At 67.9% G+C, this 47,152-nt stretch carries 40 protein-coding genes and 1 pseudogene; 11 read left to right on the plus strand and 30 right to left on the minus strand.

Translation table 11 applies throughout. The features are described 5' to 3' along the window. From Q4A20_RS06525 to Q4A20_RS06565, 9 genes are all read right to left on the minus strand, one after another. Positions 1–610 (minus strand): F0F1 ATP synthase subunit gamma (locus Q4A20_RS06525; RefSeq protein WP_303121508.1); only part of this gene is annotated, 610 nt, incomplete at its 3' end. A 5-nt stretch (positions 611–615) separates the two neighbouring features. Further along, on the minus strand, positions 616–2,247 hold the full coding sequence (atpA, locus tag Q4A20_RS06530) for a F0F1 ATP synthase subunit alpha (RefSeq protein ID WP_303121511.1): 1,632 nt from the start codon (positions 2,245–2,247) through the stop codon (positions 616–618). A gap of 80 nt (positions 2,248–2,327) precedes the next feature. Further along, on the minus strand, positions 2,328–3,152 hold the full coding sequence (locus Q4A20_RS06535) for a F0F1 ATP synthase subunit delta (protein ID WP_303121512.1): 825 nt from the start codon (positions 3,150–3,152) through the stop codon (positions 2,328–2,330). Further along, entirely contained in the window at positions 3,149–3,733 is a 585-nt protein-coding gene (locus tag Q4A20_RS06540; RefSeq protein WP_303121583.1) for a F0F1 ATP synthase subunit B, read from the minus strand. Before Q4A20_RS06540 ends, Q4A20_RS06535 begins: the two co-directional genes overlap by 4 nt. Positions 3,734–3,747: 14 nt before the next feature. After that, positions 3,748–3,954, minus strand: coding sequence for an ATP synthase F0 subunit C (gene atpE, locus Q4A20_RS06545; protein WP_303121585.1), 207 nt, complete (start codon positions 3,952–3,954; stop codon positions 3,748–3,750). Between the two features lie 34 nt (positions 3,955–3,988). Then, positions 3,989–4,813 (minus strand): F0F1 ATP synthase subunit A, encoded by an 825-nt coding sequence (atpB, locus tag Q4A20_RS06550; RefSeq protein WP_303121514.1) that lies wholly within the window; start codon positions 4,811–4,813, stop codon positions 3,989–3,991. A 251-nt stretch (positions 4,814–5,064) separates the two neighbouring features. Beyond that, positions 5,065–5,496 (minus strand): hypothetical protein, encoded by a 432-nt coding sequence (locus Q4A20_RS06555; RefSeq protein ID WP_303121517.1) that lies wholly within the window; start codon positions 5,494–5,496, stop codon positions 5,065–5,067. 44 nt (positions 5,497–5,540) lie between these two features. Beyond that, positions 5,541–6,698 (minus strand): MraY family glycosyltransferase, encoded by a 1,158-nt coding sequence (locus Q4A20_RS06560; RefSeq protein ID WP_303121519.1) that lies wholly within the window; start codon positions 6,696–6,698, stop codon positions 5,541–5,543. Then, the gene (locus Q4A20_RS06565) at positions 6,695–7,342 is read right to left on the minus strand and encodes an L-threonylcarbamoyladenylate synthase (protein ID WP_303121587.1); all 648 of its coding nucleotides are present in this window, start codon (positions 7,340–7,342) and stop codon (positions 6,695–6,697) included. The genes Q4A20_RS06560 and Q4A20_RS06565 overlap by 4 nt, the downstream gene beginning before the upstream one ends. A 223-nt stretch (positions 7,343–7,565) precedes the next feature. Here Q4A20_RS06565 and Q4A20_RS06570 point away from each other — a divergent pair, with 223 nt between their 5' ends. Then, complete coding sequence (locus Q4A20_RS06570; protein WP_303121521.1) at positions 7,566–7,973, plus strand: hypothetical protein; 408 nt, start codon at positions 7,566–7,568, stop codon at positions 7,971–7,973. Further along, positions 7,973–9,427: a hypothetical protein gene (locus Q4A20_RS06575; RefSeq protein WP_303121523.1), complete on the plus strand. Its 1,455-nt coding sequence runs from the start codon at positions 7,973–7,975 to the stop codon at positions 9,425–9,427. Before Q4A20_RS06570 ends, Q4A20_RS06575 begins: the two co-directional genes overlap by 1 nt. Before the next feature lie 117 nt (positions 9,428–9,544). On the opposite strand, the gene Q4A20_RS06580 is transcribed toward Q4A20_RS06575, so the two are convergent. Then, entirely contained in the window at positions 9,545–10,231 is a 687-nt protein-coding gene (locus Q4A20_RS06580; protein WP_303121525.1) for a response regulator transcription factor, read from the minus strand. Positions 10,232–10,275: 44 nt separating this feature from the next. Then, positions 10,276–11,589: an ATP-binding protein gene (locus Q4A20_RS06585; protein ID WP_303121527.1), complete on the minus strand. Its 1,314-nt coding sequence runs from the start codon at positions 11,587–11,589 to the stop codon at positions 10,276–10,278. Between the two features lie 321 nt (positions 11,590–11,910). Here Q4A20_RS06585 and Q4A20_RS06590 point away from each other — a divergent pair, with 321 nt between their 5' ends. Both Q4A20_RS06590 and Q4A20_RS06595 read left to right on the plus strand, forming a co-directional pair. After that, positions 11,911–13,908, plus strand: a complete 1,998-nt coding sequence (locus tag Q4A20_RS06590) for a PspC domain-containing protein (protein ID WP_303121530.1) — start codon at positions 11,911–11,913, stop codon at positions 13,906–13,908. A 41-nt stretch (positions 13,909–13,949) separates the two neighbouring features. After that, on the plus strand, positions 13,950–14,408 hold the full coding sequence (locus Q4A20_RS06595; RefSeq protein ID WP_303121532.1) for a hypothetical protein: 459 nt from the start codon (positions 13,950–13,952) through the stop codon (positions 14,406–14,408). 31 nt (positions 14,409–14,439) lie between these two features. Here Q4A20_RS06595 and Q4A20_RS06600 read toward each other — a convergent pair whose 3' ends face one another. Together Q4A20_RS06600 and Q4A20_RS06605 are read right to left on the minus strand one after the other, a co-directional pair. Next, on the minus strand, positions 14,440–15,411 hold the full coding sequence (locus tag Q4A20_RS06600; protein WP_303121534.1) for an Fpg/Nei family DNA glycosylase: 972 nt from the start codon (positions 15,409–15,411) through the stop codon (positions 14,440–14,442). Positions 15,412–15,536: 125 nt separating this feature from the next. Further along, on the minus strand, positions 15,537–15,989 hold the full coding sequence (locus Q4A20_RS06605) for a ribose-5-phosphate isomerase (RefSeq protein WP_303121536.1): 453 nt from the start codon (positions 15,987–15,989) through the stop codon (positions 15,537–15,539). Between the two features lie 86 nt (positions 15,990–16,075). Here Q4A20_RS06605 and Q4A20_RS06610 point away from each other — a divergent pair, with 86 nt between their 5' ends. The 3 genes from Q4A20_RS06610 to Q4A20_RS06620 all read left to right on the plus strand — a co-directional run bounded on the left by Q4A20_RS06610 (position 16,076) and on the right by Q4A20_RS06620 (position 20,619). Next, a complete protein-coding gene (locus Q4A20_RS06610; protein ID WP_303121538.1) occupies positions 16,076–18,208 on the plus strand; it encodes a M13 family metallopeptidase in 2,133 nt (710 codons plus the stop codon). A gap of 319 nt (positions 18,209–18,527) precedes the next feature. Further along, positions 18,528–19,514 (plus strand): hypothetical protein, encoded by a 987-nt coding sequence (locus Q4A20_RS06615; protein WP_303121540.1) that lies wholly within the window; start codon positions 18,528–18,530, stop codon positions 19,512–19,514. Between the two features lie 22 nt (positions 19,515–19,536). Next, complete coding sequence (locus Q4A20_RS06620) at positions 19,537–20,619, plus strand: LCP family protein (RefSeq protein ID WP_303121542.1); 1,083 nt, start codon at positions 19,537–19,539, stop codon at positions 20,617–20,619. Between the two features lie 74 nt (positions 20,620–20,693). On the opposite strand, the gene Q4A20_RS06625 is transcribed toward Q4A20_RS06620, so the two are convergent. The 13 genes from Q4A20_RS06625 to Q4A20_RS06685 all read right to left on the minus strand — a co-directional run bounded on the left by Q4A20_RS06625 (position 20,694) and on the right by Q4A20_RS06685 (position 35,627). Next, a complete protein-coding gene (locus tag Q4A20_RS06625; protein ID WP_303121544.1) occupies positions 20,694–21,797 on the minus strand; it encodes a glycerate kinase in 1,104 nt (367 codons plus the stop codon). Positions 21,798–21,841: 44 nt separating this feature from the next. Further along, on the minus strand, positions 21,842–22,846 hold the full coding sequence (locus Q4A20_RS06630; RefSeq protein ID WP_303121545.1) for a D-glycerate dehydrogenase: 1,005 nt from the start codon (positions 22,844–22,846) through the stop codon (positions 21,842–21,844). 50 nt (positions 22,847–22,896) lie between these two features. After that, positions 22,897–24,354: an FGGY-family carbohydrate kinase gene (locus Q4A20_RS06635; protein ID WP_303121547.1), complete on the minus strand. Its 1,458-nt coding sequence runs from the start codon at positions 24,352–24,354 to the stop codon at positions 22,897–22,899. Between the two features lie 44 nt (positions 24,355–24,398). Next, positions 24,399–25,226, minus strand: a complete 828-nt coding sequence (locus Q4A20_RS06640) for a class I fructose-bisphosphate aldolase (RefSeq protein ID WP_303121549.1) — start codon at positions 25,224–25,226, stop codon at positions 24,399–24,401. A 144-nt stretch (positions 25,227–25,370) separates the two neighbouring features. After that, a complete protein-coding gene (locus Q4A20_RS06645) occupies positions 25,371–26,450 on the minus strand; it encodes an alcohol dehydrogenase catalytic domain-containing protein (RefSeq protein WP_303121552.1) in 1,080 nt (359 codons plus the stop codon). Continuing rightward, positions 26,447–27,343 (minus strand): DeoR/GlpR family DNA-binding transcription regulator, encoded by an 897-nt coding sequence (locus tag Q4A20_RS06650; protein WP_303121554.1) that lies wholly within the window; start codon positions 27,341–27,343, stop codon positions 26,447–26,449. Before Q4A20_RS06650 ends, Q4A20_RS06645 begins: the two co-directional genes overlap by 4 nt. A gap of 149 nt (positions 27,344–27,492) precedes the next feature. Further along, complete coding sequence (locus Q4A20_RS06655; RefSeq protein ID WP_303121556.1) at positions 27,493–28,818, minus strand: MFS transporter; 1,326 nt, start codon at positions 28,816–28,818, stop codon at positions 27,493–27,495. Between the two features lie 176 nt (positions 28,819–28,994). Beyond that, entirely contained in the window at positions 28,995–29,930 is a 936-nt protein-coding gene (locus Q4A20_RS06660; protein WP_303121558.1) for a ribokinase, read from the minus strand. Then, positions 29,927–30,868 (minus strand): sugar phosphate isomerase/epimerase, encoded by a 942-nt coding sequence (locus Q4A20_RS06665; protein WP_303121560.1) that lies wholly within the window; start codon positions 30,866–30,868, stop codon positions 29,927–29,929. The genes Q4A20_RS06660 and Q4A20_RS06665 overlap by 4 nt, the downstream gene beginning before the upstream one ends. Positions 30,869–31,032: 164 nt before the next feature. Beyond that, the gene (locus Q4A20_RS06670) at positions 31,033–31,914 is read right to left on the minus strand and encodes an amidohydrolase (protein WP_303121562.1); all 882 of its coding nucleotides are present in this window, start codon (positions 31,912–31,914) and stop codon (positions 31,033–31,035) included. After that, complete coding sequence (locus Q4A20_RS06675; protein ID WP_303121563.1) at positions 31,907–32,992, minus strand: ABC transporter permease; 1,086 nt, start codon at positions 32,990–32,992, stop codon at positions 31,907–31,909. Before Q4A20_RS06675 ends, Q4A20_RS06670 begins: the two co-directional genes overlap by 8 nt. 34 nt (positions 32,993–33,026) lie before the next feature. After that, positions 33,027–34,535 (minus strand): sugar ABC transporter ATP-binding protein, encoded by a 1,509-nt coding sequence (locus tag Q4A20_RS06680; RefSeq protein WP_303121565.1) that lies wholly within the window; start codon positions 34,533–34,535, stop codon positions 33,027–33,029. Positions 34,536–34,556: 21 nt separating this feature from the next. Next, complete coding sequence (locus Q4A20_RS06685; RefSeq protein ID WP_303121567.1) at positions 34,557–35,627, minus strand: substrate-binding domain-containing protein; 1,071 nt, start codon at positions 35,625–35,627, stop codon at positions 34,557–34,559. 278 nt (positions 35,628–35,905) lie between these two features. On the opposite strand from Q4A20_RS06685, the gene pepN reads away from it, so the two are divergent. Beyond that, positions 35,906–38,491, plus strand: coding sequence for an aminopeptidase N (pepN, locus tag Q4A20_RS06690; protein WP_303121569.1), 2,586 nt, complete (start codon positions 35,906–35,908; stop codon positions 38,489–38,491). Between the two features lie 109 nt (positions 38,492–38,600). Here pepN and Q4A20_RS06695 read toward each other — a convergent pair whose 3' ends face one another. The 3 genes from Q4A20_RS06695 to Q4A20_RS06705 all read right to left on the minus strand — a co-directional run bounded on the left by Q4A20_RS06695 (position 38,601) and on the right by Q4A20_RS06705 (position 41,785). Next, a complete protein-coding gene (locus Q4A20_RS06695; RefSeq protein WP_303121571.1) occupies positions 38,601–39,062 on the minus strand; it encodes a PTS glucose transporter subunit IIA in 462 nt (153 codons plus the stop codon). 55 nt (positions 39,063–39,117) lie between these two features. Continuing rightward, positions 39,118–41,277 carry a 4-alpha-glucanotransferase gene (gene malQ / locus Q4A20_RS06700; protein WP_303121573.1) on the minus strand — a complete coding sequence of 720 codons (2,160 nt, stop codon included), beginning with the start codon at positions 41,275–41,277 and terminating at the stop codon, positions 39,118–39,120. Positions 41,278–41,554: 277 nt separating this feature from the next. Then, entirely contained in the window at positions 41,555–41,785 is a 231-nt protein-coding gene (locus tag Q4A20_RS06705) for a PTS glucose/sucrose transporter subunit IIB (RefSeq protein ID WP_303121575.1), read from the minus strand. A gap of 193 nt (positions 41,786–41,978) precedes the next feature. On the opposite strand from Q4A20_RS06705, the gene ptsP reads away from it, so the two are divergent. From ptsP to Q4A20_RS06720, 3 genes are all read left to right on the plus strand, one after another. Beyond that, the gene (ptsP, locus tag Q4A20_RS06710) at positions 41,979–43,676 is read left to right on the plus strand and encodes a phosphoenolpyruvate--protein phosphotransferase (RefSeq protein WP_303121577.1); all 1,698 of its coding nucleotides are present in this window, start codon (positions 41,979–41,981) and stop codon (positions 43,674–43,676) included. After that, on the plus strand, positions 43,673–44,668 hold the full coding sequence (locus Q4A20_RS06715) for an acyl-CoA thioesterase II (RefSeq protein WP_303121579.1): 996 nt from the start codon (positions 43,673–43,675) through the stop codon (positions 44,666–44,668). Before ptsP ends, Q4A20_RS06715 begins: the two co-directional genes overlap by 4 nt. Positions 44,669–44,965: 297 nt before the next feature. Further along, positions 44,966–46,258 (plus strand): Ig-like domain-containing protein, encoded by a 1,293-nt coding sequence (locus Q4A20_RS06720; protein ID WP_303121581.1) that lies wholly within the window; start codon positions 44,966–44,968, stop codon positions 46,256–46,258. 124 nt (positions 46,259–46,382) lie between these two features. Here Q4A20_RS06720 and Q4A20_RS06725 read toward each other — a convergent pair. Further along, positions 46,383–47,152: pseudogene (locus Q4A20_RS06725) on the minus strand (ATP-binding cassette domain-containing protein); the annotation flags it as partial.

Here is a 47,152-nt window from a genome sequence, read left to right on the forward strand (position 1 = left end):
GCCCGTCGACGTCGACGACGGTCAGCGGCAGCATGCGGCGCACCTCGGGCACCTGCGAGACCATGGACACGAAGCGCGTGAAGACGATGTGCACCTCGGCCACGCCACCGGCCTCTGGGCTGGACAGGAAGTAGTCCAGCATGACGGTGGCGACCTCCTCGATCGAGGCGTCGCTGGGGCGGTCGGACTCGCCGGTCCAGGAGAACTCCACCGGGCGGCCCCGGAAGGCGAAGTAGGCACTTGCCCGCCGTCCGTAGGTGAACAGGACCGGTTCCTTGCCGGCCTCCGTCAGCTGCTCGATGAGCCGTTCGGTCTCTCTCAGGATGGTGGCCGAGTAGGCGCCGGCCATGCCCCGATCGGAGGTGAGTACGAGGATCGCGACCCGGTCCGTGTCCACCCGCTCACGCGTGAGCGGGTGGTCCATGGCCGCGTGGCTGCCGACGGCGGCGACGGCCTGGCTCAGGGCGTGGTCGTAGGGGCCGGCCTCCTGGGCGTTGTTGCGTGCGGAACCGATCCGGGAGGAGGCGATCAGCTCCATCGCCCGGAAGACCTTCTGCAGCGTCTGTGTGGACCGGATGCGCTGCTTGTAGATGCGTTGGCTCCCTGCCACGTCGGTCAGCCCCTCTTGACGACGATCTGCTCGGCGGTGTGCTCCGCGGGAACCTCTTCCTCAAGGGCCCCGACCTCGCCGGAGAGCATGCGCCCACCGGCCAGGTAGGTGGTGCGGAAGGACTCCACGGCCTGGCGCAGCGCCTCCTCGGTGTCCTCCTCCAGGCGCCCGGTGTTCCGGATGGTGTCCAAGAGGTCGGTGTTGTGACGCAGGTGGTCCAACAGGGTGCGCTCGAAGGGCAGCACGTCGGCGATGTCCAGGTCGTCGAGGTAGCCGTTGGTGCCCGCCCAAACGCTGGCCACCTGCTCCTCGACGGGATATGGGGTGAACTGCGGCTGCTTGAGCAGTTCCATCAGCCGCTCACCGCGAGTCAGCTGCTGACGGGTGGCGGCATCCAGATCGGAGGCGAACATGGCGAAGGCCTGCATGGATCGGTACTGGGCCAAGGTGATCTTGAGCGTGCCGGCCACGGTCTTCATGGCCTTGATCTGGGCGTCACCGCCGACCCGGGAGACCGAGATGCCCACGTCGACGGCGGGCCGCTGGTCGGCGTTGAACAGATCGGACTGCAGGAAGATCTGCCCGTCGGTGATGGAGATGACATTGGTGGGGATGTAGGCGGAGACATCGTTGGCCTTGGTCTCGATGATCGGCAGTCCGGTCATCGAGCCTGCCCCCAGCTCGTCGGAAAGCTTGGCGCAGCGCTCCAACAGCCGGGAGTGGAGGTAGAAGACATCACCGGGGTAGGCCTCGCGGCCCGGCGGACGGCGCAGCAGCAGGGATACGGCACGGTAGGCCTCCGCCTGCTTGGACAGGTCGTCGAAGACGATGAGCACGTGCTTGCCGCCGTACATCCAGTGCTGACCGATGGCGGAGCCGGTGTACGGGGACAGGTACTTGAAGCCGGCCGGGTCGGAGGCCGGGGAGGCGACGATCGTGGTGTACTCCAGGGCGCCGCGCTCCTCCAGCGTGGCGCGCACGGAGGCGATGGTTGAGCCCTTCTGCCCGGTGGCCACGTAGATGCAACGCACCTGCTGGCTCGGATCGCCGGTCTCCCAAGCGGCCTTCTGGTTCAGGATCGTATCCAGGGCGATGGCGGTCTTGCCGGTCTTGCGGTCGCCGATGATCAACTGACGCTGGCCGCGGCCGATCGGGATCATGGAGTCGATGGCCTTCAGTCCCGTCTGCAGCGGCTCATGCACGGACTTGCGGGCCATGACGCCGGGCGCCTGCAACTCCAGGGCGCGGCGGCCCTCGGCAGCGATCTCCCCGAGCCCGTCGATGGGCCGACCCAACGGGTCGATGACGCGGCCGAGGAAGGCGTCCCCCACCGGAACGGAGAGGACCTCACCGGTGCGGTGCACGACCTGCCCCTCATCAATGCCGGAGTAGTCGCCCAGAATGACCACTCCGATCTGTCGCTCGTCCAGGTTCATCGCCAGTCCGGCGGTGCCGTCCTCGAAGGTGAGCAGTTCGTTGGCCATCGCCCCGGGCAGGCCCTCGACGTAGGCGATGCCGTCGGCGGCGAAGACCACGTGGCCGATCTCATCGGCGGCCACTTGGGCCGGCTGGTAGGACGCGACGAACTCCTCCAGGGCGGAGCGGACGTCCGCCGCCGCGATGGTCATGTCAGCCATCTGTCGTCTCCATTCGCTGTGGCTTGCTGCTTGCTCGCAACTGTTCGTTTGGCTTGTGTATGCGGTGCCGCGCGGGCCCGTCATCCGGTCAGGGTGGTGCGCAGCCCCGCCAGCGAGCGACGCACGGTGTTGTCCATGACAAGGTCGCGCACCATCACCCGCACGCCGCCGATGACCGCCGGGTCGACCTCCAGGTTGAGTTCCACATCGAACCCCAGTCGGCGGACCAGGATCTCGCGCAGGCGGGCCTGGCGGGCCCTGGTCAGCGGCACGGCCGTGACGACGTCTGCGATGACCCGGTTCTGCATGGCGGCGGCCAGCTCGGTGACACGCCTGAGGTTGTAGGGCACCCCGCCGACGGCGACCTCCGGCTGGTGACGTACGCACCAAACCACCAGGGTCATGGCCGGGTGGGAGATGCGAGAGCCGAACAGTCGCTGGGCCAGGCGCACCCGGGCATCGGTGCTGGTACGGCGAGCCGGTTCGAGCGCCTGCCGGATCTCTCGGTTGGCGGACACCTCGCGGGCGACGGCGAAGACCTCCTGCTCGACGTCGTCGAGGGTTCCTCCGGCGCGGGCTCCTGAGAGAATTGCCTTGATACCCAGGTCGTGCAGGGCACTGATCAGATCAACCGCGCGCGACCAGCGACCGCGCACCATGCCCTGCAGCAGTTCAACGACGCGCCCGTCCACCCTCCCGGCGAACAGGCGGAAGGCCAGAGCGGCCTTGTCCCCGGGTTCCCGGTTGGGGTCGGTCAAGGGGCCCCGCAGCGGATTCGAGGCGATCTCATGCGCGACCGCGAGGATCTGCTCGCCGAGTTCCTGTCCCTGCGCACCGGCGGAGGCCAGGACGGGGGCCCAGGCCTGCTCGGTGAGCGCGCGGGTGGCGGAGGTGCCGGCTTTCACCGGATCGCCTCCGCTCTCGCGGCCCAGGCGGGGCTGACCGGTGTGTGCTCGAGCTCGTCGAGGAAACGGTCGATTACGCGCCCGGACAGTTCGGTGTCGGTCAAATGCTCACCGACCAGTCTTTCCGCCAGGTCGGTGGCCAACAGGCCGACATCCGCGCGCAGCGAAATCTGGGCGGCCTGCTTATCGGCCTGGATCTGCCGCTCGGCCACCTCCATGGCGCGGCCGACCTCTCCGTCGGCCTCGGCGCGAGCGTCGGCGATGATCTTGTCCGCCTCGACCTGGGCGCGCTCACGGATCTTGGCGGCCTCCAGGCGGGCGTCCTCAACCAGGCGGGCGGCCCGGGCCTCGGCGTCGGACTGCTCCTCCTTGACCTTGTCCGTCAGAGCCAGGCCCTCCTCGATCTTCGCCGTCCGCTCGTCGAGCACCGCATTGAAGCGCGGCAGCGCGTACTTGATCAGGACGACGGCGATGACCAGGAAGCAGATCGTGCCCCACACCAGATCGGCCAGGTGCGGCACGAACAGGAAAATACCTTCCGGGGCCCCGGCCTCGGCCGCCACGACGGCACCGGCAGTCATGCTGGCCACTTCCGTCACTGGAACACGAATCCGGCGGCGAAGCCGAGCAGACCAAGGGCCTCAATCAGCGCCGCACCGATGAACATGTTCGTACGCAGCACGCCGGCAACCTCGGGTTGGCGGGCCGTTGACTCCTGAGTCTTCGCCACGACCATGCTGATGCCGAGGGCGGGACCGACGGTGGCCAGGGCGTAGCCGATCGTCGCGATAGAACCGGTGATTCCCATGTGGTAACTCCTCGTGTGGGTTGGGTGGTCAGTGCATGTGCACCGAGGACTCGATGTATACCGCGGACAGCAGGGCGAATATATAGGCCTGTAGGGCGGCGACGAATGCCTCCAACAGGATGAAGACGATACCCGCCACGAAGGTGATCGTGCCGAGGATCTTCAGCTGCGCCGTCGCATAGACGAACAGGGCGTTGGTGGCCAGGAAGCACAGCGAGAGCAGCAGGTGCCCGGAGATCATGTTCGCCATGAGACGGATAGTCAGCGTCAGGGGTCGCAGAATGAAGGTGGACAGGAACTCCACCGGTACGATCAGCGGGTACAGGAAGCCGGGCACACCGGTGGGCACCAGCGCCCCCTTGACGAACCTGGCCACGCCGTTTGCCCGCACACCCGCGTATACGAAAGCGATGTAAGAGGCGATGGCGAATACCAGGGGCATGCCGACCACGCCCGTGGAGGCGATCTGCAGCCCGGGGAGGATGCCGGAGATGTTCAGGAAGAACACCCCCAGGAAGATCGTAGTGATGATCGGCGTATACCGGGCGCCGTACTTCTCCCCGAGGATCTCCACCGCGATGTTCTTGCGCACGAACTCCAGAATCATCTCCAACAGGTTCTGCATGCGTCCCGGCACGACCTTGGCGCGGGCCGCGCCGATGCCGAACAGGGCCACGAGAACCAGCGTCATAATGATGCGCACCAGCATGACGCGGTTGAGTTCGAAGGCAGTGCCCGCCAGGGCGAAGGCCTCGGGGTAGAAGTCGTCGAGCGAGGGCGGCTCGAACCCGCCGCCGTCCGCCACCGGGGCGATCGCTGCCAGGCCGGCGGTGAGGATCACAGTCGTTGTCACCGGACCTCCTCATGAACGGTTGCGGACTCAAGGCACTGCCACCATGTGCCACGGCGACGGTATCCGAAGGCACCCGCCGCGGCCATCGGGCTCAGAGCCTGGCGGATATGGTACCCCCTCATCGGAATATGACCTTACCTTTCTTCCATGCCGGTCGTACACCCGTCCGGCCGGATCCGCCGCCATCGGCCGCCCCGCTCCCGCCTGGCCGGGAGGATGTCGACGGGATGCGGCCCACCCGGCTGGTACGGCTACGCCTCATCCTCTGCGTCGTCGTACGCCTCCAAGCGGCCGGAGGGCGCGTGGCTGCCGGAGCCGAGCGAGACCACTTCGACGCCGGTCACCCCCAGCAGTACCGCGGCGAAGGCGCAAAAGAACCAGGCCGGAGAGAGCTGCTCCCGATGCGCCCCCAGCAACAGCACCGTCCCGATCATCACCGCCACCTTGCCGGCGAAGGAGACCATGACACCGGCAGACGCCAGCATGGGGAAGCGCTCCCACGGGATCAGCAGCGCGACCACGGTGATCCCCGTAAGAAGCAAGCCGGTCAGGCCGCCTCCGGCCGCCCCGGCCCAGGCGTCGCCTCCCGCCACAGCACCTGCCCCCAAGGCGACAGCGGTGATCACACCCCCGGTCCAGGACACCCGCGCCGCGGTGCGGCGGAACAGTGACTGTTGCGACATGCGCTCCGCAACCGTGCGTGTGCGAGCCGGTTTCGAACTCCGCTTCAACGTCGCCCTCCCCTGGAGGGTCGGGGGCGGGCATGACGGGCGGGGCGGGCGCCCAGTCGCCGCACCCAGGCCTGACGCACACCGGGCATCAGGTCCACGGTCACCACCAGGGCAAGGCCTACGCCTACGGCGACGCCCACCAGCACCCGGGTCGGGGGGAAGAAGGCCATGGCCGCCACCGAGTACGCCGCCACGGCCGCCCAAACGTACATCACCAGCACGGCGCGGCGGTGCGAGTGGCCGGCGGCCAGCAGCCGGTGGTGCATATGCATGCGGTCGGCATGGAATGGGCTGTGGCCCGCCAGCGTGCGTCGCACGATCAGCCGGACCATGTCGGCCAGCGGCAGCAGCAGCACCGCCAACGGAATGATCACGGGCAGGAACACCGGCACCGCCGTCGGGCCCTCCAGGGTGCCGGGGTCGATCTGCCCGGTGACGATGATGGTGCCGGCGGCGCTGATCAACCCCAGCTGCATGGAACCGGAGTCACCCATGAAGATGGTGGCGGGATGGAAGTTGTGGGGCAGGAAGCCCAGGCACATGCCGACCAGGGCCGCCATCACCGTGGCCGCCAGGGAGGTGTAGGAGTCCGGGGAGGTGTGGCGGGTGAGCACGTAGATGTACAGGAAGAATGCGGAGGCACCGATGCCGATGATGCCGGCGGCCAGACCGTCCAGGCCATCGATCCAGTTCACGGCATTGATCACGGCCAGGACCACCACGATCGTTGATACCAGGGACAGCCGCGAGGAGCCGATGGTCAGGCCCGCCACCGGGAAGGTGATCAACTGGACGCCCTGCCAGGCCATGACGCCGGCTGCGAGCGTCTGCCCCACGAGCTTGGTCATCCAGTCCAGCTCCCACAGGTCGTCAATGACGCCGAGAAGGCACACCATACCGCTGCCGAGCACGACCGCCCAGGCCGAGGAGTCTATGACCCGGGACAGGTAGGGCACCTGGGAGGCAACCACCATCGCGGTGGCGAGGCCGGCGAACATGGCCACTCCGCCCAGCCGTGGGATGGGGGTGGCGTGCACGTCCCGCGCCCGCACCGGGGTGAGTGCGCCGCTGACCAGGGCGAGGTGGCGCACGATCGGCACTGACACGTAGGTGACGGCCGCGGCGACCAGCAGTAGGAGCAGGTAGACCTTCACGTTCCCAGCCTCTCCAGCTCTTCTCGGCTGATAACGCCCTCACGCAGTACCTCGGGCGCCCACGCGGCCGGCCCGACCAGGGAGACGATGGTGGAGGGAACCGGCCCGGGAGTGGGGCCGCCGTCGAGCAGCAGTATGTCCGTGTTTTCGACCGCGTCGGAGACAACGGTGTCCGCGTCGCCCACGCGTCCCGGGAAGGCCGCCCGCACTCCGGCGGCGTCGGTGGCCGGGGGCTGTCCCGTGGCGTTGGCGCTGGTCACGGCCATGGGACCGGTGGCGTGCAGCAGGGCCAGGGCCAGAGGGTGGTCGGGCATACGCACGGCGATCGTGCCACCGGTGTCCCCCAGGTCCCAGTCGAGGTTTGGAGCGGCCTCGAGCACCAGGGTGAGCGCCCCGGGCCAGAAGGCCTCCACGAGGGCTCGGGCGGCATCCGGAACGCGGGCGACGACGCCGTCGAGCTGGGAGCCATCCGCAATGAGTACCGGGGGCGGCATGGTGCGGCCGCGCCCCTTGGCAGCCAGTAGCCGACAGACGGCGGCGGCATCGTCGGCACGAACGCCCAAGCCGTACACGGTGTCCGTGGGCAGGGCAAGAAGTCCGCCTGCGGCAACGTGTACGGCTGCCCGGGCGATCCGCTCGGGCATCGGCTGCTGGGCCAGCTGGGTCACGGCCGCCATCCTCGCACGATTCACCCGCATCACGTGCCCAGGCACTTGGTCACGGGTTCAGCGCTTAGGCGACTGCCTGCGCTCGGTGGACCCGGCAGCCCGGTCCGGGGAAGTGCCGACACCGATTTGGGTCCTTATGGTGTCGCGATCGGGGCCTGCATGAGTCATGAACGATTGCCGACGCCGTTAGCCTGCTGGCGTGTCTCGTCCCTCCGGTTCCCGCATGTTCAGTGCGCCTACCAAGGCCAAGCCATCACGGATACAGACCACCGTAGTTGCCACGACCCTGGCCGTGCTGGTGCTGTGCGCCACACTGCTCGTGCCGGTCAGGGCAGTGGCCGCGGGAGCCGTCGACTTGATCGTCCAGCTTCAGGTCCCCGCCGCGGCCGGGGTCGGCTCAGCCTTTGAGGCGACTATGACGATCGCCAACCGGGGAGCGGACCCGGCCACCAACGTTGAGCTGTCACTGAGCATGGATTCCGGGACCACCTCGATCACCGCCGCACCTGGAACCGCCACCGACGGAGCGAGCCCAGCCGAGCAGCTCACCGTCACCGGCGTAATCCCGACTCTGCCCTCCCTGCCCTGGGAACCGTTACGGTCGTAGTGACCGGCCGCTACCCCGTGTCCTCCTCGGCGGCCTTCACCGCCACGGTCAGCGCGCCTGAAGACACCGAACTCGACCCCTCCACCAACACCGTCACTCAGAACACCGCGTTGGACCGTACCGCTTCGGTGGCGGTGACCAAGACCCAGGACAAGGAAACCGTCGCCTCCGGCGAGACCCGCACCTACACCGTCACCTACACCAACACCGGCACCACCGACGTCAACGGCCTGCGCATATCCGACTTCTACGCCTTCAACCCACCCGGCACCAACCTGGCCTACTCCATCAACTGCGACCCGACCTCAACCGCACCCTGCCCCACCTGGGCCAACGGCACCACAATCCGCGAAAACTCCGGCAACCGCTGGATCTCACTCAACCGCACCACCGACCTACCCGCCGGAACCAGCCTCATACTCACCATCCCCCTCACCCACACCGTCGCCTGCCTAGCCGGCAGCTCCGTCACCGGCAACAACCAGGCCTCCTTCACACTTCCCGACGACACCCAGGCCACACCCGGCACCATCACCAGCCAACACATCAACGGCACGATCCGTACCACGGACGTAACAACAGTCACCTCGGTTTCGACGACCGCGCCAGAACCAGGTCAGGAGATGAACGTCACCGCGGAGGTCACCAACGGCTGCGGCGCGGCCACGGACGTACCGGTCACCATCACCCTGCCCAAGAACGCCTTCACCGTAGATGACGATGCCACCCCGACCTGTTCGGCCACTGGCGGCGCCACCTGCCCCAGCGACCTGACCTACGATCCGGTCACCCACACGGTGACCGGGACGGTTCCCTCCCTGCCCCAAGGCTCATCGGTCGTCCTCTCGGTGACTGGTAATGCCGGGATCGCAGCCACTTTCGCCAGTTCCCAGCTCGTGACCACCACCGCACCGGATCGTTGGGACTTGGCGCCGGACACGAACACGTCATCCACCACCTTCGCACTGTCCAACACTCGTACTCGAGCCACCGTGACGCACACCATCCAGGGACTCCCCGCCAGCGGCGCCCCCGAGGCCATGACCTTCGACGGGACCCTGGCCTGCCAGGCCTCCGGAACCCACTCCGTATCGGTAACCGTCCCCGCGGGCTCTTCCCAGGGGCAGCTGAGCAGCACCAGTCTCATATGGCTGCACGACACCTGCACTCTGACCGTCACTCGCCCCGATGCCCCGGCCCGGATGGAATGGCACGAGGACACCCCGACTGACATCACCGAGTCCACTGGCGAGGTCACCGGCCCCATCACATACGCCTTCACCTGGGTGCTGACCGGAACTCCGTCGTCACCGAATCAGCCGCCGACAGGGCCGTCGCCTCCTTTGACGGGAGGCACCGGTGCGGACATCTTTCTGAGCGTCGGTGCGGGCATGATTCTCCTCGCCCTGACCAACGCGGTGCTGCGCCGTCACAGGCGAATCGGCGCGCGCTGAGCGCACCAGGCGTCCCGGTCCGTTGAGAACCGGGACGCCGCTGGGACGCAACGGCCTGACCGCCCCGCACCAGGACCGTGCCCGCGGCGTCCACTGACGCCGTCGGCCCCCGGTATCTCACACAATGCGGCGGGCGGCGGCCCAGCGGGTGAGCTCGTTGCGGTTGGACAGCTGCAACTTGCGCAGCACGGCAGAGACGTGGGTCTCTACCGTCTTGACGGAGATGAACAGCTCGGCCGCGCACTCCTTGTAGGTGTACCCGCGGGCGATCAGCCGCATGACCTCGCGTTCACGGGCGGAGAGCCGGTCAAGCTCCGAGTCGGCCACGGCCACCTCCCCCGCCCCGGCGCCGAAGGCGTCCAGCACGAAGCCGGCGAGCCTCGGGGAGAAGGCGGCGTCTCCCGCTGCGACCCGGCGCACCGCCTGAGCCAGGTCGAGGGAGGATATCGCCTTGGTTACGTAGCCGCGGGCACCTGCGCGGATGACGGAAACGACGTCCTCGGATGCGTCGGAGACGGACAGAGCCAGAAAACGGGTGGAGGGCACGTCCCGGCAGGCGGCCACGACTTCGGCTCCTCCCCCGCCGTTGCCGCCTGGAAGGTGCACATCCAGCAGGACGACGTCCGGAACCAGGGCGTGGACGGCGGCGATGGCGCCCTCGACGTCGTCGGCCTCGGCGATCACCTCCAAGTCGGGGGCGTCGGCGGCGAGTTCGGCGCGCACCCCGGCGCGGACCAGGGTGTGGTCGTCGACGACGAGGATGCGCAGCGCGGTTTTGACGTCCGGTTCATCAGGCTGACTCATCGGAGACTCCTTGATCGTGTCGGGTATAGGGACGGTTTGACAGGCTACTGTTGGGAGACCGGCGCGGACGGCTGCGGTGTCGACCCGGACAGAGCGGACAGGGACAGGTGCACCTCGGTGCCCGCTGGACGACAGCGCACGGTGGCACGACCGCCGTGGCGTTCCATACGACCGATGATCGACTCTCTCACCCCGTGGCGGTCGGGGGGCACGGCGGCCGGGTCGAAACCGGAACCGCGGTCGCGGATGAATACGTCCAGGTGCTCAGCGGTTATCTCGGCGTAGGCGCTCACCGGCGGCGCCCCGTGGCGCACGGCGTTGGACAGGGCCTCCCGGGCGGCGGCGACAACCACCTCCGTACTTGGGTCCCGGGGGCGGTCGCCCACGATCACGAGCTCGACCTCGACGCCGTGCAGGTCCTCGACCTCGGCCGCCATATCACGCAGAGCGTCCGCGGTGGAGGTGGCCGCCTCGGCGCGGTCGGTGTACAGCCATGCGCGCAGTTCTCTTTCCTGGGAGCGGGCCAGGCGGGCCACCGCCTCGGGCTCATCGGCGCGTTTACGGATCAGGGTGAGCGTTTGCAGGACGGAGTCGTGCAGGTGAGCGGCGATGTCGGCACGCTCGGCCTCGCGGGCCTCGGCGGCGCGCGTGTCAGACAGGGCCCGGTTGGTACGCAGCCAAAGTGGTGCCAGCACCAGTCCAATGCCGAGCACCAGGGCACCTCCCGTCAGGGCTCCGGTGAGCAGCACGCGCGGCGGAGTGTCGTCCGCGATCCACAGCAGAATGCCGACGGCGGCAAGTACCACGCCACCGGCCAGACGCAGCATGGTGCCAGACTCTCGCGCCGGACCTGTCAATGCCTCAGCCTGTGACCAGGCCAGGGCGGCGCCGGAGGCAACCAGGATCAGCGGCAGCAGCCAGCCGGCCCCGCCGGCAAAGGCGCCCTGCCGCCAGGCGGTGAGCAGGGCCGCTGCTAGCAGCAGGGCGGCGCCGCCGGCCACGCCGCGCAAGCGTGCTGTGAGAAGGGGCTGGCCCGCGGTGCGCCCCGCCAGTCGTGAGGCCAGACGGGCCTGCGCGGGCGGCAGGCCCGTGGAATCGAGGGGATTGCCCGCAGGCACGAGCACCCACAGCAGCAGATACAGCAGGGCCCCGCCCCCGCCCATGACCGTGAGCACCACCATCGCCAAGCGCACTGCCGCAACCGTCACGCCCAGGTGGACAGCTAGTCCCCCGCACACGCCGGCGACGATCCGCGATGGGCCCGGATGCGGTGCCCGTCGGGGCGGGCGCCGTAGCGGCGGGCGAACGGTCGGCGGCAGGCCGGATGCGCTGGGCGCGCCGGAAACCGTCTGGGTCATGGTCCAATGGTCGCACGACAGCCCCTTTTGGAGCAGACCGCTGACCGCGTAGAGTGCCGGTCTCGGTGGGTCCTGGCCTGCGCTGTGCAACCGGCGCAAGCCGGGCAACCACCACGGTTCAAACACGAGGTGCCCAGGATTCAGGGAGGCGCCGCACACGAATCGGGGACGGGTCAGGGAGGCCCCCCATCGCGCCACCAAAGCCCGGACACGGACCATAAAGCTATGAGTGAAGTGCCCCCACGCGACCCGTCCGCCAAATATCCGCACGACCAGGCATCTCCCACCGACGGTGGCCCACCCCGGGGGGCAGGTGGCCCGGTGCCCCCGCCGGGTGCCGTACCTCCGCCTCATAACGCCGCCTTCCCACCGCCTGGAACCGGCGCCCCCACGCCACCGCGTCGTCCGGCCACGGCGGGATTCTTCGACTCACTGCGGCGTGCCGGGCTGGCGCGCACGAATGAGCGGTGGATCGCCGGGGTGGCCGGAGGTGTGGCCCGCAGGCTGGGGCTGGATCCCACCCTGGTGCGCTGCGTGTGGGTCGTACTGGTAGTATTCACCGGCCTGGGGCTGGTGCTGTACGGGCTGGGCTGGGCGCTCATGCCGGAGGAGTCCGACGGCCGGATCCACTTCGAGCAGGTCCTGAGCGGCGACTTCGACGCCGGCTTCGCCGGGGCGGTGGCGACCTTCATTTCCGGCTGGGTACTGATCGATCATGGACTGATCCCCTCCTGGTACATCCGCGGCTGGGCCGGATGGGGCTATTACGACCTGCTGTGGTCCGTGGTGGGAACATGTCTGGTGGTGGGTGCCGTTTACTGCGGGTACCGCGTCATTCGCAGCAGCCGCAGACCGTATCCGCAGCCGCCTACTCCGGGCGGCCCCGGCCCCGCGGGTCCGACCACGATGCCGTCCGCCGGGCCGCCTCACGCCGGGACACCCACACCGTACCCAGCCGCACCCGTTTCAAATGTGCCCGGGCCCCAGGCCGGCCCCCGGCCTGCGGGCGCAACCATGTCGGCAGGCCATCCCGGCGTGCCCATGCGGGCCATGCCGCCCGCGGGGCCCCCGCCCCGCCCCATCGCGCCGGTACTGCCCCGCCGCCCCGGCCCGGGACATCGCCTCGGTCAGACCGTCGCCGGCATTATCTTCTGCTGCCTCGCCGCAATCGTGCTGCTCTGGTACACCGGCCATATGGGACCGATCGCCGCGTGGCTCGCCGCGATCGGGGCCGTAACCGCCCTGCTGGGCGCGGGCGTCGTCATCAGCGCTCTGCGCCATCGCCGCGGCGGTTGGATGACCGGCCTGGGCTGGCTAGCCGCCGTGATCGCCGTGCCCAGCCTCATGCTCGGCACCGGCGTACCGGGAGGAGCACTCAGCGCCAGGGATACCACCTGGAGTACGACCGCCCACACGGTGACTCTGACCTGGGACGACCTGAAGCGCCAGTTCTCCGGCGCCCGCGGCAACGCGAACACAATCGTGAGTCTGGGCGACTACGCCGCCGGGAGAGTCGTCCTCGACCTGACCGATATGCCCGCGGGTGCGGAGCCGCGCGTGCGGGCTGCACTCAGCATCGGCGTCGGCACAGTTACCATCCGCACGTCCGCGGAGCAGAACCTCTCCGTGAACTCCACTGTGGGTGCCGGCCCCACCTACGCCGACACGATTAGCGATTGGGCAACCGACGGCGGCGTGATGACCGTTCATCACAACGCCTGGCACCGGAGCCGCTACACGGTAAACGGTGATTCCGTAACCTCCCGCCACTCCGAGCGCTGGCATCCGGGTGAACTCGTTTCACTCAGATCCCCCGCCGCGCAGGAGGCCGGCACCGCCCTGAGCCTGGATATCGAAGTGGGCGTTGGTGCAGTGAATGTCGACGAGCAGCCCAACCAGGTGACCTGGTACGGCCTCCAGGACGACGCGGCATGGATCGTTGAGTCATGGGTCGACGAGCACGGCAAGTCGCATGACACCCTTCCCGTCCCCGGTATGACGCATACGGCAATCGGCACGGAGACCGCTACCACCTGCAGCGAGGCCGTCACCGATGCCCTGGCTGACGCCGCCTCGGACGATGGAGACGATCCCGATGACTGGGAGGACCAGGGGTGGTATGGCGACTGGTATGGGGTGTCCGAACTGACCGGTGTGGGGCGTGCGGCCTGGGACGACTGCGTTGACGAGGCCTTGCGGACCGGGGCCGGGCCCGATGCCTCCGAACCGTCACCGGAGCCGTCCGCCTCGTCGCCATCGACGGCAGCACCGTCCCCGTCGGCCGCGGCGACCGAGCCCAGCCCCACCCCGACCCACTGAACCGAAATCTCCGCGCTCGTACTTGTACTAAGGAGCCGATCATGAACAACAGCAACACCGATGCCAAAGACGCCGCGAACGCCGCAGCCGCCGATGAGGCGCCCACCACCCAAGTTCCCCAGTCGGAGCAGACCTCGCCGTCTCCCGCGGATACCTGGGAGCTGCCCGGCGGCAAGCCTCCGGAATCCCCCGCTCGGGAACTGCCCGGCGAGATGCCATCGGCAGCCCCCGAACGGGACGTTTGGAGTGGGCCGCGCAGGCCGGCAGGTCCAAACGCCGCAGCCGCCACCTCGGCACCGCACGCTCCGCAGGGCGTGCGCGCCAGCACCCTGGTGTGGGGGCTGTTCCTGCTGGTGCTGGGCGGATTACTACTGGCCGTCGCCTTGGGTGCGCGCATCGACCTGATCACCGCCGTGATCCTGCTACTGTCCGGCGTAGGCGTGGCACTGCTGGTCATGGCCCTGTTGCCCCGCCGTAAGCCGGATGTGCCCGGCACCTGAGCCTACGCTTGAATACGAAACCAGCGCTAAATCAGTATGCCTGACAGGTGGGGCACCAGAACAGGCGCCGCCCGCCCATCTCCCGCTCCGCGATCCTGGTGCCACACCGCAGGCAGGGCCGCAGCGCACGGTGGTAGACGTACCAGCGTCCGGCCTCCTGGTCATCCTCCGGCAGTGGCTCAGGCACCTCCGCGGCATCCACCGTGGTGATGAAACCGGTGGCGACTCCGTACTCCATGAGTGGCACCAGGTCATCCCATATCTCTCGCAGTCGCTTGGTACTGATCCGGTTGCCCGACCGGAACGGGGACAGGCCCACCCGGAAGAGGACCTCGGCGCGGAAGATGTTCCCGGCCCCGGCGAGGACCGACTGGTCCATGAGCAGCTCGCCGATTGCTCTCCGACGTCGCCGCGCGGCCGCAACGAACTCCTCAGGATCGGCGTCAGGACGCAGCGGATCGGGACCCAGACGACGCCTAACCGCAGCCACGCCTTCGGCGTCCAGCAACTCACAGACCGTCGGGCCGGTCAAGTCGGCCACCCCGTGCTCCCCGGCCAGGCGCACCCGTACCGCGCCGCGAGGCTCCGGCGCAACCCATCCTACCGTCGCCGGTGCGGGCGCTTCGCCGTTGAGCCCGGACAGCGCCGAACCGCCGCCGTGGGCGAGGGCATGCTCCCCGCGCTCTCCCAGCCGCCGACGGGGCGCGCCGATGGAGTGGGGGGCGGTGAAGGAGGCGTCGCCGTTGAAGGTCCAGGAGCCGTACAGGCCCAGGTGGATGCGCAGCCAGGTCACATCCGGGGAATCGATGGGAACATCCGCGGCCGACGCGAAGGGGAGCAGCAACTGCTTCCCGTAGGCCTGCCCGCCCAGGAGGACCTGACCACTCAGACACGCGGCGCCGTCGGTGAAGCGCCCCTGCGGGGAGGTGACGGTCAGGCGCTGGCCGCCGTAGAGCTCGGTCAGCGCACGGGCGAGGCGGTGGACGGTGTGGCCTTCGGGCATACCGGGGACGCTACACGATGGTTACGGCCCCATGGCAGGGCGTCTCACCTGAGGCTTTCGGTGCGTAAGTCCACCGCCTGTGATCGAGGCCCTCAGGTCCGGTCCGGCCCCGGGCGGCATCAGGGTTACCGTCGAGCACGCTCGTATGCGGCCATCTGGTCGATCCGATTCTGGTGGCGCTCTTCGCCGCTGAAGGGCTCGGCGATGAAGGCGTCCAGGATGCTGACGGCTTCATCAATGGTGTGCATGCGGGCACCCAGGCCGGCCACGTTGGCGTCATTGTGGCGGCGGGCCAGCCGGGCCGTCTCCTCGCTCCAGACCAGTGCCGCACGCACGCCGCCCACCAGATTGGCGGCCATCTGCTCACCGTTGCCGGAACCGCCGAGCACCACCCCCAGACTGTCCGGCTCGGCCGCCACCGCCTCGGCGCAGGCAATGCAGAACTCCGGGTAGTCGTCGAGGCGGTCGTAGACGTAGCAGCCGTGATCGATGACCTCATGACCTGCCGCCCGCCAGTGGTCGACGAGGGCCCCCTTGAGTTCGAATCCGGCGTGGTCGGTGCCGATGTGAATGCGCATGGGTGAATTGTGCCTCACGCGAACAATTCTGGCGCCTCCCACCCCCGATTACGGGCGAATGTGCAAGCCCGGGCTAGCGTTGCGCCATGACCGATCCGAGCGACTCCCCAGTCCACGCGTCGACCCACGCCGACTCCGCGGCGGCCGGTTCCGGACAGGTCGTGCTGGCCGGCGTGTACGAGCCCGCCGCGGCCGACACCTCCGTGCGCCCTCAGGACGACCTCTTCCGCCACGCCAACGGAACCTGGCTGGCGACGACGACGATCCCCGCCGACCGCCCCGCCACCGGCTCCTTCCTGGTGCTTCGCGACGCCGCCGAGGCCGCCTGCCGGGACATCCTGGAGGAGCTGGCCGCTTCCCCGTACGACGGCCTCCCGACCGACCCGTCGGCCAAGCTCGGTGCGCTGTACGCCGCGTTCCTGGACGCCGAGCACATTGATGAGCTGGGCGCGACTCCGCTCACCGTCGAGCTCGAGCCTGTACTCGCGGCGGCGGACAAGGAGGCGCTCGCCCACGCCCTGGGCGCGCGCCTGGCCGCCGGCTTCACCGGGCCGGTGGACATCGCCGTCGAGGTGGACCTGAACGATCCCGAGCGCTACACCACCTGGATGGCCCAGTCGGGACTGGGCCTGCCGGACGAGTCCTACTACCGGGAGGAGGACCGCGCCGAGATCCGGGAGGCCTATGTCGCTCACGTGGCGCGCATGCTGGCCCTGGCGGGTCTGCCGGAGCAGCTGGGAGCCGACGCTGATGCACTAGCCGAGCGCATCATGTCCCTGGAAACCGCCCTGGCGAAGGGGCACTGGGACCGAGTCGCCTGCCGCGACATCGAGAAGATCAACAACCCCACGACCTGGGAGGACCTGGTCGAATCCGCGCCCAGGTTCCCCTGGCAGCAGTGGTACGACGGCGTGGCCGAGGCGGCCGCGGCCGCCGGCGCGCAGCCGGGCGTGCTGCTGCAGGAGACGATCGTCGAGCAGCCCGACTACCTGCCCCATCTGGCACAGGTATGGCAGGAGGCCTCTCTGGCGGATCTGCGTGCCTGGGTGACCTGGCACCTGGTGCACGGCCGCGCCACACTGCTGTCAAGCGAATTCGTGGAGGAGAACTTCGACTTCTACTCCCACACGCTGCAAGGCGTGGACGAGCTGCGGGCCCGCTGGAAGCGGGGTGTCGGTCTGATCGAGGGGACGCTGGGAGAGGCGCTGGGCGAGTTGTACGTGGCCCGACACTTCCCACCCACCCACAAGGCGCGCATGGAGCAGCTGGTCGCCCGCCTGATCGAGGCCTACCGGGCCTCGATCTCCGCACTGGAGTGGATGAGCCCGGCAACCCGCGAGCGCGCCCTGGAGAAGCTGTCCCTGTTCACCCCGAAGATCGGCTACCCCGCCAAATGGCGCGACTACAGCGCCGTGACGGTGACACCCGGCGACGTGGTCGGCTCGGTACGCTCGGTGGAGGCCTGCGAGCTGGCCCGCGCCCTGCGCAAACTGGGAGGCCCGGTGGATCGCGATGAGTGGCACATGACCCCGCAGACGGTCAACGCCTACTACAACCCGACCATGAATGAGATCGTCTTCCCCGCTGCGATTCTACAGCCACCCTTCTTCGACCCCGAGGCCGACGACGCCGTCAACTACGCCGGCATCGGCGCGGTGATCGGCCACGAGATCGGCCACGGCTTCGACGATCAGGGCTCCACCTTCGACGGGCACGGCAAGGTGACCGACTGGTGGACCGAGGCCGACCGGAAGGCCTTCGAGGCGCGCACTCAGGCTCTGATAGCGCAGTACAACGCCTACCGTCCGGCCGCACTCGTGGCGCGCGCCGAAGCCGACGGCGAGGACGTGAACAAGGTCCCCCACGTCAACGGCAAGCTCACGATCGGGGAGAACATCGGCGACCTGGGCGGACTGGGCATTGCGCTGAAGGCCTATGCGCTGGCGCTGGCCGACGCCGGCATCGATTCCGTGGCCGAGGCGCCGGTGCTAGACAATCTGACCGGCCTGGAGCGCTTCTTCTACTCCTGGGCGCGCATCTGGCGCAACAAGAGCCGCGACGACTACGCCGAGCTGCTGCTCACGATCGACCCGCACGCCCCCGCGGAGTTCCGCTGCAACGGGATCGTGCGCAACGTGGACGCCTTCTACGAGGCCTTCGGGGTGAGCCAGAACGATGCACTGTGGCTCGCCCCCGAGGAACGCGTGACCATCTGGTGAGACTGCGGGCCACACATATGCGCCGAACCGACGATCGTGATCTCTGCGTTGCCAGCCATGGGTCGATACTCCCCTCCGTGAGATACACGAGAGCCGCGCCACATGGGGACTTCTCCCCATCAACGCTCACACAAAACACAGGTTAACCGGGTCCTAGGTCCCACTTCTGTGACTGGTGTGACTGTTGTGAAGCCAGTCCGACCCCGAATTACAGCTGGATCACACGAGATGGGGTTGTCTCCAAACCGATATCCGTAGAGGCTGGTTCCAATCCGGCGCCACCCCGCGCCGTGCCTCGTCTATCCCATTTGGAGGATCTATGCGTCTGGGACGCTCCATCACTACTCTCGGCGCCGTTGCCGCGCTCGTGGCCGGCGGTGTGGCCGTGTCCACCCCCGCCGTCGCCGATACCACGGAGGACGGCTTCACGCTCGACGCCCCGTCCAGCCGCGTCGTCGACCCCGCCTCATCAATCACCGTGACCGGCTCCGGCTGCGGCACTTTAGAGAATCCCGGCAAGGTGGGCGTGTTCCTCACCAACAACAACCAGGGCACCACCTACTCCACTCCGGTGATCGTTGACGCCGGCGCCGACGGCACTTGGACCGCGACGCTGGACCTGTCCGCCGCCGTCGCCGAACTCGGCACCGACCCCAATGTCGACCCGTGGTTCGTCGCCGCGGCGTGCACCACCTACAACGGTGCAACCAGCGGCACCGCCGGTGAGCAGCTCATCCTGGATGGGACGAGCTTTAACGGCTCCTACATCATCCACGGCTCCACCGCCGGTCAGCAGTCCTTCGAGATCACGGCCTCCGGCCTGACCCCGGGCGAGACCGTCAACAACACGCTGATCCGCCAGGGGGACGCCGACTCGGCCGACGTCACCCCCGTCGCCACTCTCGGCTCGGGTGTCGTGGACGCGAGCGGCAACTTCAACGGGACCTTCGCGGCCCCGTCCGTGCCGGACGGCACCTACGTGCTGCGCCTGGCCGGCGACCGCTACGGTGAGGGCGGCGACTCCGTTGCGCTGATCACCGTGACCAACGGCGTGTACGCCACCGCCGCGAGGTCGACCGACGACCCGAATGACTCCGGCATCACCGGCAACAACGACCAGCCGAACAACAACCAGCCGAACAACACGGGCCAGAACGTCTCCGCGACCGTCGCCGCCACCGTTCCGGCGAAGGCCTCCGGCAAGGAGCTGGCCAAGACCGGTGGCGCGGGCCTGACACTCTCCATACTCGCGGCCGGTCTGCTCGCCTCCGGCGCCGTGGTGCTGCGCGCCCGCAGGCACGCCTGATCGCTGCTTCGTCTGCCGGGTGATGAGTTCATCTGACAACTCGCCCGCAGCGGCCGGCATGCTCACCCGCGCCCACCGGGCACTTTCCGCCTGGTGGGCGCGGGTGCGTGCATGGGGACGCAGGCGGCCCGGACTCGCCGTCGTCAGCGCCACCCTGGTCGCCCTCCTGGCCCTCGCAGCCGGTGATCTCGGTCTGCTGTGGGCGCGCCTGGACCACTTCCAGGTCAACCTGCCGCACAGCCCGGCCAATGGCACCGTTATCGGGTCAAAGACCCCAAGCACCTGGCTGGTGATCGGTACCGACTCACGTACCTCCTTGCCCGACGGCCCCGCCCGCTACGGCGGCGTGGAAGATGTGGGCGAGCAGGCACGTGCCGATGTGGCCGCGCTGGTACAACCGACCGCCTCGGGCCTGAACGTACTGGTCCTGCCCCGGGACCTGACCGTGGCGCCGGGCCAGCTGTTCGATGAACGGCTGGCCACCTCCTTCCTGCAGGGCCCGCAGCACACCGTCGACGCCCTGTGCTCCGCCTACGGTGTGACCACCACCCATGTGGTCACCATAGATATGGCGCAGTTCGCCGGCATCGTCGACGCCCTAGGAGGCGTCGATGTCGAAATCGACGAGCCGGTGCGCGACCCCTTCTCCGGACTGCAGATTGACGCCGCGGGCACCCACCGCCTCAGCGGTGTGGACGCCCTGGCACTGGTCCGCTCCCGCCACCCCGAAGTGGAGCGCGACGGGCAGTGGCTCGCACTTCCGGAGCAGGAGGGCGCCGAGCGGCGCAGCCACTTCACCGGCGTGGTAATGCGCGCCGTCATGTCGTCCCTGCGGGAGCGGGCGCGCAGTCCCCTGGCGCTGCAGTCGCTCGCCTGGTCCCTGACCGGGAATCTGGGAGTCGATGCCGGCACCGGCCTGCTGGACCTGGCCCGCCTGGCCCACACCGCACGCGCCGCCGCCGGCGGGAGTGGCGAGGCCGTCAACCTGGTGAATGTGCCCGCGGACCCGGTCGGGGAGGACTTCGCCGCACCACCCAACGAGCAGACCTATGCGACCCTGGCGGAGTACGGCTACACGCCCGGCACCTGCACCCCCACCGACTGACTCGCCGAGATCGGTAGAAGTTACATGCCGAGATCGGTAGAAGTCACGCGCAGCTGCCCCGCACCGGCTGGGGATCAGCGCCGCAGGTAGTCGCCGACGGCGCGGCGCAGGTTCTCCTGGCCGTGACGCAGCGCCTCGGCCAGGGGCTCGTCCGGCGGGCCGACTTTGACCAGGTCGCTCACCCCGTGCTCGAGCAGGTTCTCCGCCCCATCCTTGATGCGCCCGGCGAAGACGACACAGGGCACGCCTGCCTCGGCCGCGACCCTGGCCACCCCCGCGGGCGTCTTTCCCGCCAGGGTCTGGGCATCCACCGATCCCTCCCCCGTAAGCACGAGGTCCGCCCCAGCAGCGGCATCGGCCAGGCCCACCGCGCGAGCCACCAGTTCCACTCCGGGCTCGAGCTGTGCCCCAAGGAAGGCTCGCAGGGCGAAGCCCAGGCCCCCCGCCGCACCGGCACCGGGATCGGATGCCTCCGCCTCGTGACCCGATATCCGGGCGACGTGGGCCAGGGCGCGATCAAGGACCGGCGCCATATCGGGGTCGACGCCCTTCTGGGGACCGAACACGGCGGTGGCGCCGTCGGGTCCGGTCAGCGGGTTGGTCACGTCGCAGGCGACGTGAATTCGGGTCTGAGCGAGTTCCGCAGGCAGACCCGTCAGGTCGACGGCGGTGATCCGCTCGAACCGATCGGGGTAGGGAGCGACGGATTCCCCGGCGGCGTCGAGCAGCCGCGCACCCAGCGCGGTGAGCATGCCCATGCCCGCGTCGTTGGTCGCCGACCCGCCGATGCCCAGCACGATCGTGCGGACCCCACGGGAGACGGCGTCCTTGAGGAGTAGTCCCAACCCGACAGTGTTGGAACGCAGCACGTCCCGATCCTTCGGGTCGATGTGCTCCAGGCCGGCGCAACTGGCCGCATCCATCACGGCGCGGGTGCCGTCGATGCCGTACGCCGCACTAATGGGGCGTCCCAGGGCGTCCACGGCCGGCACCTCGACGAACTCGGCGCCCCAGGCGGCGGTAACCGCATCCACGAAGCCCTCACCACCATCGGACATGGGCACCATGACCGTCTCGGCGTCGGGGTGCACGTCATACACCCCCCGCCGCATGGCCTCGGCGGCCTGCAGGGCCGTCATATTCTCCTTGAAGGAGTCGGGTGCCAATATGAGTTTCATGGTACGGCCCTCCTTGGCCATGGTGGCGGGGTCCCGGCCTCGCCTCAAACGGTGGTTACGGGAGTGAGTGGTTCCCGCCCGGCGAGTACGGCCATGACATTATCGACCGCCAGGCGGCACATGCGGTCGCGAGTCGCCTCGCCGGCGCTGGCCGTATGCGGTGTCAACACGACCTGCGGCCGGGCGACCAGCTCCGGATTGACGTGCGGCTCGCCCTCAAAGGTGTCGATGGCAGCGCCGCGCAGGTGCCCGGAGTCGATCGCCTCCATCAGTGCCTGCTCGTCAACGATGCCCCCGCGGGCGCAATTGACCAGGTAGGCGCCCGGCTTCATGAGTGCGAGCGTCTCGGCGTTGATCAGGTGCCGGGTCGAGGGCAGCAGCGGCACGTGCAGCGTCACCACGTCCGCGGCTGCCAGCAACTCCTCCTGGGTTACGATCTCCACCCCGTCCACGCTGCTGCCCAGCGGGCGGGTGGCGTCGGCGGCAATCACCCGCATGTCGAAGGCCAGAGCACGCCGGGCCACCGCCCGTCCGATGCGGCCCAGGCCGATGATGCCCAGGGTGGCGCCAGCGGAGACGTCCAGGCCGACGAACATCCGCGGCCCCCACACCCAGTCGTTTCCCTCACGGATGAAGCGGTCGGCCTCGACGATGCGCCGGCCCAGCGCGAGGATCAGGGCGAAGGTGTGGTCCGCAGTGGCGCCGTCCAGGACACCGGGCGTGTTGGTGATCGTGACCCCGTGGCGGGCGGCGGCGTCCAGGTCGATATTGTCGTATCCGACAGCCACATTCGCCACCACCTTCAGGTTCGGGCCGGCCGCGATGAAGAACTCCTCGTCGATGCGCTCGGTGAGCGTGACGATGACGGCGTCCTTGCCGGCGACCCGGTCCAGCAGTTCCGCCCGGGCGGGCGGCGCCTCCTGGCCGACGTCGAAGGTCGGATCGCTGTGGGTGGTGAGCTCGTGGGTGACGGAATCGGTCAGCAACCGGGCGACATATACGGACCTGGTCGGCTTCATGTTCTCCACACTATTGGTTGAATCGGTCATGAGTAAGTCCTTCCGGATGATTCAGGAATCGGCATTGAGGTCGCTCCGGGTCACAGCTGCGGCAGGATCTCCCGTCCGGTGGCGGCACACCAGGAGGCGCGGAAGGCGTCCCAGCGGTCGTCGTTGATAGCCACCCAGTCCGGTCGTGGAGACACCCGACGGGAGGCGACCTCCGGCAAGACCAGGCCGGCGGCGGTGGCGCCGCACATACCTGCCGCCCCGATGGCCGGAAGGTAGGACTCGTCCACCAGATCCAGGTCGGCGTCCAGGATGTCGGCGAGCATCTGTGGGAAGGATTCATCGGCCCCGAAGGCGCCGGTGACATAGATCGAGCCCGCGCCCTTGGGCACACAGGAGCCGAGCACCATGCGGTCTACCAGCAGTACGCCGTCGACGATGCCGCGCGCCACCTGCACCCGGCTGGTCTCGCGGGTGATGTCGATCAGCCGGGCGCAGGGAGCCTCGAACCACAACGGCCCCCGTTCCCGCATGATGTGGGGGATGAAGAACGGGGCCGTCACCGCATCCTCGCGCGAAATGTCGTAGGCGGTGCGAATCATGTCGGCCACACCGCCGCCGTCACCCCCGAAGCCGGCCACCAGTGCCCCGGTGGACAGCGCGTCACCACCGTTGGTGACCCCGTTTATCAGCCACTCCCCCGGCCGGTTGCCGCAGCGCTGCAGGGCGGTGGCCCGCGTGTCCGGCGCGTCCAGGCAGGAGTTGATGACGTGGGTGGTGCCCATGATGAAGAAGGGCTTGGTGCCGGGACGGGTGCCCAGGGCGTAGGAGGCGGCCGGGGTGTCCGCCGAGCCGACCGACACGGGGATGTCGGCGGGCAGGCCGAAGTCGGCGGCCGCCTCGGGCGTGACGGTACCGAGAATGTCCACCGCGTGTTTGATTGGCGGGAGCGTGCCCGGGTCGATCTCGAGCAGGTCGACCGTCTCCTGAATCCACCCCCGCTCCGGCTCCAGCGTGTTGAAGATGCCGGAGTAGGAGGCCTGAGTGGGGTCCAGAGCGGTCCGGCCCGTGATTCGGGCGCCGAGCCAGGTGCCGGCCATGCCGAAGGTGTCCATGCGCACGAAGGCATCGGCGTCATGGTTGCGCAGATAGGGGTGGGCCAGGGCCATGAAAGTCGACTGCGAGGGGTGGTTCCCCGTGGCCGCCACGGCTCGCTCCGAGCGCCGCTGCGAGTACTGGTTGAAGTAGTAGCGCAGGATGTTGTTGTCCCACACCACCCCCAGTCCGCAGGCCCTCCCCGCCGCGTCCAGGGGGACGGCGACCGGGCAGTGGACGTCGATGCCGACGCCGGCGGCACCGGCCAGGGCCGGCCCCAGCTCCGCCAGTGCACCGCGGATTGATTGCTCCCACGCCCCCGGGTCTACGCGGCCCTGCACCGAGCGGGAGCGCGGGTGGGCGCAGCGGGCCCGGGCGATCACCTCACCTCCGGAGTCGACGACGACGGCCTTGGTGGCCGAGGTCCCCAGGTCGATTCCGACGAATGTGCTCATCATTGAACCTCCGTCCTGTCTTGTCCTGCCGAAGCCGACGGCCGTCAGGCCAGCAGCTCGGCCGCCTGGGAGGGGGCGGCGCCGTCGTGCACCACGGCCTTGAGGGCCCGCACCATCTTGCCGGGGTCCTCGGCCTGCCAGATGTTGCGCCCGCAGGTCATGCCCACGCCGCCGGCCTCCATGACCGCGGCGGCCTGCTCCAGGACGTTGATGGGCTTGGGGGCGGGGGCACCACCGGCGGCGACGACGGGTGTGGGGACGGCGTCGACGACCTGCTTGAACTCGGCTGCGGAACCGGTGTACCAGGTCTTGACAATGTCGGTTCCGCACTCGGCGGCCGCGCGGGCGGCGTAGACGACGGATTCGGTGGAGCCCTTGCGATCTCCCCACAGCTCCCCGGAGGGGTAGGCGTGGCAGATGACCGGCATCCCCCACTTGTGGGCCTCCTCGGTGGTGGCTGACATCATCTCCAGCATGGCCACCTGGTGCTCCGAGCCGGCGGAGATGCCGATGGCCAGCGCATCGGCCCCCAGGCGGATGGCGTCGTGGACGGAAGCAACCGTGGCGTCGTAGGTGGGGTGGAAGTCGACGCAGAAGGTTGAGCCCTTGATGATGAGCGGGACCTTGACGTCGTTGTCCCACAGCAGGTGGCCGGCGATGCCCTTGAACACGGTGAAGGCGTCCGGCTCTGCGGCGATGATCCGGTTGAAGGTGTGTTTGATGTCGGCCAGGCGCGGGGCCACCCCGCGGGGGACGGCCTGGTCCAGGGCCACCGACATCATGCGGCCATCCGCGCCGAGCAGACGGCGCAGGCGCAGCTGGCGGCCGAGGGCGGGGGTGGTGCCGACGGGGTTGAGAGAGTAGACGGACATGGTGCTTCTCCTTGTGTGCTTGTGGCCCGGCCCTGCGCCGGGCCATTTGGGTGAAGTTGAGTCAGTGAGTCGAAAAAGGGTGTGTTGACCGGGACTCGCGTCACGGACGCGGGCCGGGGTTTGGCTGGGGACGGTTGCCGGGCCTCAGGCCCAGACGTCGACGCCGACGCGCATGTCGGCGCCGGAGGCTGCCAGATCGATGGCCTCCGTGGCCCGGTCGAGCGGCAGCTGGGTGCCGATCAGATCGGCCACCTTCAGCCGACCGTCGTTGATCATCGGGGCGATCTGCTGGAAGTTCTCCAGGCGGCAGGAGGAGGCGCCGACGATCTCGTATTCGTTGTAGTGGATGTCGTTGGCGACGAATTCGAGTCTGGCCTCGGAGTTGAAGCCCGCGAACACGGAGATGCGGGCACCGGGGGCGAGCACGCCCAGGTAGGGGGTCAGGGCCTCGGGGCGGCCGATGGCCATGATGACCACATCAACGCCGTCCGGGGAGAAGTCCCGGATGCGGTCGGCGATATCGTCGGTCGGCGCGAGCACCAGATCTGCGCCGGAGTCCCGGGCGATCGCATGGCGGGCCCGATTGGGCTCGACGGATATCACCCGACGCGCGCCCTGGGCCTTGGCCAGGCGGATGTGGATGAGTCCGAGGGGCCCCGCCCCGGCCACCAGCACCGTATCCGCCCCGGCGACCCGGGCCAGATTCTGGCCGTTCAGGGCGCAGGAAACCGGCTCAACAATGGCGGCCTCAAGGGCGGATACCCGGTTGAGCGGGATCAGGTTCTCTCGTGCCCGGGCGGGGACTCGCACATACTGGGACAGTCCGCCGTCGAGCTGGTAGCCGAAGGCGACGCGGTTGCGGCAGATGTTGGGGTGCCCCTTGGAGCAGGCCGAGCAGGCCCCGCACGGCACCAGCGGGTAGACGCAGACCTGATCACCCATGGACACGCCGTCGGGAAGATCTCCGCTCGCGGCAACCACCTCGCCGGCGAACTCGTGCCCGAGCGTGGAGGGCAGAGTCACATTCCGGGTCTTGCGGCCGGTGTAGATGCGCACATCGGTGCCGCACAGCAGGGCACCGGTCACCCTGAGCAGGACGTCGCCCGGTTCTAGCTCGGGGATCGGCACCTGCTCGATACGCATGTCGTTCGGGGCATGCAGGACGGCCTTTCTCATTGTGTCTTTCAGGTCGACGGTCGTATCGACAGTCGCATTGCTGGTCATGGTTCTTCCTTGGAATTATTCGGCTCTTCGAAACTCTGCTCGCCGGCGAGCAGGATGGTGGTGGCGCCGCGGTCCTCAAGGGCGTCGAGCTGCTCCTGAGTCGCCCCGGCGTCGGTAATAAGGGCCCACTCATGGGGCAGAGGCGACCAGTACGGATAGTCGGTGTCATCCTCCAGCTTGCTGGAGTCGGCGATGATGTAGACCTGAGCGGCCTGGCGCAGCATCATCGACTTCAGCCGGGACTGGTCGTAGGTGCGTGAGGCGATGCCCCGCTCGGTACTGACGGCGTCGGCTCCGACGAAGGCGATGTTCCCGTAGATGCGGGACAGCGTCATCTCGGCATCGCCACCGCAGATGGTCTCATTGATGCCGCGCAGGTTGCCGCCGAGGACGAGCACGTGCACCTTGTCCTGACCCACGAGCCGGTTGATACAGCGCAGTCCGTTGGTGACCACCGTGAGTTCGAAACGGTTATCGATGGCGGCGGCGATCCGCTCCGCGGTGGAGCCGGCGTCAAGGATCACCAGGTCACCCTCGTTGAGGAGCGAGACCGCCACCTGAGCGATCGCCTCCTTCTCGACCACGTTGGACACCTCGCGTTGCGCCATGGTCAGTTCGCGCCGTCCGGGCGCCAGGGAGGCGCCCCCGTAAGTGCGGGAGATGATCTCGTCCTTCTCCAGCAGGGCCAGATCCCGACGGATCGTGACCACAGACACGTCCAGCGCCCGGGCCAGTTCATTGACCGAGGCCCGCCTGCCCGACCCCTCACCGAGCATCTCGACCAGTCGGGCGCGCCGCCGGTCTCCCTTGGTACGGGGTTCGTCCGTGACGCCGGAGCGAACGGTGATGGCCATGGTGCCTCCCTGGTCGTTGAGAATCGCTTCTGACCGCATCGTCCCACCTCCTTTCGCTGTTGTGGCTGGTCGGTGCCGCAGGAGCGGCGATGAAGCCGTGTGGAGCCCGTCTCGCGGGGCGTAGGCTCCAGGCGGCCTGTCGCCCCGCTTCCCCGAGGGGGCGCTCGGGATGTCGGCTGCCGTTCGCCTCACACGGTGACCACGTCCCGGGAGAAGTCGATCTGCTCGACCTTCGGCAGCATGAAGGCGAAGACCAGGGCACCGAGAATGGACACCAACCCGGACAGCAGCAGCGGCAGGCCGAAGGCGCCGGTTGCCCCGTAAAGGAAGCCGATGACGATCGGGTTGAGCGCCGAGCCGATGTTGGAGAAGAAGTTCTGGGTGCCTCCGAGCACACCGACGGTGGACGCGGGAACGAAGTCCGCCGGCAGGCACCAGATGGTGACGATTGTGAAGGCGGAGCCGAAGTAGGACACCGACATCAGCGCCAGTGCCAGGGCCGCGGTGGGGACGAAGGCCGCTCCGCCGATGACGGCGCACAGCAGCATGCCGACCACCAGGCAGGTCTTGCGCACCCGAGTCACGGACCAGCCGCGCTTGAGCAGGGCGTCGTTGACCAGTCCGCCGCTCCACGAGCCGATGATGGAGCAGATCGGGGGGATCGCACCGAAGGCCCCGAGCCGGAGCAGGTCGAAACCGCGCTCATCGACCAAATAGGTGGGGAACCAGGTGAGGAAGAAGGTTACCGCGAAGTTGACGCAGAAGAAGCCGATCATCATGGCCCAGACGGCACGCTTGCGCAGCAGGACGAGCACCGGGATGGCCTTCTCGGTGCCGGCCGCGGCCGCTTGACGGGCCTCTTCATCACGGCCCTCGTTGATGATCGCCATCTCCTCCTCGCCGATCGCATCGACGAGTTCCGGGCGGCGGTACAGGGCCCACCAGCCGAGTGCCCACAGGATCCCGAGCACGCCGGCGATCAGGAACACCCAGCGCCAGCCCCACAGGCCGATGATGCCGGCGATCACCGGAGTGGCGATCGCGGAGCCGATCCGGGCACCGGAGTCGTACACGGAGGTGGCACGGGCGCGTTCCCGCTGCGGGAACCACCGTGAGACGGTCTTGGCAGATGCGGGGTAGGCGCCTGACTCACCAATGCCGAGGCCGAGTCGCAGGCCGAACAGCATGGCGAAGTTGCTCACCATGAAGGTGACTCCGGTGCACACCGACCACACGAACACCGAGGCACCGAACATGACGCGTTCTCCGAACCTGTCGATCAGTGAGCCCGCGGGGATCTGCATGATCGCGTACGACCAGGAGAAGGCCGACAGGATTAACCCCTGTTCAGCGGGCGTGATGTGGAAGTCCTGGGTCATGTAGGGCAGTGCCACCGAGATCGCGGAACGGTCGATGTAGTTGATGGCCAGACCGATGGCGCAGACGACGGCGACGACCCACCGCCAGTTGGTCTTTCCGGACCTGCGCGCCCGGATGTCTGCTGATGCCGTCATGGATACCTCCTTGTACCTCGAAACTGAACGGTCCACTCATGCAAGGAACCGTCAATGATCACACTGATCATTCGGCACCACAATCATCGCTCGGCACCGCGATCCGGTCAAGCTTGTTTGATCACTCTGTTCATTTTATCGATCGATTCGATCACTTTGCTCCGCGCGTTTAGGACTTAAGTACCGGCTTCGCCGAACACCTGTCGCTCCCCCGGCATGCTCTCCTGAGCGCCTGACCCCACCGTGGTCAATGCCCCCGCGATGGTCGCAAACCTGAGCGCGGCCTCCCTGCGCTCCCCACGCACCAGGGCGGCACACAGGGTGCCGACGAACGAATCGCCGGCGCCGGTGGTGTCCACGGCTTGCACGGGGTGTGCCGGAACCGCTTCCACGCCCTGCGGCCCCGCATACACCGAACCGGCAGCACCGAGCGTCACGATCACCTCCGGTGCAATTCGCCGGAGCCCGGCCGCCAACCGCCGCCATCCGAGGAGGCCCTCCGGCGCACGCTCATACCCCGCGTACGCAAGCGCCTCCTCCTCATTGACAATGAAGCAGTCGAACAGACCGTGCAACTCCTCCCCGTACGTCACGTGGGGGGCGGCATTCAAAACCGCCGGAACATGCATCTCACGCGCCCTCCTCCCGACGGCGAGGACGGTCTGCGCGGGGATCTCGTTCTGCGTGAGCACCAGTCCCGGACGGCGTGCGGCGGCGAGTGCCGCATCCACGGCTGCCGGTGAGAGCCTGGCGTTGGCGCCGGAAACGACCGTGGACGAGACGGTTCCGTCCGCGGTGCAGTGGATGAAGCCCAGCCCGGTAGCGGCGTCGTCCACCCGCGTGATACGCGGCTCAACGCCCACCGACTCCAGCCGGCGGAGGTAGTCACGTCCCCGGTCGTCGGCGCCGACCGCGCCGACGAATGTCACCGGGACTCCCAGACGGCGCGCCTGGATCGCCTGGTTGGCCCCCTTGCCTCCGAAACTTGTGACCCCTTCGGTGACGCAGAGTGTCTGCCCGGGCCTGGGCAACTCATCCACATACACGGTGAAATCCGTATTGAGGCTGCCGACCACCAGCACTCCGCCCGCGGCCGGGATGACGCCGGTCACGATCCCGCACCCCCGCCCAGCAGGTCCAGACGCAGCGCCGCTACCCGCAGGGCGTCCTGGGAGTCGGCGACCTCCTGGAGGCGATCCGGGTCCTGCCTTTCCAACAGGCCCAGGAGGGCGTCGGTCGCCGCCACATTGGCGCGCAGCTCTCCGGCCGCATCCTCCCGCACGGGGAAGGTGTCGAAGTAGATAGGGGCCTGATACCCGCCGCGCCGGAGCCAGTGCAGAAGCTCCAAAGTCTCCCACGGATGCACTGAGCCCACGATCATTCCGTCATCGCTTCCCCCATACCCGTCATTGAGATGGATTCCGTACAGTCTGTCGTCCGCCAGCAGGAGTGCAGCGGCGTGCGCGGGGTAGTCGCGCGCCATGATCATGTGGCAGAAGTCCAGAGTCGCCCCCACATTGGGCCGACCGATGCACTGGAGCAGGTAGAGGACGAAGCCGCTGCTCGGGATCATCGTATGGACCCGCTCCTCATAAGGCTTGTACTCAATGCTGAAGCGCATGTCCGGGTACTGGTCCGCCAGCTGTTGATACACGGCGACGAGTCTCCGGGTCGCCGTCACGAAGTCCTTCTGGAAGGCGTAGTCGTAGCCGTCATAGCCGAGCCACAAGGTGATCAGGTCACTGCCGAGGTCTTTGGCGACACCTACGCCGGCGCACACCAGCTCGTAGGCCTCCGCGGACAGTCTCGACCCCGGTCCGGTGAACTCCCCGGCGCAGAACTCGCTGCGGAATCTCACCGCGATCGAGTTCACTCCAAGTCCCGCATCCGCAAGCGCCCTGCGGACCCCGTCCACGCCGTCCTTGGCGAAGTGCTCCGGATAGTTAAGATCGACGTGGCCGACACCGTCCACGCCGCCTATTGCGGCGAGCGCCTTCGGCACGCTCATTCCCTGCTTGATGTATGAGTTGATTCTGGCCGAGTACCCCATTCGGCCCCTCCTGTTCCATCGGCTCCCATAAGCCGATACCGTGGTTGCTGTAGAAAGCCGTTCAGTAGTCGGGCCGGCAGTCGGCACCACCACCGGTCCCACAGCCCGTCGATGAACCGCCGTGGGACACCTGACGTGCCGATCCGGCAGGATCTGTCACCTCCCTACATGCGGTAGAAGTCGACCGCGGTACCGGCGAACAGGCGCCGTCGTTCCTCCCGGGTGAAGTCCGCAACCGTTGCGCCGAAGGCGGTGTACAGGGTCGGCATGTCGGAGTAGAGCGAGTCCACAGGAAAGTTGCTGGCGAACATGGACCGCTCCACCCCGAACGCGTTGATCGCGGTCAGGATCGGCTCCCTGATGGACCTCCTCGTCCACTGGTGATCAGTGGTACCCAGGGCGGAGAGCTTTACGAACACGTTCTCGCGCCGAGCCAGTTCGCGCATTCCGGCGCCCCATCGCTCCAGGTACTCCGGGTCCCGGCGAATCGGCATGCCGAGGTGGTCCAGGACGATCCGCGTGGAGGGGAAGTCCTCCGCCAGACGTGCGGCGTCGAGCAGCTGGTGGGGGAACACCTGTAGATCAAAGGACATGCCCAGCCCTTCGAGCCGCGCGAAGTTTATACGCCAGGCCGGTTCGTTCATGATCCCGTCGCGGTCGCGGTGGGCGTAGTAGGGATCCGGGTCCCAGTTGAGGATGTCACGCACCCCGCGGACGGTCGACAACTGCGCATAGCGCTCCAGCAGTGCCGGCGCGTCGTAATCCAGCAGGTCGGCCTTGGCCACCTGCACACTCCGGGAGCCCGCCAGCATGCCGTGCGCCCATTGCGCCTCGGACTCCGCCGCGGCGGCGCCGTTCTCCACGGCCACCGAGGCGATGACCGGTATCCCGGCACAGTCCGCGCGGTAGTCCTCAATGAGGTAGTCACGCCGCAGCGGCGTATCGTCGCCGTGGTACCGCGCCACGGGCGGACCGCTCAGCCAGGGATAGCCGGCTTCCAATCGGCACAGGTGATGGTGCGCATCCACAACGGGGACATCAATCATCGTCAGCTCCGGACACGCTCGTTTGCGCCACTGTGCCGGGTTGCGGCGGAGCCTCCTGATCTGTCTCCCCCACCGGGGTGGGCCGGTCGGGCCGCTTGGAGCCGCGTCGCAGGGCGGGCCAGTTCTTCCCGACCTGATCGAAGGTGACCGCTATGACTACAACGAGCCCGGTGACGATCTGCTCATAGAAACTCGGCACGCTCAGGAGTACGAGTCCGTTGGTCAGCGCACCGAGGATGAGGGCGCCGATGATCGTTCCACCGATGGAGCCCTCACCGCCCATCAGATTGGCACCGCCGATCACGGAGGAGGCGATCGCCGTCATCTGGTAGGGGGCGCCGGCTTCGGACTGCGCCGCCGAGATGCGGGCAACGACCACCATGCCTCCCAGACCTGACAGCGTTCCGGCCAGGACGTACACCCAGATCTTGACCCGGGCCACATTGACCCCCGACAACCAGGCCGTCTCCTCGCTGCCGCCCGTGGCGATGACGTTCTGGCCGAACACCGTGCGCCGCAGCAGGAACCAGCACAGTACGGCGCAGATGGCCACGGCCGCGACGGAGGTCGGTATCCCCATGACCCGAGAGTTCAGGATCATGACGAATGGCTTGGGGATGTTGTAAACGGGCAGACCGTCGGTGACGACGTAAGCCAGTCCCTGAAACACCGACATGGTTCCAAGCGTCGCTATGAACGGCGGCAGCCGTACGAGGGCGACCAGGAGCCCGTTGACCAGGCCGCACAGGGCGCCCGCGAAGAGGCCGATCAGGAAGCCCAGATACGGGTTCACCCCCTGGTTGACCATTAAGGCGGCGCTGACCATGCCCGACAGGCTGGCGATCGACCCGACCGACAGGTCGATGCCGCCGGTGATGATCACAAAGGTCATGCCGAGCCCGATAAGACCGTTGACGCAGGCTGAGATCGCGACGTCCCGTAGGTTGTCGAGCCCCAGGAATCTGGGATTGAGCATGCCGAATCCCAGATAGATCACCGCAGCGGCGATGGCGATGGTGAAGGTCTGCGCGTTCATGCGGGAGCGCCAGGCCGCAGCCTTTCTGCTTATGCTGTTCATATCCGTTTCTCATTCCCCACGTCAATCGGTCGCGTCAGGCGGCATCATCATCGACACCCACCGCGGCCGCGACGAGATTCTGCTCAGTTATGTTCTCGCCCGACAGCTCAGCAACCGCGAGCCCCTCCTTCATGACGAGGGCACGGTCGCTCAGGGCGATGATCTCGGGCATGTCGGAGGAGACGATGACGACTGCACCGCCCCGCATGGTCAACTCGTCTATCAGCGTGTAGATCTCGGCACGTCCACCGACGTCGACACCCTTCGTGGGCTCGTCGAACAGGAAGACGCGGGCATTGGTGGTCAACCACTTGCCGAGCACGATCTTCTGCTGGTTGCCGCCGGAGAAGTCGCGCGCCCGCGCCCGCACATTGTTCGACCTCAGGGCGACGGTTGCGGCCAGCTCCGAGGCGGCCGCCACCTGCCTGCGAGGCGAGACGATCCCCATTCGGGAACGCGTCATCGCCCCCTTGGGCAGGGCGAAGTTCTCATAGGCGGCCATCAGCAGAACCAGCCCCTGGTTCTTCCTGTCCTCCGGAATGAAGGCGATGCCCGCCCGTTTGGCGTCCCGGGGGCTGCGGATACGCCGGAGTCGCCCGGCGATCGTCACCTTAGCCGCGGTGCGGGCATCGGCGTGGACGATGGCGCGCAGCAACTCGGTGCGACCGGAGCCGACCAGTCCTGAAATGCCCAGTACTTCTCCTCCACGCACGTTGAAGGACACCGGGCCGACTCCCCTCGGGTGGGTGGCGGCCTCGACCGACAGCAGTATCGGCTGGGCACGCAGGTCCCTTTTGGGGCGCTGATAGTCGAGCAGTTCCCGCCCGACCATGGCCCGCACGATGTCGCGTGACGTCGTGTCAGCGATCCTCTCATCGAAGCTCGCCCGCCCGTCACGCAGAACCACCACACGGTCGGATATCCTCATCACCTCGTTCATCTTGTGTGAGACGAAGAGGATGCCCACTCGCTTCTCGTGAGCGAGCTGCCTGACCCTTTCAATCACCGCCGAGGCGTTCTGCTCAACCATCGCAGTGGTGGGTTCGTCCAGCGCCACGATCTTGGCGCCGAAGGCGAAGGCCCGCGCGATCGTCAGCGCATGTCTTTCGGCCGGGCTGAGCGTGCGCATGGGCCGGTCGGCGGCGAAGTCGAATCCCATACGCCGCACGTCACTCATGGCGGCTGACACGGCACCCGCTGCGGCCCTGCGGGCGCTGCGGTCCAGGCCGATGAGAATGTTCTGCGCCACCGTCAACTGGGGCACGATAGCGGGCTCCTGGTGGGCGATGACGACGCCGTCGCGCCGCGCCGAATCGGGGGTGTACTCGCTGCGGACTCGACCCTCAATGCTGACAGTGCCACGATCGGGGCGCACTGATCCACTCAGGATCCTCAGAAAGGTGCTCTTGCCGGCACCGTTCTCACCTGCCAGCGTGAGGACCTCGCCGTGATGCAGTTCGAAGGACACATCCGCCAGCGCCAGAACGCCCGGGAACTGCTTACGGATCCCCTCGACTCTCAGCAGCGGCTCGGAAGCACTCATGATCTCTCCTTCACCGCATGATCACGGCATACCGGTCAGGTAGTCGTTCACATTCGTCCCATCAACGACGAAGGCCGGAACATCGACAAAGGCGGGTACCCGGTTGCCGGCGAGCATCCACAGGGCGACCTTGACACCGCTGCTCCCCTCAGTCGTCGGACGTTCGGACACGGTGGCCGTGTAGCCGTTGTCATTGGCTATCTCGGTCTTGGCCTGGGGAATTCCGTCCGTCCCCACCAGGACGACCTCACCCTGCCTGCCCTTCTCCTGGATGGCGGACATGGCACCCAGTGCCATGGTGTCGTTCTGGCAGTAGATGGCCGCCAGGTCCTCATTCGCCGTGAGCATGCCCGCCGCGGTGTCCTTGGCCAGGGCCGTGTCCCACTTGGCGGTGGTAGAGGCGACGAGCTCGATATTCGGATAGTTCGCCGCGAGCGCCTCCCGGAATCCCGTGCCACGGTTCTGAGCGTTCGAGGAGCCCGGATCACCTTCGATCATGGCGACCTTTCCGCCGTCGGGAAGCCGCTGCGCGATGTACCGGGCGGCGGTCTGGCCAATGGTCGTGGCGTCGGGGCCGACGTATACCGTGCCCGCGACGGAACTGGCGGCATCATTGAGGATGATTACTGGGATGCCCTGAGAGATGGCGTTGTCGAACACCGAGTCCAGCGCCGTGGCCGAGATCGGGGAGGCCAGGATGGCCGAGCATCCCGAACGCATCGCCGACTGGGCCTTATCCAGTTGCTCGGTGATCGATGCCTCGTCATTGACGGCATAGGTCTCGTACTCCACGCCGTACTCCTGCGCCGCCTGTTCGAAACCGTCGCGTTCGAAGCTCCAGTACTCGTTCGACAGCGTCCTGGTGATGTAGCACAGGCGGATCTCGGAGTCGCCGCTCGGGTCGCCTAGTTCATCCTCGATGTCCTCAATGGGCCTCTTGCCCTCCGCGTCCACCAGGGAGACGACATCCACCCCGCCTGAGCCGGCGGTTCCGGACCCGCCCTCGTCGGCCGGGGTGCAGGCCCCGAGCAGACCCGTCGACACTGCGGCCGCGCACAGTACGGCCAGGTACTTGGATCGAAGACTGTTCATGTGACCACGACTTCCTCGTTGAAGGCGCTCCGCATCGGTGCGGTCAGCGCGGGTAGTTAAATGATTACATCGATCGCATACACCGCGCAAGATGCAAATATCGATCCCTCCGATCGCACTCAATCGATCACACCGATCACTTTCGTCCAATCGATCCATATGGTGTCCTGCCGTCACGATTTCCGGTCCCCGGCGCTCAGTGGGACAATGTGCGGGATGACGCGGACCCGCTCCGCCATCCTCCGGAACACCGACCATCACCGATCGAAGGAGCTTTCGTGCCCGGTCAGAACCTCACCCGCGAGGAGGCGGCGGCCCGTGCCGCCGTCATCTCCACCGACAGCTACGACGTCGTTCTGGATCTGTCCGGCGCCGCAGACCCCGCCAAGACCACCTTCCGATCCACCACGACGGTCCGCTTCGCCGCGACTCCGGGCGCCTCGACCTTCATCGATCTGATCGCCCCCGCCGTCCACTCGGTGACACTCAACGGCGCGACACTCGACCCCAAGCGGGCCTTCGCCGACTCGCGTATCGCACTGGCGGACCTACAGGCGGACAACGAGCTGACCGTCGTCGCCGACTGCGCCTACATGCACACCGGTGAGGGCCTGCACCGCTTCACCGACCCGGCCGACGGCGAGACCTACCTGTACACCCAGTTCGAGGTGCCCGACGCCCGGCGCGTCTTCACCGTCTTTGAGCAGCCCGATCTGAAGGCGACCTTCCGCTTCACCGTCACCGTGCCGGAGGGCTGGACGGTGCTGTCTAATTCCCCCACCCCCGCGCCCACGGCGGCCGCCGACGGCGCACACACCTTCGCCTTTGACCCCTGCGAGCGCATCAGCTCCTACATCACGGCCATCGTGGCCGGCCCCTATATCGGAGTCACCGACGTCTACACGGCCGCCGACGGCCGTACCGTCCCCCTGGGCGTGTACTGCCGCAGGAGCCTGGCGGAGTTCATGGACGCCGAGGAGATCCTGGCGATCACCAAGGCCGGCTTCGCCTACTACGAGGAGCTGTTCGGCACTCCGTACGCCTTCACCAAGTACGACCAGGCATTCGTGCCCGAGTTCAACGCCGGTGCTATGGAGAACGCCGGCATCGTCACCCACCGCGACGACTACATCTTCCGCTCCCGGCCCGTTGAGGCACGCGTCGAGCGCCGCGCCGAGACCATCCTGCACGAGCTGGCACACATGTGGTTCGGGGACCTGGTCACCATGAAGTGGTGGGACGACCTATGGCTGAACGAGTCCTTCGCCGAGTACTGCTCCACGCTCGCCGTCGCCGAGGCGACCCGCTGGACGGACGCCTGGACCACCTTCCAGGTGTTGGAGAAGAACTGGGCGTACAACCAGGACCAGCTCTCCTCCACCCACCCGATCGCCGCGGACATCAACGATCTGCACGATGTGGAGGTCAACTTCGACGGCATCACCTACGCCAAGGGCGCCTCCGTACTGTCCGCGCTGGTGGCCTACGTGGGACGCGAGTCCTTCTTCGCCGGCATCAAGAACTACCTGGCGGCGCACGCCTACGCCAACGCGACCCTGGCGGATCTGCTCGGCGAACTCGAGCGGGTCTCCGGCCGCGACCTGTCCGCCTGGACCCGCGTGTGGCTGCAGGAGGCCGGGGTGACCACCCTGCGCCTGGAGCTGACCACCGGCGCCGACGACGTGATCACCTCCGCCACGATCGTGCAGGAGGTACCGGACGGCTCCCCCGCCTCACTGCGCCCCCACCGGGTGGTGCTCGGCTCCTACACGCTCGGAGCACAGGAGTCGGCAACGCTGGAGCGCACTGGCCGCATCGAGTTGGATGTGGCCGGCGCCCGCACCGAGGTGCCCGAACTGGTGGGAACCACCCGCCCCGACGTCCTCCTGCTCAATGACGAGGACCTCACCTACGCCAAGGTGCGGATAGACGACGCCTCCCTCGCCGCCGGCCTGGACCACGTGGACGCCTTCACCGCCTCGCTGCCGCGCTCGCTGCTGATTGCCAGCGCCTGGGACATGGTGCGTGACGGCGAGTTCCCGGCCACCGGCTTCCTCGCCGCCGCGCTGCGGGCATTGCGTACCGAGACGCATTCCAGCGTCGTGCAGGGGCTGCTGGCGCGGGTGACGACCTGCCTGTCGACCTACCTGCCGCCGTCCACGCGCCGCGACGCCGCCGCCACCACCACCGACACGCTGCTCGGCCTGGCGCGCACCGCCGAAGCGGGCAGTGACAAGCAGTTGCAGCTGGTGCGCGCCGTCGCCGTCCACGCCGTCGCCCCCGCCCAGCTCGACGCCGTCGCGGCCTGGCTGGACGGATCCGCAACCCTGCCGGGCCTGGTGGTGGACCAGGACCTGCGCTGGGAGCTGCTGGTAGGCCTGGTGGCCGCCGGGCGGCGGGGCCAGGCGGAGATCGCCGTGGAGGAGGCACGCGACCGCACTACGACGGGCCGCGAGCGCGCCGCCCAGGCGCGTGCCGCCGTGCCCACGCCCGAGACGAAGGCCGCCGCCTGGCGCGAGCTGGTGGACAACGCCGCCCTGCCCAACGAGACGCAGGTGAAGATGCTCGCCGGCTTCAACATGGTCGAGCGCGACCCCGAGCTGCTCGTGCCCTACGTATCCGAGTATGTCAAGGAGGCCGAGGGCATCTGGAACTCCCGCACCTTCCACATGGCTGAGAACCTGCTGGCCCGGCTGTGGTCCTGCGCCACGGTGGGCCTACCCGGCCTCGACCCGGCAACGGCCCTGGAGGACTGGCTTGCGGCCCATGCGGACGCCCCCGCGGCCTTCCGCCGCATCGTACAGGAGAATCTGGACGACACCCGCCGGGTGATGAACGTTCAGGCCTGCACCCGCCCGCAATGAGCTGAGAGCAATACCGACCCCCTCCCCCTCGCCGAGATCGGTAGAAGTTACGTACCGAGATCGGTCGAAACGGCGGCAGCCTCGGGAGTAACTCGGGGGGAGGGGGCGGTCAGTCCCAGGTCAGCAACACCTCGCCGGCGCCGACATGCGGGCCCGCCGCATCGGAGAGGACCAGTGAAGGATCCGCCTGCAAGGCGATGACCGAGACGATCGGATTACGTCCACCGGCCTCAATAGCGGCCGGGCACCAGGTGACCACCGGAGCTCCCGCGGCTACGGCGTCTCCCTCAGCCACATGCGGCTCGAAGCCGACGCCGCCCAGCTGCACCGTGTCCAGGCCCAGGTGCACCAGCACGCTGTGGCCGACGGCGTCGGCCACGATGAAGGCGTGAGGGTGTGCCTTGACTACCGTGCCGGCGACGGGCGCCAGGACAGTGACCTCTCCCCCATCGGCGCGGTCCGGGTCGATCGCCAGCCCGGGGCCGAGTATGCCGGTGGCGAAGACCGGGTCCGGCACATCCGCAAGGCTCACCACCGCCCCAGCCAAGGGGGCTTGGATGACTGCGGTCATCGGTTGTCCTCCGGTGAAGTACTGGTTTCCGCACCCGCCCTAACCAGCGGGTATGTCAACGGTTGAACTCTTCGCGCACCGCTGTGAGCAGACTCGCCAGACGGACGTTGTCGGGCAGGTCCTCAACCAGGACGACCTCCCCCGATCCGTCCGCCAACGGTATCTTCCAGTTCGGGTACTCCTTGTCGGTCCCGGGCTGGTTCTGCGCGCGACGCTCACCGACTCCGTCCACCAGCGCCACCCCGACCAGAGCCGAGGGCGTGCGCACCACATAGCGATACAGGGCCTCCACCGTCTCGCGCTCGGAGGGATTGTCCCCCAACAGGCCGTGCTCGCGCAGACGGGTCAGCATGCGCTCACGCTCGATGCGGGCCTCGGTGCGCACTTGGTCAACGGGCTCGGTGAGCAGCCCGAGCCGCTCGCGCAGCGTCACGTGTTCGTCGGCGAGATAACCGGCGGTGGGCGGCAGGTCGTGAGTATTGACGGTAGACAGGGCGAGGTGCCGATAGGCGCCCGGCTCCAGCGGCCACCCGTCTTCCTCTCCCTTCTCGAACCAGAGTACGGACGTCCCGAGCACCCCTCTGCTGGCCAGATACTCACGCGCCCAGGGCTCCACGGTGCCCAGATCCTCGCCGATGATGACGGCACCGGCCCGGTGCGCCTCCAGCAGCACCACGCCGATCATCGCCTCGTGGTCGTAACGCACATAGGCTCCCTGATCGGCGCGCAGGCCATCGGGGATCCACCACAGACGGAACAGGCCGATGACGTGGTCGATCCTTAGTGCCCCCGCGTGGCGTAGAACGGTGCCCACCATGTCCCGCAGCGGTGCATAGGCCGTCTCCGCCAGCCGGGCGGGATGCCACGGCGGCTGCGACCAGTTCTGGCCCAGCTGGTTGTACATGTCCGGCGGTGCACCGACCCCGACGCCGGAGGCGAAGGCCTCCGGCTCCGCCCATGCGTCGGCGCCACGCGGATGCACCCCGACGGCGAGGTCATCCATCAGCCCCAGACTCATACCGGCCGCCTTGGCCTCTGCCTGGGCGCGGCCCAACTGCTCGTCGACGATCCACTGCAACCAGGCGTAGAAGTCGATACGATCGGCCAGAGTACGGGCCTCATTGGCCACGAATGCGCTGGAGGCGTCCTTCAGGGTTTCCGGCCAGTCCTCGAATCTGCCGTACTTCTCCATGAGCGCGCACCACAGGGCGAAACGCTCGAGCCCCGCCCCCTGGGCCTCGCGGAAGCGCTCGAAGTCACGTTGCCGGGACCGGGAGCGGCCTGCGGCGAAGATGACCTCCAAGGCCTCGCGCTTGACCTTCCAGGCGGCGTCGCGATCGATGGAGTCGGCCGTAAGGTTCGCATCGGCCACCTCCTCGTGCGCCCACTGCACCAGGGAACGGCGCGGTCCGGACAGCCGCGCGACCTCCAGGATGTTCTCGGGGCGGATATAGATGGGGTTGACGAAGCGGCGGGTGACGGGCAGGTAGGGCGACGGCGTCATCGGACCCACGGGCTCGGCGGCGTGCGTCGGGTTGACGAGCAGGAAGTCCGCCCCCTCGTCGCCCAGGTACCCAACCAATTCGGTGAGGTCGTCGGCGTCGCCGATCCCCCAAGATCCGCGAGAACGGATGGAGTACAGCTGCGCCATGACGCCCCAGCCGCGCCCGCCCAGGGATGCGGGCAGGTCCAGATGGTCCGGCGTGACGGCCAGAGCCGCAGTAGCCGAGAAGCCGTTCCCCGCAGGGCCGGATTCGACGTCGGCGACGATCGTGTGCCAGCCCAGCGGCAGGTCATCGGGGATTACGAACGAGGTCTGACCGATCAGTATCCCGTCGATCTCACGCGGAGGGGTCCAATTATCGGCCTGCAGCAGCTGCAGGCCGTCCCCCTCCTCCAGTTCTATGTGCACCTGGACACGAGCACCATCGGGCAGGTGCACCGGCACGGTCGCCTGCGTACCGGCCCGAACCACCACGGTGGGGGGCAGGGTCCGCCGCCAGGGGGCGAGGTCCACCTCACGCAGAGAGTCCTCGACCGCCTGCGCATCACTCGCCCGGACACCCAGGGCCGCCAAGACGGCGACCAGGGTGAGGCGGGAGGGAGCGGCCAGGTTGCCGTGGTAGTCCCAGTACTCGGTCGATACCCCATGCGCCTCGGCAAGCTGCCTCAAACGCTCGTCGGGAAGGTCGGATGCGGCGGTGGAGTCGGTCATCGCGGTTCAGCCTAGTGCTCGGTCGCGCGTGCGCGCGAGGGCGCCCCGAATGCGGGGGCGCGGGAAGGTGGTTCTCAAGAGATGTCCCGCTTGCGCGTCGAGGCGGCTGCGCGGTCGACTCGGAGGCGGGGTCATCTCTTGCAGCAAGCGTTTCACACGATCCGTATTGACGCCAATCACCCACGCCGACGCCCGTGCGCCCCCGGCCGCCTCGAGGACGGCTTGGGGCGCACGGCAACCGAGAGTCGGCACGGTGCCGACGACCGACCGTCCCGAATCAGTCGAGATCAGCGATCTCCTGGGCGATCGTGTCGGCGGTGGGGCCGACCACCACCTGTACCACCCGGCCGGAGCGGACCACACCGAATGCGCCGGTGGCGCGCAGGGCATCCTCGTCGACCTTCTCCTGATCCACGACCTCCACCCGCAGGCGGGTGATACAGGGCTCCAGGTCGGTGATGTTCTCACGCCCGCCCAGACCGGCGACGATGTCAGCTGCAGTACTCATGCGCGCTCCTAGTAGATCCTCGTGCTCGACGTCACTTTATCGCAGTTCACGGCGCCCGGGGGCGGGGTCGGACAGCTTCTCTCATGTCAATCGTCATTCATCCGATGGCGGAATCGTTCCCCGAAGCACCGTCTCGGTGCACAATGATCCGTGACACCCGTCTCCGCTCTCCGTCACTGTTGAGGAGCACCATATGGCCCCGTCCGCCGCAACCCCCACCCCACTGTCCGGCATCGGCGTGAGCCCCGGGCTCGTCGCCGGTCCGGTCGCCCGCATGGCGCCCGGCATTGCCGAGCCCGACATCGCCACGCTGGAACCGAGCCGTGACACCGAGGCGGAATGCGACCGCATCGCCGCGGCCGCGCAGACCGTCAAGAAGGGCCTTGAGCTTTCAGCCGCCGAGGCCAAGGGTGATGGCCGCACCCTGTTGGAGACGACCGCCCAGATGGCGGCTGACCCCACGCTGACGTCCTCGGCGCAGGCCATGGTCCGCGAACGCCGTCTGGTACCCGAGCGGGCCGTGTGGGAGGCCGCCGGAACGCTAGCATCCATGCTCGAATCCCTGGGCGGCTACATGGCCGAGCGTACGCGTGACGTGCAGGACGTGCGTGACCGCATCGTCGCCGTACTCACCGACGCCCCCATGCCCGGCATTCCCCGTCTGCCGGAGCCCTTCGTACTGGTGGCCGAGGATCTCGCTCCCGCAGACACCGCGCTCCTGGATCCGGAGAAGGTAGTGGCGTTTGTCACTTCCGAGGGTGGCCCGACGTCGCACACCGCAATCCTGGCCCGCGCCCTGGGCATGCCCGCCATCGTCGGCACCGGAGCGGCCGTCACCGATCAGCTCTCCGACGGCGATATCGTGCTAGTCGACGGCACGAAGGGCACGATCGTCCTCGACCCCAGTGAGGACCAGTTGCGCCGTGCCCGCGAACTCGCCAGCCGCGTGCGCGTGTTCAACGGCGACGGCGCCACCAAGGACGGTCACGAGGTGCAGTTGCTGGCCAACGTGGGCGACGGCGCCGCCGCCCGCTCGGCGGCGGAGGCCAACGCCATGGGTGTGGGTCTGTTCCGCACCGAGTTCTGCTTCCTGGACCAGCCCGAGGAGCCGAGCGTCGACGAGCAGGTCGAGGCGTACAAGGCCGTACTGGCCGCCTTCCCCGGTAAGAAGGTGGTGGTGCGAACCCTCGATGCCGGCGCTGACAAGCCCCTGCCCTTCCTGACCGACGCCACCGAGGCCAATCCTGCGCTGGGCGTACGTGCCTACCGGACCACACGCCGCGACCCGGAGGTACTGGACCATCAGCTGGAGGCCCTGGCCAGGGCGGAGGCCGAGACCGACGCCAAGGTGTGGGTCATGGCCCCCATGATCTCCACGGCGGAGGAGGCCGAGGCCTTCACTGAGAAGGCCCGTTCCTACGGCCTTCAGACGGCGGGCATGATGATCGAGGTGCCCTCGGCGGCGATCATGGCCGACAAGATGTTCGAGCACGCCGACTTCGCCTCCATCGGCACCAACGATCTGACCCAGTACGTGATGGCCGCAGACCGGCTGCTGTCTTCACTGGCCGACCTGTCCACCGCCTGGCAGCCGGCAGTCCTGCGTCTGATCCGCCAGGCCTGCGACGGCGCCGCCCCCCACGGACGTCCGGTGGGCGTTTGCGGTGAAGCCGCCGCCGACCCGGCACTGGCGGCCGTGCTGGTGGGTCTGGGCGTGGCCAGCCTGTCCATGACCGCACGCGCCCTGCCCGACGTCGATGCCGTCCTGAAGTCGGTGGACCTGGCCGAGTGCAGGCGACTGGCCGACATCGCGACCGCCTCGGCGACGGCCGAGGACGCCCGGCAGGCGGTGCGCGCCGAACTGCCGATCCTGGAGGAGCTCGGTCTTTGACGACGCCCTACCCCGTTCCCCCCGCCACCACCGAACCACTCGGATCCGTCACACGGATCCTCGCCCTTCAGGATGTGGCCGGCGCGGGGGACGGGGTGGACGCGTTCACCGGCTCCTCGCTGCCGCAGCTGTCCGGTCGCATCTACGGCGGGCAGGTGGTCGCCCAGGGCCTGTTGGCGGCGGCGGCGACCATGGTCGACGACGGCGACGGGCCCCGTCAGCCGCATTCGGTGCATGCCTTCTTCCTGCGCGGCGGCAAGCCGGGCCAGTCCCTGCGCTTCGACGTCGAGCGTATACATGACGGGCGCTCCTTCTCCCAGCGTCGCACCACGACCACCCAGGACGGCGTGCCGATCCTGGCCATGATCTCCTCCTTCCAGGAACAACAGGAGGGCGTGGAGGTTCAGCTCGAGGCACCGGATGTCCCGGGTCCGGAGGAATTGATCAGCGCGCTGGAGATCTTCCGCTCCATCGACCACCCCGTGGCCAAGTTCCTGGGTCGCACCACGGCCTTCGACATCCGCCACGTGGAGGGCAACATCTATCTGCGTCCGGGTGAACCGGTCCAGGCCCGCCAGCACCTCTGGGTGCGCTCACGCGGCACGATTCCGGCCGCTGCAACCCAGACGGTGCACCGGGCGCTGCTGACCTACATGTGCGATCAGGTCATGCTGGAGCCGGCATTGCGAAGTCAGGGCCTGTCCTGGCGCAGCGAGGGCATGAGCCTGGCCACCCTGGATCACGCCCAGTGGTTCCACCGTGACGTCGACGCCGGCGACTGGCTGCTGTTCGTGCAGGACTCCCCCACCTCTCAGGGCGGACGCTCCATGGCCCGCGCCGAGGTCTTCGACTCCGCAGGGAGGCTGGTGTCCACCATCGCCCAGGAGGGCATGATCCGCACCCCCACCGCCACGGCCCGCGGCGGTGGCGACTGGGCGATTCGTGTGGCCGAGGGTGACGACGGCGGACCGATTCCGGACGCCCCGTCCTGACCCGGTCGACCGCGTCGGCCGGAGCGCCGGGGGACACGCGCGAGCCCACTCGCACGACGCCTTAGCAATCGACATGCGAGGGCGTCGGTGATAAACGTAACAGCGTACACCGCGAGTGTGCACTCATACACCTCCATGTTCCGCTTCACGCAGGTATGATGCTTAAGAGAGATCTGCCTCCGCGGTACCCAGCTGCCCCTACTCCCGTGTCCTTCGGACTTGCGATCGGGCCCTTGCGTTCCGTAACGGCAGTCCCGCCGTCCATTAGAACCCCTACCTGCCTAGGAAAGGAGCGCTATGCGTTCCCGCGCCCCATCACGTCTCCTGGCGCTGTTCGCCTCAGGGATGATTGCCCTGGCAATGATCACCCCCGCAGCGTTCACCAGCCCGGCAAGTGCCACCGAGGGCACGTGCACCCCCACATCCGAGCCCCCCGACATTACGATCCTTAAACAGGATGAGCCGGCATCCACCGAGAACAGGGTGCGCGCTTGGGAAATGTTGAAGCTTCAGTTCACCCTCAAGCTCAATGATGGGCACTGCGCCGGACAGACCTACGAGATCACCACTCCGGAGAAGCTGCGTTTCGACTCCGGGACCACCTGGAACCTGAACACCGAGGACGGCCAGACTGCCGCCACCATGACCTACACGACCGATGCGGACGGCACGAACGGCCGCCTGGTCGTAACACTGACCGATTACGTCGAGTCCCACCAGGAAGTCTCCCTGACCGGCTGGATCGACACCTACCTAACCAGCGCGATCACCCCCTCCAGCACGGAGGCCCTGACCTTCAACGTCAACGGTGAGCCCACCACCGTTGAGGTACCCATCGGCGAATGCGCCGGGAACTGCACCGAGATGCCCAGCGGCCTGGCCAAGTTCGGCTCCGCCCCCGCACCCAATGAGAACGGGGTGAGCACCGGTAGCGTGACCCTCCAGACCCCGACCATCACCGAGGAGATCGCTGGCGGCGCCGATTCGGTGACGCTGCAGTGGTCCGACAAGCTCACGTCGCCCAATCAGGCATTCACGTGCAAGGCGACCGCCTACTCCTACACCGGGCGGAACGTTTGGGGTGACCCCACTGGCGGCACCCCCGCACAGGTGACCGTGTCCAGTTGCACCGATGATTCCATCTCCGGAACCATCGTGATTCCCGCCGGCCAGTTCGCCCGGCTCTACCTGCCGGTCAACTTCCAAGGCGCCGGCCCCTGGACCGATACCGCCTCACTCATCCTGGGCAGTCGCACCTTGGAGCGGGAGGCCAACGTGATCCTCCGCAACGGCGGCGGCTCGGCCACCGGCACCCTCCAGACACTCCCCACTCCGAGCCAGTCGCCGACCCCGAGTGAGTCACCCTCCGCCACTCCTCCGCCGGAGTCCGCGGTGCCGAGTCAGTCCCCCACCGCTTCGGAGGCTCCCAGCCCCACGAGCACGGTCACCGCAACGGTAATCACCACCTCTGCTAAGCCGGGGCGCTCGTTGGCAAAGACCGGCTCCAACGGACTTCCGCTGGTGCTGGGTGCAGGCTCTCTGCTGATCCTCGGCACGGTGCTGGTACATCGCGCCCGGGCCCGCAAGTGACCCACTGACCCCAAGCTGCCGGGCTGAAAGCTTCAGCCCGGCGCAAGCGGGTGGGGCCACGGATCGATTGGGTTCGGGGGCCCCCCCCCGGGTTTTTTGTATGTGGGGGGTGGGGCGTGGGCATGCGGTAGGTGACGCGGTGAGGACGGGCGGCCTCGGCGCCCAGACGCTGGATCTTGTTCTCCTCGTAGGAGGCGAAGTTGCCCTCGAACCAGTACCAGGAGGCCGGGTTCTCATCGGTGCCCTCCCAGGCCAGGATGTGGGTGGCCACGCGGTCCAGGAACCAGCGGTCGTGGGTGATGACCACCGAGCAGCCCGCGAAGTTCAGCAGCGCATTCTCCAACGACGACAGGGTCTCGACGTCGAGATCGTTGGTGGGCTCGTCCAGCAGGATCAGGTTCCCGCCCTGCTTGAGGGTCAGCGCCAGGTTAAGGCGGTTGCGCTCACCTCCGGACAGCACGCCGGCCGGCTTCTGCTGGTCGGCACCCTTGAAGCCGAAGGAGGCCACGTAGGCGCGCGAGGGCATCTCCACCTGGCCCACCTGAATGTAGTCCAGCCCGTCGGAGACGACCTCCCACAGGGTCTTCTTCGGGTCGATGCCGGCACGGCTCTGGTCTACGTAGGACAGCTTGACCGTCTTGCCGATCTTGAGCTCACCGCCGTCGAGCGGCTCCAGGCCCACGATCGTCTTGAACAGAGTGGTTTTACCGACCCCATTGGGGCCGACGATGCCCACGATGCCGTTGCGCGGCAGCGTGAAGGACAGATCGTCGATCAGGGTGCGTCCGTCGAAGCCCTTGTTGAGGTTGGTGGCCTCCAGGACCTGGTTGCCCAGGCGTGGGCCCGGCGGGATCTGGATCTCCTCGAAGTCGAGCTTGCGGGTGCGCTCGGCCT

Source organism: Actinomyces sp. (genome assembly GCF_030530635.1).
In the GTDB taxonomy this organism is placed as follows: Bacteria; Actinomycetota; Actinomycetes; order Actinomycetales; family Actinomycetaceae; genus Actinomyces.

Excerpts from the sequence above, each read along its gene's own strand:
- Q4A20_RS06555 (WP_303121517.1), bottom strand. The coding sequence starts at position 5,496 with ATGTCGCAACAGTCACTGTTCCGCCGCACCGCGGCGCGGGTGTCCTGG.
- Q4A20_RS06680 (WP_303121565.1), bottom strand. The coding sequence starts at position 34,535 with ATGAGTGCTTCCGAGCCGCTGCTGAGAGTCGAGGGGATCCGTAAGCAG.
- Q4A20_RS06720 (WP_303121581.1), top strand. The coding sequence starts at position 44,966 with ATGCGTTCCCGCGCCCCATCACGTCTCCTGGCGCTGTTCGCCTCAGGG.
- ptsP (WP_303121577.1), top strand. The coding sequence starts at position 41,979 with ATGGCCCCGTCCGCCGCAACCCCCACCCCACTGTCCGGCATCGGCGTG.
- Q4A20_RS06625 (WP_303121544.1), bottom strand. The coding sequence starts at position 21,797 with ATGAAACTCATATTGGCACCCGACTCCTTCAAGGAGAATATGACGGCC.
- Q4A20_RS06565 (WP_303121587.1), bottom strand. The coding sequence starts at position 7,342 with ATGCCCGAGCGGATCGCCCGGGCAGCCGTACACGTTGCCGCAGGCGGA.
- Q4A20_RS06675 (WP_303121563.1), bottom strand. The coding sequence starts at position 32,992 with ATGAACAGCATAAGCAGAAAGGCTGCGGCCTGGCGCTCCCGCATGAAC.
- Q4A20_RS06610 (WP_303121538.1), top strand. The coding sequence starts at position 16,076 with ATGACCGATCCGAGCGACTCCCCAGTCCACGCGTCGACCCACGCCGAC.
- Q4A20_RS06705 (WP_303121575.1), bottom strand. The coding sequence starts at position 41,785 with ATGAGTACTGCAGCTGACATCGTCGCCGGTCTGGGCGGGCGTGAGAAC.
- Q4A20_RS06655 (WP_303121556.1), bottom strand. The coding sequence starts at position 28,818 with ATGACGGCATCAGCAGACATCCGGGCGCGCAGGTCCGGAAAGACCAAC.
- Q4A20_RS06540 (WP_303121583.1), bottom strand. The coding sequence starts at position 3,733 with ATGACTGCCGGTGCCGTCGTGGCGGCCGAGGCCGGGGCCCCGGAAGGT.
- Q4A20_RS06600 (WP_303121534.1), bottom strand. The coding sequence starts at position 15,411 with ATGCCCGAAGGCCACACCGTCCACCGCCTCGCCCGTGCGCTGACCGAG.
- Q4A20_RS06585 (WP_303121527.1), bottom strand. The coding sequence starts at position 11,589 with ATGACCCAGACGGTTTCCGGCGCGCCCAGCGCATCCGGCCTGCCGCCG.
- Q4A20_RS06685 (WP_303121567.1), bottom strand. The coding sequence starts at position 35,627 with ATGAACAGTCTTCGATCCAAGTACCTGGCCGTACTGTGCGCGGCCGCA.
- atpA (WP_303121511.1), bottom strand. The coding sequence starts at position 2,247 with ATGGCTGACATGACCATCGCGGCGGCGGACGTCCGCTCCGCCCTGGAG.
- Q4A20_RS06670 (WP_303121562.1), bottom strand. The coding sequence starts at position 31,914 with ATGATTGATGTCCCCGTTGTGGATGCGCACCATCACCTGTGCCGATTG.
- malQ (WP_303121573.1), bottom strand. The coding sequence starts at position 41,277 with ATGACCGACTCCACCGCCGCATCCGACCTTCCCGACGAGCGTTTGAGG.
- Q4A20_RS06640 (WP_303121549.1), bottom strand. The coding sequence starts at position 25,226 with ATGTCCGTCTACTCTCTCAACCCCGTCGGCACCACCCCCGCCCTCGGC.
- Q4A20_RS06665 (WP_303121560.1), bottom strand. The coding sequence starts at position 30,868 with ATGGGGTACTCGGCCAGAATCAACTCATACATCAAGCAGGGAATGAGC.
- Q4A20_RS06635 (WP_303121547.1), bottom strand. The coding sequence starts at position 24,354 with ATGAGCACATTCGTCGGAATCGACCTGGGGACCTCGGCCACCAAGGCC.
- Q4A20_RS06695 (WP_303121571.1), bottom strand. The coding sequence starts at position 39,062 with ATGACCGCAGTCATCCAAGCCCCCTTGGCTGGGGCGGTGGTGAGCCTT.
- Q4A20_RS06620 (WP_303121542.1), top strand. The coding sequence starts at position 19,537 with ATGAGTTCATCTGACAACTCGCCCGCAGCGGCCGGCATGCTCACCCGC.
- Q4A20_RS06615 (WP_303121540.1), top strand. The coding sequence starts at position 18,528 with ATGCGTCTGGGACGCTCCATCACTACTCTCGGCGCCGTTGCCGCGCTC.
- Q4A20_RS06650 (WP_303121554.1), bottom strand. The coding sequence starts at position 27,343 with ATGCGGTCAGAAGCGATTCTCAACGACCAGGGAGGCACCATGGCCATC.
- Q4A20_RS06630 (WP_303121545.1), bottom strand. The coding sequence starts at position 22,846 with ATGACCGATTCAACCAATAGTGTGGAGAACATGAAGCCGACCAGGTCC.
- Q4A20_RS06595 (WP_303121532.1), top strand. The coding sequence starts at position 13,950 with ATGAACAACAGCAACACCGATGCCAAAGACGCCGCGAACGCCGCAGCC.
- Q4A20_RS06645 (WP_303121552.1), bottom strand. The coding sequence starts at position 26,450 with ATGACCAGCAATGCGACTGTCGATACGACCGTCGACCTGAAAGACACA.
- Q4A20_RS06580 (WP_303121525.1), bottom strand. The coding sequence starts at position 10,231 with ATGAGTCAGCCTGATGAACCGGACGTCAAAACCGCGCTGCGCATCCTC.
- Q4A20_RS06605 (WP_303121536.1), bottom strand. The coding sequence starts at position 15,989 with ATGCGCATTCACATCGGCACCGACCACGCCGGATTCGAACTCAAGGGG.